The 57671-nt window shown below is 64.7% G+C and carries 53 protein-coding genes, 2 tRNA genes and 2 pseudogenes (2 of these 57 cut by a window edge); 36 read left to right on the top strand and 21 right to left on the bottom strand.

Annotated features, from left to right (window positions below; all coding sequences use genetic code 11):
- Positions 1-782, bottom strand: partial view of a YVTN family beta-propeller repeat protein gene (locus F600_RS30215; protein WP_018160038.1) — the 5' portion only. 235 nt of this gene lie to the left of the window's left edge; the window shows 782 of its 1017 coding nt (coding positions 1-782); the start codon lies at positions 780-782; its stop codon lies off the left edge, out of view.
- A gap of 13 nt (positions 783-795) precedes the next feature.
- The gene (ggh, locus tag F600_RS0107785) at positions 796-2139 is read right to left on the bottom strand and encodes a glucosylglycerate hydrolase (RefSeq protein ID WP_026306288.1); all 1344 of its coding nucleotides are present in this window, start codon (positions 2137-2139) and stop codon (positions 796-798) included.
- Positions 2140-2283: 144 nt separating this feature from the next.
- Between ggh and F600_RS0107780 the strand changes: the two genes are divergently transcribed.
- Positions 2284-2997, top strand: coding sequence for a hypothetical protein (locus F600_RS0107780; protein ID WP_156024470.1), 714 nt, complete (start codon positions 2284-2286; stop codon positions 2995-2997).
- Positions 2998-3037: 40 nt separating this feature from the next.
- Here F600_RS0107780 and F600_RS30210 read toward each other — a convergent pair whose 3' ends face one another.
- Together F600_RS30210 and leuS are read right to left on the bottom strand one after the other, a co-directional pair.
- Positions 3038-3439 (bottom strand): ester cyclase, encoded by a 402-nt coding sequence (locus F600_RS30210; protein ID WP_018160035.1) that lies wholly within the window; start codon positions 3437-3439, stop codon positions 3038-3040.
- Between the two features lie 40 nt (positions 3440-3479).
- Complete coding sequence (gene leuS / locus F600_RS0107770) at positions 3480-6218, bottom strand: leucine--tRNA ligase (RefSeq protein ID WP_051090769.1); 2739 nt, start codon at positions 6216-6218, stop codon at positions 3480-3482.
- An 89-nt stretch (positions 6219-6307) separates the two neighbouring features.
- Between leuS and F600_RS0107765 the strand changes: the two genes are divergently transcribed.
- The 7 genes from F600_RS0107765 (at position 6308) to F600_RS0107735 (ending at position 11869) form a co-directional block, all read left to right on the top strand.
- Positions 6308-6715 (top strand): SdpI family protein, encoded by a 408-nt coding sequence (locus F600_RS0107765; protein WP_026306287.1) that lies wholly within the window; start codon positions 6308-6310, stop codon positions 6713-6715.
- Positions 6716-6789: 74 nt separating this feature from the next.
- The gene (locus tag F600_RS32115) at positions 6790-7710 is read left to right on the top strand and encodes a TIGR04222 domain-containing membrane protein (protein ID WP_018160032.1); all 921 of its coding nucleotides are present in this window, start codon (positions 6790-6792) and stop codon (positions 7708-7710) included.
- A complete protein-coding gene (locus tag F600_RS30200) occupies positions 7707-8684 on the top strand; it encodes a TIGR04222 domain-containing membrane protein (RefSeq protein WP_162141395.1) in 978 nt (325 codons plus the stop codon). Before F600_RS32115 ends, F600_RS30200 begins: the two co-directional genes overlap by 4 nt.
- A 54-nt stretch (positions 8685-8738) precedes the next feature.
- Positions 8739-9656, top strand: coding sequence for a TIGR04222 domain-containing membrane protein (locus F600_RS30195; RefSeq protein ID WP_018160030.1), 918 nt, complete (start codon positions 8739-8741; stop codon positions 9654-9656).
- 25 nt (positions 9657-9681) lie between these two features.
- Positions 9682-10530 carry an MbnB/TglH/ChrH family RiPP precursor modification enzyme gene (locus tag F600_RS0107745; RefSeq protein ID WP_018160029.1) on the top strand — a complete coding sequence of 283 codons (849 nt, stop codon included), beginning with the start codon at positions 9682-9684 and terminating at the stop codon, positions 10528-10530.
- Complete coding sequence (locus F600_RS0107740) at positions 10527-10877, top strand: SCO6045 C-terminal-like domain-containing protein (RefSeq protein WP_018160028.1); 351 nt, start codon at positions 10527-10529, stop codon at positions 10875-10877. Before F600_RS0107745 ends, F600_RS0107740 begins: the two co-directional genes overlap by 4 nt.
- A 14-nt stretch (positions 10878-10891) precedes the next feature.
- Positions 10892-11869 carry a bile acid:sodium symporter family protein gene (locus tag F600_RS0107735; RefSeq protein ID WP_018160027.1) on the top strand — a complete coding sequence of 326 codons (978 nt, stop codon included), beginning with the start codon at positions 10892-10894 and terminating at the stop codon, positions 11867-11869.
- 78 nt (positions 11870-11947) lie between these two features.
- Here the strand turns inward: F600_RS0107735 and F600_RS0107730 are convergent, their stop codons facing one another.
- Entirely contained in the window at positions 11948-12550 is a 603-nt protein-coding gene (locus F600_RS0107730) for a YqgE/AlgH family protein (RefSeq protein WP_026306284.1), read from the bottom strand.
- Positions 12551-12596: 46 nt separating this feature from the next.
- Here F600_RS0107730 and F600_RS0107725 point away from each other — a divergent pair, with 46 nt between their 5' ends.
- Positions 12597-13901, top strand: a complete 1305-nt coding sequence (locus tag F600_RS0107725; protein ID WP_018160025.1) for an MFS transporter — start codon at positions 12597-12599, stop codon at positions 13899-13901.
- 2 nt (positions 13902-13903) lie between these two features.
- A complete protein-coding gene (locus tag F600_RS0107720; protein ID WP_018160024.1) occupies positions 13904-14731 on the top strand; it encodes a hypothetical protein in 828 nt (275 codons plus the stop codon).
- 6 nt (positions 14732-14737) lie between these two features.
- Here the strand turns inward: F600_RS0107720 and F600_RS0107715 are convergent, their stop codons facing one another.
- Both F600_RS0107715 and F600_RS0107710 read right to left on the bottom strand, forming a co-directional pair.
- Positions 14738-15214, bottom strand: coding sequence for a hypothetical protein (locus F600_RS0107715; protein ID WP_156024469.1), 477 nt, complete (start codon positions 15212-15214; stop codon positions 14738-14740).
- A gap of 65 nt (positions 15215-15279) precedes the next feature.
- Positions 15280-16752, bottom strand: coding sequence for a CCA tRNA nucleotidyltransferase (locus F600_RS0107710; protein ID WP_018160022.1), 1473 nt, complete (start codon positions 16750-16752; stop codon positions 15280-15282).
- Between the two features lie 110 nt (positions 16753-16862).
- On the opposite strand from F600_RS0107710, the gene F600_RS0107705 reads away from it, so the two are divergent.
- The 9 genes and pseudogenes from F600_RS0107705 (at position 16863) to F600_RS0107670 (ending at position 27053) form a co-directional block, all read left to right on the top strand.
- A complete protein-coding gene (locus F600_RS0107705; RefSeq protein WP_081628759.1) occupies positions 16863-17435 on the top strand; it encodes an NUDIX hydrolase in 573 nt (190 codons plus the stop codon).
- On the top strand, positions 17432-19780 hold the full coding sequence (locus F600_RS27385; protein WP_018160020.1) for a DUF6049 family protein: 2349 nt from the start codon (positions 17432-17434) through the stop codon (positions 19778-19780). The genes F600_RS0107705 and F600_RS27385 overlap by 4 nt, the downstream gene beginning before the upstream one ends.
- Positions 19773-21371 (top strand): annotated as a pseudogene (murJ, locus tag F600_RS27380) (murein biosynthesis integral membrane protein MurJ); the annotation flags it as partial. The gene F600_RS27385 and the pseudogene murJ, both read left to right, overlap by 8 nt.
- Positions 21372-21474: 103 nt before the next feature.
- The gene (locus F600_RS27375) at positions 21475-22977 is read left to right on the top strand and encodes a protein kinase family protein (protein ID WP_156024468.1); all 1503 of its coding nucleotides are present in this window, start codon (positions 21475-21477) and stop codon (positions 22975-22977) included.
- A 49-nt stretch (positions 22978-23026) separates the two neighbouring features.
- Complete coding sequence (gene sigM, locus F600_RS0107690; RefSeq protein ID WP_026306282.1) at positions 23027-23575, top strand: RNA polymerase sigma factor SigM; 549 nt, start codon at positions 23027-23029, stop codon at positions 23573-23575.
- A gap of 37 nt (positions 23576-23612) precedes the next feature.
- Complete coding sequence (locus tag F600_RS0107685) at positions 23613-24341, top strand: hypothetical protein (protein ID WP_018160018.1); 729 nt, start codon at positions 23613-23615, stop codon at positions 24339-24341.
- A gap of 76 nt (positions 24342-24417) precedes the next feature.
- A complete protein-coding gene (trxB, locus tag F600_RS0107680) occupies positions 24418-25407 on the top strand; it encodes a thioredoxin-disulfide reductase (RefSeq protein ID WP_018160017.1) in 990 nt (329 codons plus the stop codon).
- Between the two features lie 7 nt (positions 25408-25414).
- Positions 25415-25738, top strand: coding sequence for a thioredoxin (gene trxA / locus F600_RS0107675; RefSeq protein WP_018160016.1), 324 nt, complete (start codon positions 25415-25417; stop codon positions 25736-25738).
- Positions 25739-25868: 130 nt separating this feature from the next.
- A complete protein-coding gene (locus F600_RS0107670; protein ID WP_018160015.1) occupies positions 25869-27053 on the top strand; it encodes an N-acetylmuramoyl-L-alanine amidase in 1185 nt (394 codons plus the stop codon).
- A gap of 21 nt (positions 27054-27074) precedes the next feature.
- Here the strand turns inward: F600_RS0107670 and F600_RS0107665 are convergent, their stop codons facing one another.
- The 8 genes from F600_RS0107665 to rpmH form a co-directional block, all read right to left on the bottom strand.
- Positions 27075-27764 (bottom strand): hypothetical protein, encoded by a 690-nt coding sequence (locus F600_RS0107665; protein ID WP_018160014.1) that lies wholly within the window; start codon positions 27762-27764, stop codon positions 27075-27077.
- A gap of 134 nt (positions 27765-27898) precedes the next feature.
- Positions 27899-28828, bottom strand: coding sequence for a ParB/RepB/Spo0J family partition protein (locus tag F600_RS0107660; protein ID WP_026306281.1), 930 nt, complete (start codon positions 28826-28828; stop codon positions 27899-27901).
- A gap of 45 nt (positions 28829-28873) precedes the next feature.
- The gene (gene rsmG / locus F600_RS0107655) at positions 28874-29551 is read right to left on the bottom strand and encodes a 16S rRNA (guanine(527)-N(7))-methyltransferase RsmG (protein WP_018160012.1); all 678 of its coding nucleotides are present in this window, start codon (positions 29549-29551) and stop codon (positions 28874-28876) included.
- 164 nt (positions 29552-29715) lie between these two features.
- Positions 29716-30276: a Jag family protein gene (locus F600_RS0107650; protein WP_018160011.1), complete on the bottom strand. Its 561-nt coding sequence runs from the start codon at positions 30274-30276 to the stop codon at positions 29716-29718.
- A 63-nt stretch (positions 30277-30339) separates the two neighbouring features.
- Positions 30340-31437: a membrane protein insertase YidC gene (gene yidC / locus F600_RS0107645; protein WP_018160010.1), complete on the bottom strand. Its 1098-nt coding sequence runs from the start codon at positions 31435-31437 to the stop codon at positions 30340-30342.
- 36 nt (positions 31438-31473) lie between these two features.
- Positions 31474-31839 carry a membrane protein insertion efficiency factor YidD gene (gene yidD, locus F600_RS27370; protein WP_018160009.1) on the bottom strand — a complete coding sequence of 122 codons (366 nt, stop codon included), beginning with the start codon at positions 31837-31839 and terminating at the stop codon, positions 31474-31476.
- Positions 31840-31842: 3 nt separating this feature from the next.
- Positions 31843-32214: a ribonuclease P protein component gene (gene rnpA / locus F600_RS31110; RefSeq protein ID WP_081628758.1), complete on the bottom strand. Its 372-nt coding sequence runs from the start codon at positions 32212-32214 to the stop codon at positions 31843-31845.
- 28 nt (positions 32215-32242) lie between these two features.
- Positions 32243-32386 carry a 50S ribosomal protein L34 gene (gene rpmH, locus F600_RS0107635; RefSeq protein WP_026306280.1) on the bottom strand — a complete coding sequence of 48 codons (144 nt, stop codon included), beginning with the start codon at positions 32384-32386 and terminating at the stop codon, positions 32243-32245.
- Positions 32387-33017: 631 nt separating this feature from the next.
- Between rpmH and dnaA the strand changes: the two genes are divergently transcribed.
- The 14 genes from dnaA (at position 33018) to F600_RS0107565 (ending at position 47882) form a co-directional block, all read left to right on the top strand.
- Positions 33018-34493: a chromosomal replication initiator protein DnaA gene (dnaA, locus tag F600_RS0107630; RefSeq protein ID WP_018160007.1), complete on the top strand. Its 1476-nt coding sequence runs from the start codon at positions 33018-33020 to the stop codon at positions 34491-34493.
- Between the two features lie 478 nt (positions 34494-34971).
- On the top strand, positions 34972-36141 hold the full coding sequence (dnaN, locus tag F600_RS0107625; RefSeq protein WP_018160006.1) for a DNA polymerase III subunit beta: 1170 nt from the start codon (positions 34972-34974) through the stop codon (positions 36139-36141).
- A gap of 30 nt (positions 36142-36171) precedes the next feature.
- Positions 36172-37362, top strand: a complete 1191-nt coding sequence (gene recF / locus F600_RS0107620; protein ID WP_018160005.1) for a DNA replication/repair protein RecF — start codon at positions 36172-36174, stop codon at positions 37360-37362.
- Positions 37355-37894, top strand: a complete 540-nt coding sequence (locus F600_RS0107615) for a DUF721 family protein (protein WP_018160004.1) — start codon at positions 37355-37357, stop codon at positions 37892-37894. The genes recF and F600_RS0107615 overlap by 8 nt, the downstream gene beginning before the upstream one ends.
- Positions 37895-38102: 208 nt before the next feature.
- Entirely contained in the window at positions 38103-40142 is a 2040-nt protein-coding gene (gene gyrB, locus F600_RS0107610) for a DNA topoisomerase (ATP-hydrolyzing) subunit B (RefSeq protein WP_018160003.1), read from the top strand.
- Positions 40143-40167: 25 nt separating this feature from the next.
- Positions 40168-43176 carry a DNA gyrase subunit A gene (gene gyrA, locus F600_RS0107605; protein ID WP_018160002.1) on the top strand — a complete coding sequence of 1003 codons (3009 nt, stop codon included), beginning with the start codon at positions 40168-40170 and terminating at the stop codon, positions 43174-43176.
- Positions 43173-43778, top strand: coding sequence for a DUF3566 domain-containing protein (locus F600_RS32670; protein WP_370670708.1), 606 nt, complete (start codon positions 43173-43175; stop codon positions 43776-43778). Before gyrA ends, F600_RS32670 begins: the two co-directional genes overlap by 4 nt.
- Positions 43779-43818: 40 nt before the next feature.
- Positions 43819-44490, top strand: coding sequence for a Rossmann-fold NAD(P)-binding domain-containing protein (locus F600_RS0107595; RefSeq protein ID WP_018160000.1), 672 nt, complete (start codon positions 43819-43821; stop codon positions 44488-44490).
- 82 nt (positions 44491-44572) lie between these two features.
- Positions 44573-44646, top strand: a tRNA-Ile gene (locus tag F600_RS0107590).
- Positions 44647-44671: 25 nt separating this feature from the next.
- Positions 44672-44788 carry a DLW-39 family protein gene (locus F600_RS32110; protein ID WP_018159999.1) on the top strand — a complete coding sequence of 39 codons (117 nt, stop codon included), beginning with the start codon at positions 44672-44674 and terminating at the stop codon, positions 44786-44788.
- Between the two features lie 7 nt (positions 44789-44795).
- A tRNA-Ala gene (locus F600_RS0107580) sits at positions 44796-44868 on the top strand.
- Between the two features lie 108 nt (positions 44869-44976).
- Positions 44977-46440 (top strand): flavin-containing monooxygenase, encoded by a 1464-nt coding sequence (locus F600_RS0107575; RefSeq protein WP_018159998.1) that lies wholly within the window; start codon positions 44977-44979, stop codon positions 46438-46440.
- A 67-nt stretch (positions 46441-46507) separates the two neighbouring features.
- The gene (locus tag F600_RS0107570) at positions 46508-47116 is read left to right on the top strand and encodes a DsbA family protein (RefSeq protein ID WP_018159997.1); all 609 of its coding nucleotides are present in this window, start codon (positions 46508-46510) and stop codon (positions 47114-47116) included.
- A gap of 100 nt (positions 47117-47216) precedes the next feature.
- Entirely contained in the window at positions 47217-47882 is a 666-nt protein-coding gene (locus F600_RS0107565; protein WP_018159996.1) for a hypothetical protein, read from the top strand.
- Positions 47883-47933: 51 nt separating this feature from the next.
- Here the strand turns inward: F600_RS0107565 and F600_RS30190 are convergent, their stop codons facing one another.
- The 6 genes and pseudogenes from F600_RS30190 to F600_RS0107540 all read right to left on the bottom strand — a co-directional run bounded on the left by F600_RS30190 (position 47934) and on the right by F600_RS0107540 (position 55168).
- Positions 47934-49034 carry a hypothetical protein gene (locus F600_RS30190; protein ID WP_018159995.1) on the bottom strand — a complete coding sequence of 367 codons (1101 nt, stop codon included), beginning with the start codon at positions 49032-49034 and terminating at the stop codon, positions 47934-47936.
- Between the two features lie 166 nt (positions 49035-49200).
- Positions 49201-51078 (bottom strand): adenylyl-sulfate kinase, encoded by a 1878-nt coding sequence (cysC, locus tag F600_RS0107555; protein WP_026306279.1) that lies wholly within the window; start codon positions 51076-51078, stop codon positions 49201-49203.
- 333 nt (positions 51079-51411) lie between these two features.
- A pseudogene (cysD, locus tag F600_RS32665) lies at positions 51412-51975 on the bottom strand (sulfate adenylyltransferase subunit CysD); the annotation flags it as partial.
- Between the two features lie 17 nt (positions 51976-51992).
- The gene (stf0, locus tag F600_RS0107550; RefSeq protein WP_018159993.1) at positions 51993-52790 is read right to left on the bottom strand and encodes a trehalose 2-sulfotransferase; all 798 of its coding nucleotides are present in this window, start codon (positions 52788-52790) and stop codon (positions 51993-51995) included.
- A 28-nt stretch (positions 52791-52818) separates the two neighbouring features.
- Positions 52819-54204: a sulfatase family protein gene (locus tag F600_RS27360; protein WP_018159992.1), complete on the bottom strand. Its 1386-nt coding sequence runs from the start codon at positions 54202-54204 to the stop codon at positions 52819-52821.
- A 7-nt stretch (positions 54205-54211) separates the two neighbouring features.
- Complete coding sequence (locus F600_RS0107540) at positions 54212-55168, bottom strand: HEAT repeat domain-containing protein (protein ID WP_018159991.1); 957 nt, start codon at positions 55166-55168, stop codon at positions 54212-54214.
- A gap of 282 nt (positions 55169-55450) precedes the next feature.
- Between F600_RS0107540 and yaaA the strand changes: the two genes are divergently transcribed.
- The 3 genes from yaaA to dinB form a co-directional block, all read left to right on the top strand.
- Positions 55451-56197, top strand: coding sequence for a peroxide stress protein YaaA (gene yaaA / locus F600_RS0107535; protein WP_026306278.1), 747 nt, complete (start codon positions 55451-55453; stop codon positions 56195-56197).
- A gap of 160 nt (positions 56198-56357) precedes the next feature.
- A complete protein-coding gene (locus F600_RS0107530) occupies positions 56358-56564 on the top strand; it encodes a hypothetical protein (protein ID WP_018159989.1) in 207 nt (68 codons plus the stop codon).
- A gap of 32 nt (positions 56565-56596) precedes the next feature.
- Positions 56597-57671: the 5' portion of a DNA polymerase IV gene (dinB, locus tag F600_RS0107525; RefSeq protein ID WP_018159988.1), read on the top strand. 119 nt of this gene lie beyond the right edge of the window; the window shows 1075 of its 1194 coding nt (coding positions 1-1075); its start codon is at positions 56597-56599; the stop codon falls past the right edge of the window.

The raw sequence follows: 57671 nt of genomic DNA, 5'->3' as shown, positions 1-57671 counted from the left end.
CTGAACTGCAATGTCTCCGTGTCCACGACAATGACCTTGTCCCCGTCCACCGCGGTGACCAACACTCGGTGGGACGCCGGGTCCGCGGCGACCGAGTACGGCCTGTCCCCGAGGTCAACTGTCCCGGTCACCGTCCGGGCGTCGAGGTCGATGACGCTGAGGCTTCGGTCGACACTGTTGGTGACGTAGGCCCGCCGACCATCGACCACGACCGCACTGGGCCCTTTGCCCACCGGGACGACATTGGCGACGGAGCGGGTAGCCAGATCCACAATCGACACCGTGGCGGCGCCGAAGTTGGTGACCAACGCGGTCCCGCCGTCGAGCGCAATTCCGCTGGGTCCGTCTCCCACCGGAACCGTGGCAACTACCGTCCGCTTGTCGATGTCCACAACAGAGATCGAGTCATCCCCGTTGTTCGCGACGTAGAGCAGACCGCCCTGCGCATCGAGCGCCACGGCCGACGGTAGGTTTCCGACCTCGACGGTCGCCGCGACGCGCTGTGGTCGCGTCTGGACGAACGTCACCGTTCGAGACTGCTGGTTTGCGACGTAGGCAACGTCGCCGCCCGGCGAGAGAGCCACGGCCGACGGCTTCGAGCCGACCGTGATCGACCACAACATGCTGTTGTCCGGCGCGTTCTCACCGCCCGGCACCTGCGCTGCGGGGCTATCGGACACTCCCGACCCCTGATCCGGCGGCGACTTGAACACCGAACCGAGGAAGACACCGACCAAGAGGCACGCGCCGAAGAGGAGAACCCACTTCAGCTTCGCCAACACGCCCCCTACGGTGTCACGGCAAGCCCAGCCAATCCAGGACCGCCGCGGCCGTCCACGATTGCTGCATGCTGCCGAGTGGCTCACCGGTGAAGGGTTCGAAATATTCGGCGAACGTACCGTCGCTCGCCTGGCGCAGACCCTCCGCCCGAAGCGCGAGCGAACGTTCAACCCATCCGCGTTGACCGAATGCCCACGAGAACAGCCACGTCATCACCGGCCAGACCGGGCCCCGCCAGTACTCCCGAGGGCGAAAGTCGCGCGATACCGGCGACGTCGACGGAGGCACCCGAAACAACAGATCCGGATGTCCACAAAAGCGCGGTCCCTCGAAAGTGCGAAGCAGCGCGCGCTCGGTGTCCCGCGGTAGGCCACCACACAGCAGTGGCGCGAACATCGCGAGCGTCTCCGTTCCGATCCAACGGCCGGACCGGACGTCGAAATCGCGCGCGGCACCGGATCGAGAATCGGCCGTCGCGGCGACACCGACACGGAATCGCTCGGCCCACTCCCGCAGATCGCGGACATCACTCTTGGGTTTCGAATGTTCCTCGCCGATCTCGGCGAGCACCTCACACGCCAGCGCAAAGATCGCACTGACGAAGACGTCCTCGACCGCGAAGTCCATGACCCCGGACATTGATTCGTCGTCATAGGACACCGACTTCATCTGTTCGACCAGCCATAGGTAGCGGTCGTACTCGAGGTCAGAGGGCCGCTGCGAAACGTCAGTGACGAAGTTCAGGTCAGCACGTTCATAGGGCGGAACCGCGCCCGGACGGATCCCTGAGTACGCCCTATCCCACCGCGGTGAGTTGTCCATCCCGGATTCCCACCCGTGGTAGATCCGGATTCGTCCTCTCCGCTCCGGATCCCGTGCCGTCGCCAGCCACCGATGCCAACGCATGAGGTTCTGCCACCGGCGGTCGAGGAACTCGTCGGCGATCGCGCGGGTCGTCCGACCATGCCGGCGCGAGTGGTCGAGGATGCGTTGCACCGCGATCGCATGGACCGGCGGCTGGGTGATCCCGGACGTGTCGACACCGGTGGGTGCGTTCGGAGTCAGGCGCGCGACCTCCCAGCGGGCCGGTCCCGGGAAGTACCCGTCAACCCCGTTCGCGAACACGATGTGCGGAATCATGCCGTTCTGCCACTGGGCGGACAGCAGGGTGTCCAGCTCGAGAATCGCGCGCTCGACGCTCAAGGCGGCGAGTCCCACGGTCACGAATGCCGCGTCCCAGCTCCACATGTGCGGGTACAGCTTCGGCGCGGCGGTCGTCATGGTGCCGAGGTCGTTGCCGCGCAACATGTACGCGGCCCGCGCCGCAAGTTGCGTGGCGGTAAATCCTCGACGGTTCATCGTCCTATTTTGCGCAGGTCGCCGCCATTTTTCCGGCTGAGTGATCAGGCCCAGTGATCAACGGCACTCTTTCGCGTCCCTAGTTGGGACCTCGATCCACGCTAAACTCGCCACTGCATAAGCAACGAGGCGCTGGAGGTAGTCATGCGCACAGCATCACGACTCCACCGGATGGCCATCTCGCTGATCTTGTTTCTGACCTGCGCGTTCACTCTCACCGGATGTTTCGGCGAGGCCGCGGCGACAAAGAACGAACTCCCCGTCGGGGTTGACGAAACCCTCAAGACGGCGATCGACACCCTCTTCACCTGGCGGCCGGCTTTTGACAAGTCTGAGGCCGCGGCATTCCAGCGGGCCCGGCCGTACGTCACCGCCGAAGTCTTGCCGGTGTTGATCGACCTCGAAGACGAGCCACCGGCACAGTGGGACACCTGGGCCAAGCAAGGCGCGTTCCTTACGCCGACCTTCACGATTCGGCCTGCCCCTGGGACAACGGACACGTACACCCAGTACACCCGCTGGGTCACGGTGACCCAGCACATCCGGAATGCCAAGGGCGAGAACCTCGGCGATCTCACGTTCGACCTTCAGCCCGTCGTCCTCACCTTCGCGGACGGCGCGTGGCGGATCTCGAAGATCGTTGGTTTGGAGAAGGCCGGCGGCGGAATCTGTCCCCGCAACGCCGATGGGACATGTCGCACGCCCGCACGGGATCAGACCCCGGTGCTCCCGACCACCGCGGCGCCACCGGTGGCGACGGGCGGGACCACACCGTCGACGACGACTGCTCCAACGACCACGACCACCACGCCCGGGCTCCTGCCGTCGATCGGCATCAACATCCCGCCGCTGAACTAGGCAACCTCGACGCTATCGATCCTCGGCGCTATCTGGCAGTTCACCGAAGCTGATTGAACAAGCCGGTGGTGTCGACCTGCAGCCAGGTCGCGGCGATCTTACCGTGGGCGATCCGATGCATGGTGTGACCCGTGAACGAAACCGACGCCATGGACGGTGGCCGTCCGTACAGCGGACCTGTGTGCGTGCCGTTCGCCGACCAACGGAGAGCGACGAATTCGTCGTCGGCGACCAGCTGCAGGATTTTGATCTGCAGGTCAGGGAACGCACCGAGGTACGCGTCCACGAATGCTCGGACCCCATCGTGACCATGCGGACCCTGCGCCGAATCTCCGTCTATCCAGTCCTCGGCGTACACGTCGCCCAGGACGGCGGCCGTGTCGTTTGCGTTCCAGCCGTCGATCCATCGGCAGACGAGTTCACGGTTCTCTACAGCACCCATACGAGCCATCATCGCCTGATCGATTCGGCACCGCTCCTGGTTACAGGACGACGTTCACCATCTTCTTCGGGATCACGATGACCTTGCGTGGCTCCTTGCCGTCCAGCAGCGCCACGATTTTCTCGTCGGCGAGGGCCGCCGCCTGAACCGACGCCGGGTCGGCATCGGCCGCGACCGAGATGCGACTGCGCACCTTGCCGTTGACCTGGATCGGGTACTCCACGGTGTCCACGGTCAGCCACGCGGGATCCGCAACTGGCCATGGGCCGTGGGCCAGGGACTTGTCCTGACCCAGTCGCGACCACAGTTCCTCCGCGATGTGCGGTGCCAGCGGCGCGAGCATCAGCACCAGAGGCTCCGCGACTGCACGCGGAGCTCCGTTCGGGAACTGCTTGGTCAGGTGGTTCGTCAACTCGATGAGCTTGGCGCCAGCGGTGTTGTCCCGGAGGGCCGCGTAATCGCCCGTGACTCCGTCGATCGTGCGGTGGAGCAGACGCATGGTCGCGTCGTCCGGGTCGTCGTCGGTTACTCGCAGTTCGCCGGTGTCCTCGTTGACCACCACACGCCAGAGTCGCTGCAGGAAGCGATGGGCACCCACAACGTCCTTGGTGGCCCAGGGACGTGACGCATCGAGCGGTCCCATGGACATCTCGTAGAAGCGCAGCGTGTCAGCACCGTACTCCTCGGCGATCTCGTCCGGCGCGACGGCGTTCTTGAGCGACTTGCCCATCTTTCCGTACTCGCGCTTGACCTCTTCACCGTTGTAGAAGAACTTGCCGCCCTCCTCGGTCACCTCAGCGGCCGGCACGTAGACACCGCGCGCATCGGTGAACGCGTAGGCCTGGATGTACCCCTGGTTGAACAGCCGGCGGAACGGCTCCCACGAGCTGACATAGCCCAGGTCGAAGAGAACCTTGTGCCAGAAGCGGGCATAGAGCAGGTGCAGAACCGCGTGCTCGACGCCGCCGACATACAGGTCGACGCCGCCCGGGTCATTCGCCCCGCGCGGACCAACCCAGTACGCCTCGTTCTCCGGCGCGCAGAACTGATCCGGGTTCGTCGGGTCGATGTACCGGAGCTGGTACCAGGATGACCCAGCCCACTGGGGCATGACATTGGTGTCGCGGGTGTAGGACTTCAGTCCGTCGCCCAGGTCAAGTTCGACGTGGACCCAGTCCGTGGCCTTGCCCAGGGGAGGGGACGGCTCAGAGTCGGCGTCATTGGGATCGAAGCTGACCGGCGCGTAGTCATCGACCTGCGGCAGCTCGACCGGCAGCATCGAATCGGGGAGCGCGATGGCGTTGCCGTCAGCGTCGTACACGATCGGGAACGGCTCACCCCAGTAGCGCTGGCGGGCGAACAGCCAGTCGCGCAGCTTGTACTGAATCTTGCCCTGTCCCAGCCCATCGGCTTCGAGCTGGGCGATGACCTTGGCCTTGGCCTCGTCGACCGACAGACCGTCGAGGTAGTCCGAATTCACCAACGTGCCGTCGCCGATATAGGGGAGTTCGGTGCCACCGCTGATGACCTCGACGATGTCGAGTCCGAACGTCGAAGCGAAGTCGTGGTCGCGGGTGTCGTGGCCGGGGACAGCCATGATCGCGCCGGTGCCGTAGCCCATGAGGACGTAGTCAGCGACGAAGATCGGGAGCTTGTGCCCGTTGACCGGGTTGATCGCGTACTCACCGACGAAGACGCCGGTCTTCTCCTTGTTCTCCTGGCGCTCGAGATCCGACTTCGCCGCGATCGCCTTGCGGTAGGACGCGACCGCCTCGGCCGGAGTGCCCGCTTTGAACGTCCAGCGGCTGTCCACCCCCTCGGGGTAGGACGCAGCGGTGAGGGTGTCCACGAGCGGGTGCTCGGGCGCGAGGACGACATAGGTCGCACCGAAGAGCGTGTCCGGGCGGGTCGTGAAGACTTCGAGCTCGTGACCGTCGGCCTTGAAGGTCACCTCGGCACCGCGCGAACGGCCGATCCAGTTGCGCTGCATGGACTTGACCTTGTCGGGCCAGTCCAGGAACTCGAGGTCATCGATCAGTCGGTCCGAGTACGCGGTGATCCGCATCATCCACTGCTGGAGGTGCTTGCGGAACACCGGGAAGTTGCCGCGCTCGCTGCGGCCGTCGGCCGTTACTTCCTCGTTCGCGAGGACCGTGCCCAGACCCGGGCACCAGTTCACGAGCGAGTCGGAGCGGTAGACCAGACGACGGGAGTCGATGTACACCCGTCGCTCGTCCGCGCTCAGGTCCGCGGGGACCTCGAGTTCGCTGATCGGCCGGGCCTTGTTCTGCTCGGTGTCATACCAGGAGTTGTAGATCGTGAGGAAGATCCACTGCGTCCAGTGGTAGAAGTCGGTGTCCGTGGTCGCGATGACGCGACGACGGTCATGTCCCAGGCCCAGCCGGTCCAGCTGTCCCTGCATGGTCTTGATGTTGTTTTCCGTCGTCGTGCGAGGGTGCGTCCCGGTCTGGACCGCGTACTGCTCGGCGGGCAGACCGAAGGCGTCATATCCCAGGGTGTGCAGGACGTTGTGTCCCTGCATCCGGTGAAAGCGCGCGTAGACATCGGTCGCGATGTAGCCGAGCGGGTGTCCGACGTGCAGGCCGGCACCGCTGGGGTAGGGGAACATGTCCAATACGAACAGCTTGTCGGCGGGCACATCGCCAGCCAACGGGCCCACCGGATTCGGCGCGTTGAACGTGCCCTGCTCACGCCAGAATTCCTGCCAGCGCCGTTCCACGTCTCCCGCGAGAGAGGCGTTGTAGCGAAAGCCGGGCATGTTGGCGGATTCAGTCACCAATACAGGGTAAGACGTCCTTCTCAGGCCTCCGAACCCAAGGTTGCGAGCAGGGACGTAAGGTTGCACACGTGATTGCCGTATCGGTTGTGCTCTGGGTACTCGGCGTCGTCGTGGTGGCGACCGGGATCGCGGCCCTCTTCGGCCTGCTCGCACCGAACCGCTTCGTGGGAATCCGCACGGCCGAGGCGCTCAAGAACGAGGACACGTTCCGCCTGGCGAACAAGATCGCGGCGCCGACGACCATCCTCGCCGGCGTGCTGCTCGGTGCCGCTGGGCTCACGATCAACGTCATTGGCGGCCTGACCGGCGCCATCGTCGCGATCCTCGCGATCATCACCGCGGTCGTCGTGGCCGGATTTGGCGCAACGGTGGGTTCACGCGCGGCGAAGGCGCAGGCTTCCGTCGGTTCGTGCGGGCAGTCGTGCGGCGGTTGCAGTCTGCGCGACGCGTGCGAGTCTCCGGCTGCGGGTGCCTGACCCGCGCTGAACTGCGACGGTGATCCTGCATTCGCAGGACAAACAACGCGTCGGGGGATGCCGATACTCATCACATGAGCAGCGACCGGCCCCCATTCTTCGGGATTCCGTGGAATGAATTCCCGGCGACCTATCTCTGCCTGATTCTTGGTGCGGTCGTTGCGAGTGTGATTCTTCGCCTCGCCGCGGTGCGGTCCGCCGGTCGCGTCCCCAACACCGATCGATTCCACCCGTCGGCACTCGGCATGCTCGTGAGTCCCGGCCACGCGCTCATGTCCGGAATGGCCCAGCTGAGCGCCGCGGGGATCGTTGGCAAAGCGGGCCTCCTCCGTCGGCCGACCGACGGTGACCATACGGTCATCGACCCACTGGCGGCCGAGATGTCGATCGCGTACGCCGATCCGAGAGTGCGCACCCTAAAGTCCGTGGCGGAGGCGAACCGGCACCACCTTCGACGGCTTCACGATGCCCTCGTTGACGAAAATCTGATCGCCGGGCCAGGATTTCGCCTGCGTGTCTACCTCACCGCCGCTCCCGTTCTTGGCGTCTTCTTTCTCGGTGCCCTCGGATTGATCGGCAGCTCAAACCAGGACCCGAATAGCTGGGTCATCGTGCTGGAGTTGTTGGCGGTCATTGCCGTCCTGGTCTTCTTCCTGCGGGTGCCACGCATCACCGGCACCGGAAAACAGGTTCTTCGCCAGTCATATCGCCAGCTGAATTTCCTGCATCCCGCGAACAGCCCCGCGCTGTCGACGTATGGGGCCGCCCACGCTGGTTTGGCGGCCGCGCTCTTTGGCGGAGCGGCATTGTGGCTGCTTGATCCGCCGTTCGCGAGTATGAGCCACCTCAGTCAGGAGATCGAAGACTCACCGATGGTCAGTCACTCCGCGTCAGGCGGTGGCTGCGGCGGAGGCGGTGCGGGTTCCGGCTGCGGGGGCGGCAGTGGATGCGGTGGCGGCGGCTGTGGCGGAGGAGGCTGTGGGGGTGGTGGGTGACGCTCTACCAGGGGTCCAACGCTGCACCGTCGCAGATGGTGCCCAATACTGACGTCATGAAGGAACTCCTGGCCGCCGATACCTGGGGCATCTCTGGGCCCGACTTCCTCGGGATCTACGTCCTGCTGGCCGTGACCGCGTTCGTCGCGTCCCTCGTCTTGCGTATCTTCCTGACCCGGTTCTGGGGACGTGGCGACACCGGCGAGGTTCTCACTCCCTCTGAGCTGGGCATGCTCCTGAGCGACGACCGCGCAGTCGTCGCGGCGCTCACCCAATTGCGGGCCGCCGGACTCATCGGCAACACCGGCAAGCTACGCCCGCTCAATGCCAACGACCAGCGCAATCTCGACCCTTTCGCAGTCGCGATCTACAACCGGTACTCGGCGTCCACGCCCACGGTCCGGGCGCTTGTCCCGCTGTCGGACACACCGCTCGCCGAGATCCGGACCTCGCTCACCAACCGTTGGTACCTCGCCGGTCCGAATTTGCGCGGTGCGTTGCTCCTCGCCGCCGTCCCGATCGATCTCGTCCTCATCCTCGGCGTTGCCCGCATCGTGGCCGGACTTGCGAACGGCAAGTCTGTCGCGTTCCTGGTCGTTCTGACCGTGATTCAGGCCCTCATTTGGCTGGCATTCCTCCGTAAGCCCCGAATGACAGCCCGCGGCCGGGCGGCGCTCCGAAAGGCGCGCCACGAGGTTAGGTACCTCAATCCCGCACAGCAGCCGGCGCTGACCACCTACGGCGCCACGCACGCCGGACTGTCGGCCGCGTTGTTCGGAGGGGCCGCACTATGGCTTCTCGACCCCGAGTTTGCGCAGGCCAGTGAGGTGAACCGCCACGTCAGCACCGGATATTCGGACTCCTCGTCGTCGACGTGGGATTCGTCCGGCAGCTCCTCGAGCTCGAGTTGCTCGTCGTCGTCGAGTTGCAGCAGCGGAAGCAGTTGCGGTGGTGGCGGCGGCTGCGGTGGATAGCCGTATGACTCTCGCACGACAGGCGTGGTTGACCTTGATCGCGGACAATGGGGCATGAACACCGTCGCGCTCTATTCGCTCGGGTCGGCTGCGGCGTGCGTCATGGCGATCGTTACCCGGAAGTACGTGGCACGCGGCGGAAGGTCGATTCAGCCGGTCACATCCTTGACACCGTCCGAGCTGGGTGCGCTGATCAGTGACGAGCGCGCCATCCTCGCCGGGCTCGCGCAGCTGTCCTCAGCGGGACTTCTCTCCTACGGGACTGTGCACTCAGACCCGTCGAATTCTGAACTCCGATCCCTCGACGCGTTCGCGCTTGCACTCCGGGCCCGGTACGCCGATCTGAGTGCACACCAGCTGAGCGACGTCCGTGTCGCGGTCCAGCCGGAGCTCGAGGCGGTTCAAGCTTCGCTGCAGTCCCGAGGCTTGTTACCCAACCGCGGTGTCGACCGGCTGCTGCTCTGGACGTCGCTGCCCGTCCTCGCTGCGCTGGCCGCCGGTGTTTTCGAACTCGTAGAGGGTCCCGTCGAGTCCCGTGGACTAGTTCTCACGATGATCGTGTGCTCGGTCGTTGTCCTAGGACTGACCCTCCGTCCGCTCCGGACAACCGCCACGGGACGTCGGACGCTCGAGGCTGCACGACGCAGGTACTTGTTCCTCCAACCCCGATATCGACCGGCGATGTCGTCCTATGGCGCCGCACATGCCGGTGTCGGTGCGGCGCTATTCGGCGGGGCGAGCTTGTGGCTGTCGGAGCCCTCGTTCGCAGAAACGATAGGCGTCAGCAAGTTCGCGGAACCGCTGTGGCTGTCGATCAATCGGACTGGCTGGGCCACCCGCGGCGACCCTTACGGGGTTTTTGGGGGTGGCGGTGCAGGAGGCGGCGGCGGTCTCTGCGGCAGTGGTGGCGGCTCGTCGTGTGGTGGCGGCGGCTGCGGTGGAGGCGGCGGGTGCGGTGGAGGTGGCGGGTGATCCATGAACCTGGAGGTGGCGGCGAATGAGTCCATTGGGCACGCCGTCCGTCGGCATCGGCTGGCGTTCCGAGATCGCCGGCATCATCGACGAGCTCGATGACCTGCGCTTTTGCGAGGTCATCGCGGAGAATCTGCACCGGCACAAGCATCAGATGCACGTTCCAGAGGAGCTGACCCGACTCAGGTCACGAGGCGTGCATGTCATACCTCACGGGATCGGTCTGTCCCTGGGTGGGGCAGAGCCGCTCGACCCGACCCGTATCGAGCATCTCGCCGCGTGCGCGGAGGCTCTATCTGCACCGCTGGTCAGCGAGCACATCTCCTTCGTCCGCGCGGGCGGAGTCGAAGCGGGTCACCTTCTGCCTGTCCCACGGACCAGGGACTCGCTCGATGTCCTGACCGCCAATATCAAGCAGGTCCAGGCCGAACTGTCCGTTCCCTTGGCGCTGGAAAACGTCGCGGCACTGTTCGACTGGCCCGACGCCGAGTTCACCGATGCCCAATTCCTGACCGAGTTAGTGGAATCTACGGGAATCTACCTTCTGCTCGATATCGCGAATATTTATGCGAATGCACGCAATCGCGGCGTCGATCCGATCGCCGAGCTGGCGTCCATGCCGCTCGAACGGGTCGCCTATTGCCACGTCGCCGGAGGGCGTCTCGAGGGCGGCCGCTACCACGACACCCACACGGATCGGATCCCCGAGGAAGTCCTCGCGATGATCCGAGAGCTTCCCACCCCGCCTCCGCTCATGCTCGAACTCGATGGCAACTTCCCGGCGGCGAGCGCCATTCTCGGCGAACTCGACGCGATCTCCGACGCTGCGCGGCTGCCTCGGATCACTGCCGGCACGTCCTGGAGTGTCCCGTGACGCGGGAAGAGTTGGCGAAGCAACAAGAGGCTCTGGTCGCTGCGCTGGTCGCAGGCGGCCCGCCGCCGGCCGGATTCGATTCACTTGCCTTGCAGGCGACAGCCGTAGCTCTCCTCAACAAGCGGGCCGGCGAAGTGGCCCACCGGGCACCCGATCTGACGTACCAACTCGGCGCGGAGTTCGCGGCCAGGTTCCGCGAGTGGGCATCCTCACGTCCTAAGACAACGACCGCGGCAGATACCGTTAGTTTCCGAGATCACCTGATCTCCGAAGGAATCATCCCGCCGCCCGAGAAATCCCGGCGATCGCTACGGCGCTTGCTGCGACTGAGATTGCGCGGCCACTGAGGAGGACCGACCAGATGGCGAGCCCCAGCCGACCGCCGATCGTGGACAATTTTGTTCTCGCGATCATCGGGGTAGCCATCCTGGCGTCGGTGTTCCCGGCCTCTGGGACATTTGCCGATGTGGTCAAGGTCGTGACCATGGTCGCGATCGCAGCCTTGTTCTTCCTCTACGGTGCGCGGCTCTCGCCGAACGAGGCTCTCGCCGGCCTGGCCCACTGGCGACTCCACGCGGTCGTTCTCGCTTCGACCTTCGTGCTGTTCCCGCTGCTCGGTCTCGCGGCGACCGTCACAAGTCCCGCCCTCATTCCGGACGGCCTCTACACGGGTCTGCTCTTCCTTTGTCTAGTGCCGTCTACGGTTCAGTCGTCCATCGTCTTCACGTCGATCGCACGGGGCAATGTCGCCGGGGCCGTGGTGAGCGCGTCGATCTCGAACCTGCTCGGTGTCTTCATCACGCCGCTTCTGGTCATCGCCCTCATGAACACCACGGGCAAGGCCACGGTCGACGCTGGGTCCGTCGTGAACATCGTGGTTCAACTCCTGTTGCCGTTCCTGCTGGGACAGTTGCTCCGACCCTGGGTCAAAGACGTCGTGGCGCGCTATTCGAAGCAGACCAAGGCCATCGATCGTGGCTCGATTCTTCTCGTGGTCTACAGCGCCTTCAGCGCGTCGCAACGCGAGCACGTTTGGAGCAATCTGTCACTGTGGCGAATCGTGGCCATCGTCCTTCTATGCGCTCTGCTGCTCGCGATCGTCCTCGGCGTGACGTGGTTGGCCGGACGAGCTTTGGGGTTCGCGCGCGAAGACCGAGTCGTCATCGTCTTCTGCGGATCGAAGAAGAGCCTCGCGAGCGGACTCCCCATGGCGTCCGTTCTCTTCGCCGGTCACCCGATCGGCATGATCGTGCTGCCGTTGATGATCTTCCATCAGATTCAGTTGATCGTGTGCGCTGTCCTAGCCCAGCGTTGGGAGCATGCGGCAGCAACTGCGTAGTTGTTCCGTGGGCAATCCTTCGGTGGCACGCCGAAAGAATGCCCACTTAGACTCCGGGGGTCCTTGGACAGCGCAGACCTAGTTCCGATCTAGTTCGATCGGATGCGTCGCGATCATGGCCAAGGGCATTGGCTGCCGTCGTAGGACTTTGGCCCACAGGTCTTCGCGGGGCAGGCACAGGACATCCTGGGCGCGCGAGGACACGACCAACCAATCGTCGCGGTCGAGTTCGCCTTGCAGCTGTCCCATGGTCCACCCCGAATATCCGGCGTACACACGGATCCCTTCGAGGACAGTGGCCAGTGACTCCGGATCGGTGTCCAAGTCCACCATGACCACCCGGCCATCGACTCGCCGGAGGCCGGGCACGCCCTCGGCATCGACCCCGAGTCGTAGGACGCCCAAGCAGATTGCCGAATCGCGACGCACTGGACCGCCGACGTAGACGGCTTTGGGACGGGGAGCCAGGGACTCCCATGCCGGAAAGACGTTGTGCAGTGCCGTATCACTTCGGCGGTTCAGCACTACGCCGAGCGATCCTGCCTCATTGTGTTCGATGATGTAGATGACGGTCCGTCGGAAGGTCGGCTCGTGGAGATCGGTCGAAGCGACGAGCAGATCGCCGGCGCGCGGCGCATCGTCGTACGACCAGCCTCCGGGTTCCTCTGACGCGGGCACCATCCAATCATCTGGCAAGACGACGATCTTCGCATTGAAAGGTTCAAGGGTGAGCGACACGACGCGGCCGTCCGGGGTCACCCGGCAGCTACGGTTCGCGTTCCGGAATCACCCTGGGCTAGCTCGCTTGGCAACGATCCGGTGGGCCAGTCAGTTTGGCGACGGAATGTTCCAAGCGGCGCTGTCCGGGGCGATCTTGTTCAACCCCGAACGGCACTCGGATCCGCTTCAGATCGCGGCGGGGTTCGCGATCTTGTTCGCGCCATATTCGTTCGTCGGTCCGTTCGCGGGCGCGATCCTCGATCGCTGGGACCGCCGGTTCGTTCTCTTCGTCGCCAATGTCCTACGACTTGTCCTCATCCTCGCGACGGCCGCGACATTGGTCCTGGGGGTCAACACCGCGGTTCCGCTCGTGGTGTCACTGACCGCGATCGGGATCAGCCGATTCGTGCTATCCGGCCTCGGGGCGAGCCTTCCACACGTCGTCGAGAAGTCGTGGATCGTGCCGACGAATGCCGCGCTGGCAACGTCGGCGGCGATCTGCTCTGGCTTGGGTGCGGGCGCAGCAGTCGCGATCATCTCCGCGATCGGGGAGGGGGACACCGGATCCGGGACCGCCGTCGGAGTGAGTGCTGTCCTATCCCTCATTTGTGCGCTGGCATTGGTCGGCTTCCGTCGGGGATTCCTCGGTCCCGACGATGCGCGACTGCACCCGTCCGGACTGGCAGCGGTCAAGGCGGTCGGTGCCGGCCTCTTCAATGGTGCCCGCGCGGTGTGGTCGTCCAAGGAAGTGACCACGACCCTGGTGGGTCTCGGTGTCCACCGTCTCGTGTTCGGTGCCAACACGTTGATCTTCGTGCTGAGTCTCAATCAGCGCGACGGCGGCGGATCAGCGACCGGTGGATTCATCGGATTCGGTGTCGCGATCGGTTGCGGCGCGGCGGGCATGTTCATCGCCGCGACGCTCACGCCGCTGATCATCCCGAAGCTGGGACGGCGCCGAACCATCGTGATCGCGCTCGCGGCCGCCTTCGTCGTCCAGTTGACCTTGGTCGCGCCCGTGCATCCCATCCCCATCCTCGCGGCGGCATTCCTGCTGTCCTTCGCCGGGCAAACGATCAAACTGGCGGGAGATGCCGCCATGCAGATCGACATCGACGACGCTCACCGAGGACAGGTATTCGCCTTGCAGGACACCGTGTTCAACATCGGGTTCGTGGCCGCTGCCGCAGCCGCGGCGGTGTGGGTCAGCGCGAGTGGATCACTGACCTCAGCGGCGATCGCCGCGAGTGCGCTGTACCTCGCCGGTCTGTTCGCCATCGCCGCCAACAACCGGCGCGACGTTCAGGACTGAAGATGCTTCCCTGGATCGGTCGACTCAGCGAACTGCCGTCGCGGGCAGTCAAGCAGGGCTGGGTCCTGGCCAACCATGTCCTAGCTACGACCGCATCGATCATCGAGCCGCTGGCCACGCTCAGCGCCGGCACTGCGACGGCACTGATGCCCGACTCGGTTCTGTACGCGATCAACGAGGGCCTCGTCCCACGACTGCTCGGGCGCCGCGTCGATCTACGGTACAAAGACCGGGTCATCCAGGGCACGCTGCGCGGCCTCGAAGTCCGGAGAGCCCGCGCGCGCCTGGCGGTCCGCGCGACCCTGGACGATCTCAGTTGGAACGGCCTCGAGGTGTCCCACCTCCGGATCCACGCCGAAGGGGTCCAGGTCATACCCGGTGTCCCAGCCCGGATCTGGGTCGAACGCATCGAACTTCGCGGCGACCTCGTCGTCGAGTCGGTCGTGTCCTGGCTCAATGGCAAGGGTCTCGACTGGGAGCTCTATGCCCATGACCCGGCCCCGCGCAAGGCGGACGCCGGTCCTGACAACTTCGTCGCCTACCACCGGCAGCGAAGAATTCGAGCGGTCATCGATGCCTCCGTGACCGATGACACCGTCCACGTACAGGTGGTTCGCGGCCGCTGGTACGGACTGCGCATCCCACGCACGAAGCTCACGTCGTGGGCGTTCCCGCTGACCCCGATCGGGAACGACGTTCGCATTCTGCACGCACGGCGAAGCGGTGAGACCGTCCACGTTGTCCTCGACCTCCCCTCAGTCAAGGGACAGATCGACCTGGGTCAGATGCGCGACGCCATCATTGCGGGAACGCGGTATGTCATTTCCTGAGCAGCGTCAGGGACGCAGCCACTTCGTCACCGACCCGCCGAGCATGAGGACGATGGCCGCGACGATGAGAAGAAGTTGGGCCTCCGCGAGGATCCGAACAGGCATCGCGTCGCTGTGGGGCAGGGACAGCATCACGACGTAGAACAGCACACTGACTGCCGCGGTCACCGTTCCGGTGAGTACGAGAACCGTCCGTGCCGACAGACTTCGACGCCCGGTCATCAGGACGGCCGCGAGCAGGTTTCCCACCGCGAGTACCAACTGGGCATAGGTCAGCCACATGGGACCGTTGTTCGCGATCTCGTGCAGTGCGTCGGTCTGCGAGGGGTCTGCGGACGGCGCCGCGATCAGACGGTCGTAGAGGGCGGCGGCCGCCGGGTCCAGCAGATCCCGACCAACGACCGAGAGTCCAAGGGTCACCACCGCTGCGGTCAACCAGCATGCCGTGGACGCCACCAGGCGAGGTGGAGTTGGCGGTGCCACGCTCGCGCCGAGCGGTTTCGAACGAAAAACCGGCGGAGCGGGGGGACCGGACGGGTCAGTCACAGTTACTGATTATCGCGCTGCTGGTCTTCCCACCAGCGCAGCAAGGCCTCTTCGGCTTCCGCGTCGGACATCGGGCCGCGGTCCAGACGCTGGTCCTTGAGGAACTGCCACGCCTGCCCGACGACCGGACCTGGTGGGACAGAGAGCAATTCCATGATTCGGTTGCCGTCGAGCTGAGGCCTGACCTTGGCCAGATCTTCCGCTTCCCGAATTTGGTCAATGCGGTGCTCGAGGCTGTCATAGGACGACTGCAACGCTGCGGCGCGGCGCTTGTTCCGGGTCGTGCAGTCCGCTCGAACCAGTTTGTGCAGCCGGGAGAGTAGGGGACCGGCATCGGTCACGTACCGACGGACCGCGGAGTCCGTCCACTGGCCACCGCTGTAGCCGTGGAAACGCAGGTGCAGGAAGACCAGTTGGGCGACATCGTCGATGACCTGGTTCGGGTACTTCAACGTCCGCATCCGTCGACGCACGAGCTTCGCACCTACGACTTCGTGGTGGTGGAAGCTGACGCCGCCGCCGGATTCGTGACGCCGCGTGCCGGGCTTGCCGACGTCGTGCAGGATCGCGGCCCAGCGCAGGACCAGATCGGGATCCGACTCTTCGAGGTCGATTGCCTGACGCAGCACGGTCAGCGAATGCTGGTAGACGTCCTTGTGTTGGTGGTGTTCGTCGATCTCGAGTCGCAGCGCCGGAATCTCCGGCAGCACCCGATCCGCGAGTCCGGTCACGCACAGGAGGTCGATGCCGTCCTCCGGATGCGTGCCGAGGATGAGCTTGTCGAGTTCGGCGCGGATCCGTTCGACGGTGATGCGGTCGATCTGGTCGGCCATATCGACGATGGCCTTCGACACCCGCGGCGCGACGGCGAACCCCAGCTGCGACACGAACCGCGCGGCTCGCATCATGCGCAGGGGGTCGTCACTGAACGAACTCTCCGGCGCTGACGGGGTATCGAGTACGCCGGCGACGAGAGCATCGACGCCGTGGAGCGGGTCGACGAACTCCTCGGCACCGCCCCGGCCGATCTTGATGGCCATGGCGTTGACCGTGAAGTCCCGTCGAACGAGGTCGTCCTCGAGCGAGGTGCCGTACTGAACTTCGGGATTGCGGGTGACGCCGTTATAGACGTCGCTGCGATAGGTGGTGATCTCGATCAGGTGCGAACCCTTGGCCGCGCTGACCGTGCCGAACCGGATGCCGGTGTCCCACTGGTTGTCGACCAGGCCGCGGAGCAGTTCCTGAACCTTCTCCGGACGGGCATCGGTCGTGAAGTCGAGATCGAGTCCCAAGCGGCCGAGCAACGCATCGCGCACCGTGCCACCGACGAGGTAGAGATCGTGGCCGGCGTCCGCGAATCGCTCACCGAGCGGAACCAGAACGTCACCCAGATGCCGCAGGGTGACCGCTGCCGAGGCCAGCAGTCGGGCCCGGCGTTCGGGATCGACAGGGCTGGGGGAATCGGGATTGACCACGACGAATGAGCTTATCCGCTTCCTCGGTTGTATCCCGCCACGGTCACGGGTTCATACCACAAGGTGACCGGCAACCGAGAGTGATCAAAATGACACGATACATTTGTGAGGTGTCAGCCGCCGACCGAGCAAATCAGCGACGCCGCAACCCGCGGCGGCGCCAGGGCGGTGATCCGGCGGGTGCCCCCCGAATGCGCACTGTGCGTGAGACTTCCGCTGGTGGATTGGTCATTTCGGGCCTCGACGGGCCGCGTGAGTTCCTGCGCGCGGCGCTGATCGGGCGTACCGACCGCCGCGGTCGTCTGCTGTGGTCGCTGCCGAAGGGCCACATCGAACAAGGCGAATCCGCCGAGGAAACGGCGATGCGCGAGGTTCGCGAAGAGACCGGAATCAGCGGTGCGGTGCTTGCCTCCCTCGGCAGCATCGAATACTGGTTCGTCACCGAGGGGCGCCGCATCCACAAGACAGTGCACCATTACCTCATGCGTGCGCTCGGTGGAGAACTGTCGGACTCCGACGTCGAGGTGACCGAGGTGGCGTGGGTGCCGCTCAGCGAACTCGAATCGAAACTCGCCTACGCCGACGAACGGAAACTCGCCGAGCTGGCTGGACAGCTCATCGACCGCATGGACAGCGAGAACCCCTCCGCCACCGACGCTGGCGACGCCGACTCCGCCACATGAGCCCTCGCCGCGGAACCCGCGCAGATTCCGCGCTGCGCACCCTCGTGCTGATTCTGTTCGCCGGCACAGCACTCTTTGCCGCCATGCCCCCGGCGACCGGCGCGCCGGCGCCGACGCGATACCTCAAGCTGTCGATCGACTCAGTCAATCCGCCGTCCGTTGGCGCCGAACCAGCCGACCTCGAGGTCAAGGCGACGATCCAGAACGTCAGCGATCGTCCGGTCGTCGACCTTGTGGTGCGAATGCAGCGGGCCGCAAAGATCTCCGCGGAGTCCCAGCTGCGCAGCATGCTGCTTCCCGAGCAGCAGGGCTTCGACATCGCCGGTCCGTTCGAGAAGGTGAGCCCGCGCCTCGACCCCGGCAAGAAGGTGTCCTTCACGATCACCCTGCCGCTGCACCCGGGGAACAGCCCGTCGCTGAACATCACCGAACCCGGCGTTTATCCGGTACTGCTCAACGTCAACGCCACGCCGAAGCCGGGCATCGAATCGAAGCTCGACGAGGCTCGCTTCCTCCTTCCGGTGGTCGATGTGCCGGCCGCCGAGCCGGCAACGGTGACCAAGCCTTCTGCTGCCGTGACCCTCTTGTGGCCCATCTCGGACAGCCCGCAGACGGCGTCTGGTGTCCCTGGGTCGGCGTCCGATCGCGTCCGACTGGTCGATGAGGACCTCGCCAAGTCCTTGGTCGCGGGTGGCCGACTCAACGACATGTTGACCGCCGTCGAAACCGCCGCAGGCGGCACCGGTGACAAGCAGAAACGCATGGCAAGCGCCATGTGTCTGGCGATCGATCCCGACCTCCTGTCCACGGTCTCGTCCATGACCCGCGGCTATGACGTCCTCGATGACCCCGCGGCGCCCCAGGGACGGGTCCACCCCGGCACCGGGATGGCGGGCGCTCTCAACTGGCTCAACCGACTTCGGACACTCGCCGATTCGATGTGCACGATCCCGATGCCGTTCGCCCGGACCGACATCACGGCGGTCGACCGACTCGACGACGAGGACCTGTTCGACCGTGCGGTGTTGCGCGGCGTCGACACCGTCGAGTCGATCCTCAGCGTCAAGACTCTGCACGGGGTCGTGTGGCCGGGCGCCGGAATGATCGACCAAAAGACCGCGGTGGCCCTTCGAAGCGATGGCGTCACGGCTGTTCTGCTCGCCCGTGACGGCTTCAGCGACGACAACAATCCGGCCAACCCGGTCCCGGACGTCGTCAGCGTCCCGAGCGCGCCCGCGCCTGCCGGCCAGACCGGACCGCCACTGCGCGGTGTCGCGTACGACGCGTATGCCGCCAGCGCCCTCGCCGCCGTCGGTGTGGATCCGCAGACCCCGGTGTTCACACCGGAACGGGTGCGATTCAACGTCGCCGGCGACTCTCGAACCGCCCGCCTGCAGGACGCGCTCGGCGCGGTGTCCTTCGCCGCGCTGACCGCACCCGGTGACTCACCCCGTGGGCTGTTCCTGGCCCCGCCGCAGTCGTGGGATCCCAGCGTGGGTGAGACTCGGGCAATCCTGACCCAGGTCAGTGACTTCCTGACCAGCGGTCGAGCAGTGGCTCGTCCCTTGTCCGCGCTGACGGGTGGGACCTCGACCGGACCGGCCGCGAGCATCTTCTACTCGGACCGCGCCGAGGCCGAGGCCCCCGGGGACGACATCCGCGGCGAGGTCTCGGCACAGAACTCGCGGCTCGGCATCCTCCAGGAGTCCATGGTCGACGACCCGAATGCGGCGCCGACTCCGGAGGAGTTCCTGGCCCCACTACGCGACGAACTGCTCCGTGCGCTGGCCACTCCCGGACGAAACAGCGCGAGTACCGCGGACGTCCGGGACGCCAGCCGAGTCCGCCGCGCACAGCTCGTCCGCTCCGTCGATGGCATGTTCCACTCGGTCACCGTCTTGGCCCCGAGCGGGGTGTACACGCTGGCCTCGGCACAGAGCCCGCTGCCGCTCGTCGCGCGAAACGACCTGCCGGTCCCGATTCGCGTGCGGATCGTCATGGACCCACCGCCGGAGATGTCCCTCGGGGACATGGGTCTGGTCGAACTGCCCGCCCGTGGCAGCCGGACGCTTCAGATCCCGACCAAGGTCAGTGCCAACCGCAAGATCGTCCTGCCTGTGGAATTGACCACGGTCACTGGACATCCGCTGGGATCCCCGGCGATTCTGACGATTCGATCGAATGCATATGGTCAGGCGCTGACAATCATCACAGCGTGTGCGGGAGCGTTGTTGCTCTTCCTCGCCGGCCGACGACTCTGGCGCCGATTCCGCGGACAGCCAGACCCCGCAGACGAGGGGCGCGCGCCGTCCCAGCACCCACTCCGGAGGCACAGTGACGAGTAAGGCCGAGTCGGGCACCGGGGCGGACAGCCGGCTCCTGGCGACCACGGGCTCGATCGCGATTGCGACGCTGACGAGCCGCATCACCGGCTTCATGAAGCAGGTCCTCATCGCGGCGGTCCTCGGTGGCGCGATCGGTTCGTCGTTCACCGTCGCCAGCGTGATCCCGAACATGATCTCCGAGTTCGTCCTCGGAGCGGTGCTGACCCAGGTCGTCATCCCGGTGCTCGTCCGTTCCGAAGCCGAGGACCCGGACGGCGGGGCGATGTTCATCCGCCGCCTGTTCAACGCCGCACTGGTGACTCTCGGTACGGCCGCGGTCCTCGCAACGGCCGCCGCGCCCCTGCTGACCTACCTCTATCTGGGCCCGCACCCCAAGGTCGACCCGCACCTCACGACGACCCTGTCCTATCTGCTGCTGCCCGCGATCCTCTTCTACGGCCTCACCGCCCTGTTCACCGGCATCTTGAACACCCGGCTGAACTTCAAGCCCGGGGCCTGGGCACCGGTGCTGAACAACGTCGTCTTCCTCGCGGTGCTGATCTCGTACTGGTTCCTGCCGGAGAGTCTCGGGACGACCCGGCTGTACATCCTCGGTGTCGGCGCCACGTTCGGCGTCTTGAGCCAGGTCATCCTGCTGTTCACCGCGATTCGCAAGGCCGGAGTCGACCTGCGCCCGAAGTGGGGCCTTGACGATCGGCTGCGGAAGTTCGGCGGCATGGCGGCCGCGGTGCTGCTGTACGTAGCCATCAGCCAAGTGGGATTCATCGTCGCGACCAACGTGTCCGCGGGACATGACGTCGCCGGTCCGATCATCTACAGCAACGCCTGGCTGCTTCTCCAGCTGCCGTACGGCGTGATCGGCGTGACCCTGTTGACCGCGATCATGCCCCGCATGAGCCGCAAGGCGGCCGCGAACGACAGTCAAGGTGTCATCGAGGACCTGACCATGGGCACCCGGCTGACCTTCCTCGGACTCCTCCCGATCGTCGTCTTCCTGACCCTCATGGGTCGGCAGGTGGGCGTGGCGCTGTACGGATACGGCAAGTTCACCGGAGACGCCGCCCGCCTCGGTGAAGCCGTCTCCTGGTCGGCGTTCACCCTCATCCCGTATGCGCTGGTCCTGCTGTACCTTCGGGTCTTCTACGCGCAGGAGCGGGCCTGGACGCCGGTCTGGATCGTCGTGGGCATCACCACGGTGAAGATCGTCCTCTCAGTGCTGACACCGCAGGTCGCCAGCGATGACAACCACGTCGTCATCCTGCTCGGTGTCGCCAATGGACTGGCTTATGTCACCGGTGCGATCATCTCGGTTGCCCTACTCCGGCGGTCCCTGGGACACCTGCAACTCCAGGCTGTCGTCCGGACATTTGCGCAGATCATGGTCGCGTCCCTCGTCGCCGGGCTGGTCATGTTCGGATTCGACTGGGTAGCCCACCTAGGACATCTGCCCCAGGCATATGGGGGCATCGGTGCGCTGGTCCGAGTCGCGATCGATGGCATTTTGTATCTGGGGGTTACCGGCGTGGGACTGCTGCTCCTGCGCGTTCCAGAGGTCACGATGATCTGGCGTTCGGTCACACAACGGTTGCGACCTGCGAAAAGCGGTCAGTAGGTCCGACTGACCGGCGGTGACCTGTCGTAGGCTGCTCACCGAAAAACCAAACCACGCCCGCAACATGGAAGTAGGGGATGAGTTGAGCGACGACGTCGAAGCCACCGGCGCCGCGGCACCTCCACCTCGCCGACGTGGGGCTCTGGTTCCCGGTGCGGCGATCGGTGGAGGCCGCTATCGGCTGCTGGCCGAGCATGGCGGTACCCACAACCTCCAGTTCTGGCAGGCCCGTGACACGCGGCTCGAACGCGATGTCGCGATCACGATCGTCCCGACGGAGCCGGACGCGAAGATCTCCAACTCGGAGCAGAACGACATCCTCACGCGCACACTGCGGCTGGGAAAGATCGCGTCGCCCGGATTGACCCGCGTCCTCGACGTGACGCGCAGCGGCTCAACGGGTCTCGTCATCGCAGAATGGACGCCGGGCGCATCGCTGCGGGAAGCCTGTGAGGGCGAACCGAACGGTTTCGCCGCGGCGCGAGCCGTCGCGGTTCTCGCGCAGGCCGCCGAAGAGGCGCACGGCGACGGCAGCACGCTGTCGATCGAGCATCCGGATCAGATCCGCATCTCGGCCGACGGGAAGGCCGTCCTGGCGTTTCCGGGCTCGCACAGTGGCTCCGACGTCGAATCCGACGTCCGCGGCCTCGGCGCTGTCCTCTACGCGCTGTTGACCGGCCGTTGGGCACTCGGCACGGCCGATGCGGGCGCCGGTGGGCTCGAGCCCGCGGTCCGCGGCGACAACGGGAAGCTCGTTGACCCGTCCGATATCCACCCTGATCTGCCGTTCGAGATCTCGGCGGTCGCGCTCCGTGCGCTCGGCGCCGACCGCGGGGTGCGCACTGCGGCGACTGTCCAGCATGTTCTCGAGCAGGCCTCCGCGGGTTACGGCGAAGCTGACTACATTCCACCGGTTCGCCTGGGACAGAAGCCGGTCGAGGTCGACCCGGAGCAGAACAAGCGCACGTTCATCGCCCTGGGTGTTTTGGGCGTCGTCACGGTCGTGCTGTTCGCCCTGATCGGCAGCTGGATCATGGGGCTTCTCGCCGGCGGTGGCAACGACACCTCCCTGTCCGACCAGGGATTCGGTTTCGCCACCTCATCGACGACCACGACCACCGGAAAAGCTCCCGAGCCGGAGGGCATCCCGCTCTTCGCGACCGGCGCCGACGTCTTCTCCCCGAAGGGCAGCCCGGACAACGCCGACTCCGCGGGATACGCGATCGACAATGACGAGTCGACGAAGTGGTCGACGGACTCGTATGCCGCCCAATTCCCCTCGTACAAGGAAGGCGTCGGCCTGCTGTTGACGCTGCCGAAGACGTCCCGGATTCTCACCGCCACGATCAACACCGACTCGCCGGGAACTGTCGTCGAGATCCGTACGGCACGTAGTTCGAGCCCGGAGAACCTCAGCGACACGACCCTCGTCAGCGCGGCGACGACATTGCAGTCCGGCGAGAACGAGATCAAGCTCAATGCGCCAGACGAGGTTCGTTACGTCATCGTCTGGATCACCAAACTGGCAGATCCGAAGAAGCAGTCTTCGATCATCGAAGTGAGTTTCACGACCCCGCAGCAGTAACCTTCCGAGTAGGGCGGGTTTGGTTTGCTGGAAGGTCACCGTGGATCTCGTGACGGATGCGGAGTTGTTGGCGGCACATGTCGCCGGCGATCGTCACGCATTCGGGGACCTCGTCAAGCGCCACTACGACCAGCTGTGGCGGACCGCGGTGCGCACGTCCTACTCACGCGAGGACGCGGCTGACGCGCTGCAGGAAGCGCTTCTGAAGGCGCATCGCTCAGCCGGGGACTTCCGCGCCGCCGCGTCGGTGTCCACCTGGCTGCATCGGATCGTGGTGAACGCCTGCCTGGACCGCATTCGGCGCAACAAGGCACGTCCGGCCGTCACGCTGGACTACACCGAAACGCCGGAGCCATCGGACCCGCGGAATGTGACGGCCGAACGCGAGACTGCGGCCCTCATCGAGCGAGCGCTGGCCGTTTTGCCGCCGGATCAACGTGCCGCGATCGTCGCGGTCGACGTCGAGGGGTACTCGGTCAACGAAGCCGCCGACTTGTTGGGCGTACCCAGCGGTACCGTCAAGAGTCGTTGTGCGCGCGGTCGCCTTCGTCTCGCCCAGGAGTTGGAATTCCTCCGCGACCCACGGAACCGAACGTGAGCCGAATGCGTCAGAACATACGAAAGGAGGACATCTCGTGACTGATGGCAGTGCCCGATTCTCCGATGAACTCCTTGCCGATCTGCACGCGGGAGTTCTCCCTCCGGACGAGGCCGCGCAGTTGTGGCCCCAGGTCTATGCCGATCCCGCGGCGAGTGCCGTCATCGAGGCACTCGACCGCGTTTCGTCCACCCTGTCCGGCCTTGGGTCAGTAGGCCTGAGTCACCACGGCGAGTCCATGCCCAGTGACGTTGCCTCACGACTCGACGCCCTCTTCGAGTCCACACCGGATGTCACTGATACCGAGGCCACGGTCCTACCCCTGCGTCCTACGTCCGAGCGTCGCGCACCGAACCGCTGGAAGTGGCTCGCTGCCGCATGTGCGCTGGTCGCAGCGGTCGGCGCGGCAGACGTTTGGGTGGCCTCGACGGACCGGTCCAATGACTCCGTCCAGGCGCAACCCTCGGACCGGACGTCGACCCCGCCCCTTGTCCTAGGCCCTGACCTCTCCGCGAATATCCTTCTGGCCGCGATGGGACGGCATGATGCCCAGGGGACACTGTCCACTGACCAAGGACTCCGGGCCTGCCTGTCGGCAATCGGCATCGATCGCAAGCCCCTGGGATCAACTGCGGTCGTGTACTTGGACCGGCCCGGGGCATTGATCCTCGCCGCCGGGCCCCAGAAAGGCTCGATCACCGCGGTCATCGTCAACCCCGACTGCGCGCCCGGTAATACCGACGTCCGCGCGCAGCGGGACATCTGAAATCTGCTCGGGAACAGAACCGTTTAGGCTCTTGTTGACAAAGGACACCTGCTGAGCTGCCAAACGTGAGGAATTCATGGGTAACGCAACGGACCCCGTCATCCACGACGTCATCATCGTGGGCTCTGGTCCGGCCGGCTACACCGCCGCCATCTACACCGCCCGCGCGGAACTGAAGCCCCTCGTCTTCGAGGGCACGCAGTTCGGCGGCGCCCTCATGACGACCACCGAAGTCGAGAACTTCCCGGGCTTCCGGGAGGGCATTCAAGGCCCCGATCTCATGGACGAGATGCGCGAGCAGGCTCTCCGATTCGGCGCGGACATCCGAACCCAGGACGTCGAAGAGATCGATCTGTCCGGGGACATCAAGTCCGTGACCGTGGACGGGGAGACCTTCCGCTCTCACTCGGTCATCCTCGCCATGGGTGCTGCTGCGCGGTACCTCAATGTCCCGGGTGAGCAGGAGTTGCTTGGTCGCGGTGTGAGCGCGTGCGCGACGTGTGACGGGTTCTTCTTCAAGGACCAGGACATCATCGTCATCGGCGGTGGTGACTCCGCAATGGAGGAGGCCACCTTCCTCACCCGCTTCGGCCGGACGGTCACCGTTGTGCACCGTCGCGACGAGTTCCGTGCCTCCCGCATCATGCTCGAACGCGCCAAGGCCAATGACAAGATCCGCTTCGTGACCAATGCCAAGGTGCTTGAAGTCCTGGGTACCGATGGTGTGACAGGCGTCCTCGTCGAGGACACGAACACCGGCGAGAAGACCGAATTGCCTGCTACCGGCGTTTTCGTCGCCATTGGACACGACCCACGGTCAGAGTTGGTCAAGGGTCAGGTCACGCTCAATGACGAGGGATATGTCCAGGTCGAGGCACCGCGCACCGCGACTTCGCTCGACGGCGTCTTCGCCGCCGGTGACCTCGTCGACCACCACTACCGCCAGGCCATCACCGCCGCCGGCTCCGGCTGCGCGGCCGCGATCGACGCCGAGCGCTGGCTAGCCGAGCGCGGGGACATCACCACCAACACCCTCGACCACGCCGGTACCCCGGCCGGGAAGTAGAGACATCATGTCCAACACCATCAAGGTCACCGACGACTCGTTCGCCGACGACGTCCTCGTCAGCGACAAGCCCGTCCTCGTCGACTTCTGGGCGGACTGGTGCGGACCGTGCAAGATGGTCGCTCCGGTGCTCGAGGAGATCGCCCGCGATCACGCGGACAAGATCACCATCGCCAAGCTCGACGTCGACTCCAACCCGGAGACGCAGAAGCACTACAAGGTGTTCTCGCTGCCGACGCTGATGCTTTTCGAGGGCGGCAAGCCCACCAAGACGATCGTCGGTGCAAAGGGCAAGGCTGCGCTGCTGCGCGACCTCTCCGACGTTCTCTAGGAACGTCCGAACACGCGCTGAGGCCGTTCTCCCGAGGGCCATGTATGCGGCAATTGGGCGCTGATAATGCGACAATCGATGGGCCTCAACTCGAGGCACCGCACACTTGAAGGAAGGACGGCCTCCGCGTATGCATCTGCTTCGTCGCGGTGACGAAGGTCCCGCCGTTGCCGAGATCCGCGCCTCGCTGGCCAGCCTTGGATATCTCCACTACGACGGCTCCTCAGCAGCATCGAACGGCGTGTGGAACGCTCCGGCGGCCACTTTCGACGCTGACCTCGAGACCGCGGTACGCGCCTTCCAGCAGGCCCGTGGGCTGCTGGTGGACGGAATCGTAGGCCCGGCCACCTACCGGGTTCTCAAGGAGGCGTCTTACCACCTTGGCGCCCGATTCCTCTTCTACCAGCTCTCCTCCCCGCTCTACGGCGACGACGTCGTGGCGCTGCAGCGCCGGCTCCAGGAGCTCGGGTACTACGTCGGCCGCGTCGACGGCTACTTCGGCCTGCATACCCACGAAGCGCTGACCTCGTTCCAGCGTGAGTTCGGGCTGGCACCGGACGGTATCTGCGGCCCGGAGACGTTGCGTTCGGTGGAGCTGCTCGGCCGCAGCATCACCGGCGGTAACCCACATGCCATGACCGAGGAGGAGCTCGTCCGCAGCGCGGGCCCGCACCTCACCGGCAAGCGCATCGTCATCGACCCAGGTCTGGGTGGCACGGCGACCGGTCTGACACTGTCGGGACCGGACGGAGACACCACCGAAGCTGCGGTCTTGTGGGACCTCGCGAATCGACTCGAAGGCCGCATGGCAGCGACGGGCATGGAGACGTTCCTGTCCCGGCCGAAGTACGCCAACCCCACGGATTCCGAACGCGCGGAGCTCTCGAATTCGTTTGCCGCAGATCTCATGATCTCGCTGCGGCTCGCACGGAATGACACCGCAAAGGCGCACGGCATCGCCTGCTTCTACTACGGGCACCCGGATGGCACGTCGGCGTCGATGATCGGCCAGGCGCTCGCCGGCTACATCCAGCGGGAGATCGTCGCCCGCACGAACCTCCTCGACTGCCGTTCGCACGCGCGTGTGTGGGACATCCTGCGCCTGACGAAGATGCCGACCGTCCAGATCGACGTGGCATTCGCGTCAAATCCCGAAGATGCTGCGCTGCTTGCGAATTCGCGCATGCGGGACATCATCGCCGAGGCGATTCTCGTCGCGGTGAAGCGCCTGTATCTCCTCGGTCAGAACGACCAACCGACCGGGACGTTCACTTTCGCCGACCTGCTGGCCGAGGAACAGAACCGCGAGGCCTGAGTCCGGGTCCCCGACCGTTGGTCAGGGGATCCGGAAGCTTCCGGTCGTCGTCAGGCTCGCGGATGCCAGGAGCTGCTCGAGCGCGTACTCGACGTCGACCTTCCACTCGTGATCGCTGTCGAGTTCGAGCCGTAGCCGTGGGTACTCATGATGTGCCGCAACCGTTTTAAAGCCGGCCTCTTCCAGGAACGACGCCGGGATCATGCACTGGTGCGGCGTACACGTCAGGGCGGCGGTAGCGCTCGGACCAGTGGGGTAGTCCGCTGGGTCCGCCTTGATGCCAAACGCCTCGAGAGCCCGAACACCGCGGCGAATGAGGTCCTTCGCAACCGCCTGAACGAGCTGATGCGCAACTCCGTCGTAGTCCGGGTTCCCCAATCCCGAGGCGCATCCCTCGACCACGACCGAGGTGAGAAGCACAGCGTCCGGACTCACGGGTGACGTCGGAAATCCAGCCGAGCGTGGAACAGCGCTCGGTGGCGCATACAGAGCGGCGCCAGTGGCGCCGTATTCGTTGCGCGAGACCTGGGCGCATGAACCCCACTCCAACATCACCTTCGACAGCCACGCTTCCTTCTCGAAAGCGGGGTCGTCGAAAACTGCGGGCGAACGCTCGACGGAGGGGTCGGTTTCCCAGAAGACGCATCGCCGGGCATGGGCGGGAAGCTTGCCAATCTCCGAAAGGGTCAGTGTCGTGATGGTTGTGGACACTGCAGCGTCAACCTCGGATCTGGGTGGTCGGCATGGTGGCATCTAGTTCTAGTAAAGGATAAGCCCTTTCGCCTGGTCAGCGTCACTGTGACGTATCACCGACGCATCACAACCGCGGGGCCGTCCCACTCAGATCACGTCTTGTCCATCAACGACATGATGCGCTGCAGGTCCTCGATCGACCCGAACTCGACGACGATCTTGCCTTTGCGCTGGCCCATGCTCACCTGGACCTTGGTGTCGAACGAGTCGGCAAGCCGGGATGCATAGTCTTGCAACGCGGGCGGTGGAGCTGGCCGTCCCTTCGGCGCCGGCTTGACTCGCGCCTCTCCCGCTCGATTGGCCAGCGTGACGGCCTCCTCTGTCGCGCGCACCGACATGCCCTCGGCGACGATGCGAGCGGCGAGTTCTTCCTGCGCTGCGGCGCCAGCCTCGAGTGCGAGGAGAGCGCGTGCGTGCCCGGCCGACAGCACACCTGCAGCAACTCGGCGCTGAACGGCCACGGGGAGCCGGAGAAGCCGGATCATGTTCGACACCACCGGGCGAGAACGACCGATACGTGTCGCAAGCTCTTCGTGGGTAACGTCGAACTCTTCGAGTAACTGCTGATATGCCGCGGCCTCTTCAAGCGGATTAAGTTGCACACGGTGGATGTTTTCCAGCAGCGCGTCGCGGAGCATCGAGTCATCCGCGGTCTGGCGAACGATCGCCGGAATAGCCTGGAGACCTGCGAGTTGTGATGCACGCCAACGGCGTTCACCCATGACCAGCTGGTAATTGTCGAGTCCGACCTCGCGAACGACGATCGGCTGCATAAGTCCGAATTCGCGGATCGAATGCACGAGTTCCGCGAGAGCCTCTTCGTCGAAGACCTGGCGCGGCTGCTTGGGATTCGGCTGAACGTGTTCCGGGCGAATCTCCCGGTACGTAGCGGCGGCCGGCCGCGGACCACCGATCAAGACATCGGCAGCTGCACTACCGAGACCGCTTCCGGTCAGGGAGGCCCCCGAGGGAATGAGGGCAGCAAGTCCGCGGCCAACGCCGCTCTTCCTGGGCTGACTCAAGTCCAACTCCGATCGAATCCGTTGTGTTTCACGTGAAACAGGAAGCTATCTTCGGGATGTCCTGCGCGTCGGCGCATCGATCTTTCGAGCTTCGATCACGACCGTCAACTCGTCGACAAAGCCTGCGCCACACTCGCGAACGGCAAGATCCACCGCACCGTACTTGCGCGCCTCGCGCGCGGAATCGACGATTTCCTGCGCCGCGGTCGAGCCCTTGAGTGCGAGCATCAATCCGCCGGGGCGAAGGAGAGGCATCGACAAGGACATCAGCAGGGGGAGGGCAGCGACAGCACGCGACGTAACGACATCGCACTGTCCCACTTCGGCGACGACCGCGCGGTCCTCGGCACGACCTCGGACAACTCTGATATCGAGGTCGACCGACGCGATGAATTCAGACAAGTATGTTGTGCGGCGCAACATCGATTCGATGAGAATGACCTTCACATCGGGACGGGCGATCGCCAACGGGATTCCGGGGAGACCCGCGCCGCTGCCGATATCCGCGACTACCGCACCTTCGGGGACCAACTCCTGCAGGACTCCGCAATTCAGAATGTGGCGTTCCCACAGCTTCGGCACTTCACGCGGACCGATGAGTCCACGCTTCTGGCCCTCGGAAACGAGTGACTCCCAGTAGGCGACAGCGAGATCGAGTCGATCGCCGAACAGGCGGACTGCCGCCTCGGGCACCTCGGCCGTTCGTTGTTCCACGTGAAACATCCTCCCAGAGCCGCTCCCGCTCACCGCCTGTGGGCCAAATTACAGTTCCCCGCTTCGTGAGCCAACCTAACGGTGTGTCACAGCGCGTTTCGTAACGTGACGATTTGATCCAAAAGAAGAGCCCGGCGAAACTCAGGTTCCGCCGGGCTCCTTGAAATTGAACGTCAGCCGCGGGTGACGACGACTCGCCGCTGGGGCTCCGCGCCTTCGCTCTCGCTCACGACCCCGCCGATGGCCGCGACCGCGTCGTGCACGACCTTCCGCTCGAACGGCGTCATCGGCTCGAGGACCTCGCGGCCACCCTTCTCGAGCACCTTCTTCGCGGCAGCCTGACCGATCGCGGTCAGGTCCGCGCGACGCTTCGCACGCCAGCCGGCGATGTCCAGCATGAGCTTGCTGCGCTCGCCGGTTGCCTGCTGGACGGCGAGACGGGTGAGCTCCTGGAGAGCGTCCAGGACCTCGCCGTTTCGGCCGACGAGCTTGCTCAGGTCACGTCCACCGTCGATGCTCACGATCGCGCGCTTGCCCTCGACATCGAGATCGATGTCGCCGTCGAAGTCGAGGATGTCGAGCAGTTGCTCGAGATAGTCGCCTGCGATCTCGCCTTCTTCGACGAGTTCGTCTTCTTCGTTCTCGGGAGCTTCAGCCTCCGCCGAGGTCTTTTCCAATGCCGAATCCGAGGGTTCACTCACAGCCAGGTCAGACACAGCCTCGTCGCCTCCCATTTCTGCTCTCGTTGTTATTGCTGGGTTTTCAGGTCTCTCCGCAAGCACCACGTCGGCCATGGGTCAAGGCCGCCGCTTCGGACCCTGGTTCGGGCGCCCGCGATTGGGATTGTTCTTCCGGCTCTTCACCTGTCCCGGACGAGTACCCCCGCGATTCGGGTTCTTGCGCGTGGCCGAGGTATCGGTGTCGTCCTCGATCTCGACTGCCGTCGACGTGGTGATCTCCTGCGTACGGTTCGCGGTCGGCTTGGCACCCGGTCGCGGGGCGAGCTCCGAACGCTTCTCGAGCGCGGCGAGCTTCTTCGCCTCGTCTTCGCGGTCCATCTTCCGGTACACGACGTGCTGCTGACCGTAGGTCCAGGCGTTGTTCGCAACCCAGTAGAAGAGGATGGCGACCGGGAGGAACGGACCACCCACGAGGACACCGAGCGGGAACGCGTACAGCGCGAGCTTGTTCATGATCGCGGTCTGCGGGTTGGCCGCGACCGCCGCACTCTGACGCGCGACAGAGAATCGCGAGTTCATGTGCGTCGCGAGGCTCGCGAGAATCATCAGGGGCGCCGCGACGATGGCGATCTTCACGACCGTCAGATCGTGGGTGAGAATCCCCAGCTCCGGCACGTTGAACGCGCGCTTGTAGTCGACGCTCATGTTCATGAACGCGGCGAGCGGAACACCGAAGACCTTCGCCTTGAGGAACGACTGCACATCCTCGGCGGAGAAGAAGTAGTTCGGGGTTTGAGCATTCTGCAGCGCCGTCATGGCGTGCGACTGCCCGAAGCGGGTTCCGGTTCGCGCAAACGAACTGAGCACGTGGTACAGACCGATGAACACGGGGGCCTGGACCAGAACCGGGAGACAACCCATCAGCGGATTGAAGCCGTGTTCCTTCTGCAGCTTCTGCATCTCCATCGCGAGACGCTGCTTGTCTTTGCCGTACTTCTTCTGCAGCGCCTTGATCTGTGGCTGCAGTTCCTGCATCTGACGCGTCGTGCGGACCTGCTTGACGAACGGCCGGTAAAGCAACAGACGCAGCGTGAAGACCAGGAACACAACGGCAAGGACCCAGGTCAGGCCGCTGTCCGGTCCGAACAGGAACCCGAAGGCCTTGTGCCATACCCACAAGATTCCGGATACCGGGTAATAGACGAAGTTCAGCACTGCGCTAGACACTCCTCACGAGTTGTGTGCTTCCATTCAACAGGTCTCACCAGACGCGGCGTGCACGTGGTCGTGCTGCGTCTTTTCGGCGCACCGTCCCTCGGTCCGCTCCTTGCTCCTTCGTCGCGGCGATGCTCCCTCGTCCTCCTTGCACCGCCGCCGCTCCGGAACCGGATCCCAACCACCAGGATGCCAGGGCGCGCATTTCGCCAGCCGAATCACGGTCAGCACGCTGCCGACGAAGAAGCCGCGAGTTCGTAGGGCCGTGACGGCGTACTCGCTGCACGTCGGACTGAATCGGCAGGTGGGCATCCGCATAGGGGAGATGTAGGACCGGTACAGCTCGATCAGGAAGATCAGAGCACGCGCCGGGAGGTGCGCCAGCCACCGAAGTGCACTCATGTCCTATGCACCACCGACGACACCGAGGCGCTGCAAGGCTCGCCGCAGGTCTCGTTCCAGAACTGTCGCCGACGCAACCGCGGCTGGGGGTAATGCTCTGATCACGACGTCGGATCCCCGGTCCAGGCCTGGAGCCACATCGACGCAGAGGGGCCGAAGCCGCCGCGCGAGGGTGTGACGGACCACGGATCCGCCGACACTCTTGCTGACGATCAAACCAAAACGTGGCCCGCCGAATATCAAGGCCGGCGGGCCAGTTTCTGGAGCACGATTCGCGACGTAGATCACGAGATTTCGTCCACCGGCGCGACGACCGGAGCGAACAACACTGTGAAAGTCTCGAGAATTGTGCAATCGATACTGCTCAGGCAGCACCCGAGCGCCAATGCACCTGTGGGGTGGATTAAACGGCGATCTCGGCGCGGCCCTTGCGGCGGCGAGCCGAGAGGATGGCGCGGCCGGCACGCGTGCGCGAACGCAGGCGGAAGCCGTGCACCTTCGCGCGACGACGGTTGTTCGGCTGGAACGTCCGCTTGCCCTTGGCCACGGTCGACTCTCCTTGCAAGTTCACGGCGCACGGCAAACGCCATGCCCCGTATGGGTTGGTGACAAATCCATGGTGAACGCCCACGGACTTCCGGCTAGCGGCGGCGCGGTGCCCCGAGAAGCTCGGCGCGCTGGCCTATAGTCCGCAAACGCTCGACTGTTCGAGGGTACTGATAGAGCGCCCACGGGTCAAACTTGAGCCGTCGATACCGACGCCTGGCGGCCGACTTCGTGCCTGACCGCAACCTGTACGCCAGGCGAACAGTCACTGAAGTACTGCTGCAAGGAATTACAGGTTTTGACCACCTGTTCGTCAGACTCTTGTTAGTTTTCTCCCCGACGGACGCACAAAGTAGTGCGCACGGGGTCGCCATCCGGATCGTTTTGGATGGCCCGATGAGACCCAGTCCGTCTCGCAGTTTGGAGACAACCCACCGTCCGGTGGGATTCTTCAACCGTGCTTTCGCCGTAGCTGTCAACGACGATCAGGCGCCCACAGTGCTATCCGTGTACTTGTCCACATCTGTGGATAATTATGTGGATTACTTGTCGACCTGGCATATTCGTAGGCCGATCGGCTCGCGCTCTGCCGAGCCGGGGTATGTACGACGCGATCTGGGAGGGGCCCAAGCGTGACCAATGACGCGCAGGCGCTGGCACAGGTCTGGCCGACCATTCTCGCTGATCTGACCACGGGCTCCGAAGATGGATCGATTCCGCAAGTCAGCTATGCCCAACGCGCGTGGCTTCGCTTGGTCAAACCCCTCACTGTCGTCGAGGGTTTCGCACTGTTGTCCGTCCCATCGGTCCTCGCCCAGGAAGCAGTCGAGCGCGGTCTTCGCGAACCGATCCTGAGCCAGCTACGACGGCGACTCGACACTCGCATCGAAGGACTCGGTGTTCGCGTCGAACCCAGCGCCGAGGCCGACCCGGACGACGTCGTGACTCCGCCCGTTGCCGATCCGCTGCTGCCCTCGCAGTCGCGAATCCGCCGCGACGAGGAACTGCCGAGCGAGAATGGCAGCGACCGCGCGAGCTGGACGCCGACCTTCGTCAAGCCCGACGCCGCGCCGCCGTCGACGAACAGCCTCAACGCGAAGTACACGTTCGACACCTTCGTCATCGGTGCATCCAACCGCTTCGCGCACGCAGCGGCCGTAGCGGTGGCCGAGGCACCCGCCCGCGCCTACAACCCGCTCTTCATCTGGGGATCCTCCGGACTCGGTAAGACGCACCTCTTGCATGCCGCCGGCAACTACGCGCAGCGCCTGTTTCCGGGTATCCGCGTGAAGTACGTGTCGACCGAGGAATTCACGAACGACTTCATCAACAGTCTTCGTGACGACCGCAAGGCAGCGTTCAAGCGGCGCTACCGCGAACCGGACATCCTGCTCGTCGACGACATCCAGTTCATCGAAGGCCGCGAAGGTATCCAGGAAGAGTTCTTCCACACCTTCAACACGCTGCATACGGCGAACAAGCAGATCATCGTGTCCTCGGACCGCCCGCCTCGACAGCTTGCAACGCTTGAAGAGCGCTTGCGTACGCGATTCGAATGGGGCTTGATCACCGACGTCCAGCCGCCGGAACTCGAGACGCGCATGGCGATTCTCGACAAGAAGGCCCGGATGGACCGCCTCGATGTGCCGGATGACGTGCGGGAACTCATTGCGAGCCGCATCGAACGCAACATCCGCGAACTCGAAGGCGCCCTGATCCGCGTGACGGCGTTCGCGTCGCTCAACGGACAGAAACTCGACGTTTCGCTCGCCGAGGCCGTCCTGCGCGATCTGATGCCGGATTCGAGTGCTCCGGAGATCAGTGCGTCGACCATCATGGCCGTCACCGCCGAGTTCTTCAGTACCTCGATCGAGGAGCTTCGCGGCCCCGGTAAGGCCCGCCCAGTCGCCCAGGCGCGGCAGATTGCCATGTATCTGTGCCGCGAGCTCACTGACCTCTCGTTGCCACGCATCGGCCAGACATTCGGCCGTGACCACACAACGGTCATGTATGCCGACAAGAAGATCCGTAAGGAGATGGCCGAACGACCGAAGGTCTTCGAGCAGATCCAGGAACTCACGACCCGGATCCGACAGCGATCCAAGTGACGAGTACGTACGAAGAGCCCCGCGCCACTGGCCGGGGCTCTTTTGCATCCGCGTGTTACGCCCGGCGTGTCCTCTTGATTACAACCGCGCTACGACTACTCCACACTTGTGGATAACCCTGTTGATATCTGTGGATCCTTGGGGATGAATTGGGGCACAAATGTCAGCAAACGGTGACTATCAACAGTTGCAAGCACTCGGGTGCTAGCAGACCCCCAGCTGATCCACATGCCGACACGCCGTGCTAGCTGCGGCAAGCGTGCTACTCCCCAGATTCCACAGGACCTACTACTACTACGTATTTAGATCTTTATAGAAAAGTTTTAAAGGTAGGCCTGTGCATCATTCAGCTAACAGGCCCGCAAGCGAGAGCTAGCGAGAGCCGCACCACCTTCATCGAAGGGATGGCGCTGCAGGCTTGGACCCCATAGGTTGTTACCCTGGCAGCCGTTACCGGAATCACAAGGGGACGTGAGTTATGGCAGTTGAGGGCATGCGCTTTCGGGTCGCACGCGAAGACTTCGCAGACTCCGTTGCCTGGGTGGCCCGCAACCTTCCGTCTCGTCCGCCGGTTCCCGTTCTCGGTGGGATCCTCCTGGCCGCCGATGCCGATGGCCTGACCGTTTCCGGATTCGACTACGAGGTCTCGGCCCAGGTTCGCATCCCGGTCGACGTTTCCACCGCAGGCGACGTGCTCGTGTCGGGTCGTCTGCTCGCGGACATCACTCGCTCACTTCCGGCCAAGCCGGTTGATGTCGTGCTCGATGGCAGTCGTGTGATCATCACCTGCGGTAGCGCGAAGTTCTCGCTGCCGACGATGCCCGTCGAGGACTACCCGCAGCTCCCGGAGTTGCCGGCGCGCACCGGTGCGCTCCCGGTCGAGATTTTCGGTACCGCGGTCAGCCAGGTCGCCGTCGCGGCCGGCAAGGACGACACCTTGCCGATGCTCACGGGTATTCGCCTCGAGATCGACGGTTCGAAGCTGGTTCTCGCCGCGACCGACCGTTTCCGTCTGGCGGTTCGCGAACTCGAGTGGACCCCGGGTGACAACGAGCTCAACACCGCGGTCCTCATCCCGTCCAAGACGCTCGCGGACGCCGCGAAAACTCTTGTCGGTCCGTCGGATTCGCCGGTGGAACTGTGCCTCGGCGGTGGCTCGGAAGGCCTGCTCGGCATTACGCGGGACGGCCGTAAGACCACCACGCGCCTGCTCGACGCGGAGTTCCCGAAGTTCCGTCAGCTGCTGCCGAAGGATCACACCTCGACCGCGACGATGGATGTTGCTCCGTTGATCGACGCGATCAAGCGCGTGGCTCTCGTTGCCGAGCGTGGCGCTCAGGTCCGCATGGAGTTCTCCGGCGACGGCCTGCTGCTGTCGGCTGGCGGCGACGACGCCGGCCGCGCGGAGGAGTCGCTGGAAGCCAACGTCCAGGGCCCGGGGCTGACGATCGCGTTCAACCCGGGATATCTCATCGATGGGCTGAACTCGCTGCACAGCGACCGTGTGCACTTCGGGTTCACCGCTCCGAGCCGCCCGGCCATGCTGCGTCCGATCGGCGACGAGGAGCCTGAACCCGAAGGCGACCGCTTCCCGCCGGTCGATTCGGAGTACACGTACCTCCTCATGCCGGTGCGTCTGCCGGGCTAGCCCGCGCGAAGCGACGGGTGACTCAACACATTGTTCGTCCACGCACTATCGCTGCGGGATTTCCGGTCGTGGTCTTCGGCTGAGATCGCGCTCGAACCAGGCACCACCGTCTTCGTCGGTCGTAACGGCAACGGCAAGACAAACCTCATCGAGGCTCTCGGTTATCTCGCGACGATGGCATCGCATCGAGTTGCGACCGAAGCTCCGATGATTCGAAACGGCGCCACGAGCGCGACCGTGGGAGCGCAGATCATCAATGACGGACGCGAACTTCGGATCGATGTCCAGCTCAACCGCGGTGCGGCGAACCGCGCGAGCATCAATCGTTCGCCGGTCCGGCGGACTCGCGAGATTCTCGGAGTCCTGCGCACGGTGTTATTCGCACCTGAGGACCTGTCCCTGGTACGCGGGGATCCGGGCGAGCGGCGCCGATTCCTGGACGAGCTGCTCACGACGCGCCGGCCGCGAATGGCCGCCCTACGCAGCGACTATGAAAAGGTCTTGCGGCAGCGGGCTGCCCTGCTCAAGACGGCGTATCGCAGCCGAGGCGATCTCAGCACGCTGGATGTCTGGGACGGGCACCTGGCAAATCACGGCGCCGCGCTGATCGCCGCTCGGCTGTCCCTGGTACACGACCTCGCACCTCATGTCACCGAGTCACATGCCCGGATTGCCCCCGGTGCACGGCCGGCGACGCTGCACTACCGGACCTGTGTCGCCGCGGCGCTGCCGGAGGGCTTCGCGGATCCGACTCGGGTGCCCCTGGACAATGATGTCGAGGTCTTGACCCAGGTATTGCTCGAAGAGATGTCCCGGGTCAGGTCCTCGGAGCTCGAGCGCGGGGTATGTCTCGTGGGTCCGCACCGCGACGACCTGGACCTGATACTCGGCACGGAAAGTGCCAAGGGATATGCCAGTCACGGGGAGTCCTGGTCCTTTGCTCTGGCGCTCCGGATCGCGGCCTTCTCGTTGCTCCGGACCGACGGCAGTGACCCGGTGTTGTTGCTCGACGATGTCTTCGCCGAACTCGATATGCGCCGCCGCGCCGCGCTGGCCGGTCTGGTGTCCGATGCGGAACAGGTTCTCGTGACTGCTGCGGTTCCCGAGGACGTACCGGAGCAGCTGAAGGGCCGTCGCATCGGCGTATCGTCAGAATTCGACGACGGTGGCCGGATTTCCCGGATCTCGGAATACCCTGCGGAAGACCAAACTCATGAGTGAATCCGAATCGAACGACGTCGGCGAAGTTCGTGGTTACGACCTCGCGCGCCGCGCCCTCGAGGAAGCCCGCGCCGCGGCGAAGGCGAATGGCAAGTCCGTCGGTCAGGGACGTGCGGCCGGTGCTCGTGGGCCCGCGCGGCCGGTTCGCCGCGGGTGGTCTGGCTCCGGCCCGGATCAGCGTGACCCCCAAGCCTTCGGATCCCTCGTCGGTTCGATCGCGAAGGCGCGCGGCTGGTCATCTCACGTTGCCGAGGGCACGGTCCTGGGCCAGTGGTTGAAGGTCGTCGGTGATGACATTGCTTCACATGCCGAACCGACCACTCTCAAAGATGGCGTTCTCAGCATCACGGCGGAGTCGACGGCATGGGCCACCCAGTTGCGTCACATGCAGCCACAGATCCTGGCGAAGATCGCCGCCGCAGTCGGTAATGGCGTGGTGACGAAGCTGCGGATCACCGGTCCGGTCGCGCCGAGTTGGCGCAAGGGCGAGCGGCATGTGAAAGGCCGTGGTCCGCGCGACACCTACGGGTAAGCCAGACCCCCGAAAATGCACATTTCTACCCGCTGACCCTTGGCGGGTCCGTTTCAGCGGTTGACGTGCGTGTCAAGGGTGTCGCAGCCCCCGTCTAGGCTGAGTGGGCCAGTAAGATAGGAAGGTCATACCTGGTGTCCGCTACCTGCGCGGATACCGGGATTGCGAATTGCCTGACTTTGGGTCGAACAAGGAGTGAAGTCCGTCCGTGACTGACAAGGCCAAAAACGCCAAGCAACCTAACAAGGGCTATGGCGCATCCTCCATCACCGTTCTCGAAGGCCTTGAAGCAGTCCGCAAGCGCCCCGGCATGTACATCGGCTCCACCGGCGAGCGCGGTCTACACCACCTGATCTGGGAAGTTGTCGATAACTCCGTCGATGAGGCGATGGCCGGGCACGCGACCAAGGTCGAAGTCACGATGCTCGAAGACGGCGGTATCGAGGTCATCGATGACGGCCGCGGCATCCCGACCGGCATGCACGCGTCCGGTATTCCGACCGTCGAAGTCGTAATGACCCAGCTGCACGCCGGTGGAAAGTTCGACTCGGACTCCTACGCGGTGTCCGGTGGTCTGCACGGTGTCGGTATTTCGGTCGTGAACGCGCTGTCGACCAAGGTCGAGGTCGACATCAACCACGATGGCTACAACTGGACCCAGACGTACAACTACGCCAAGCCAACGGAACTGGTGAGGGGTAAGGCAACCCGGGCAACCGGTACGACCATCCGGTTCTGGGCCGACCCGAACATCTTCGAGACGACCACCTACAGCTTCGACACCGTCGCCCGCCGTCTGCAGGAAATGGCGTTCCTCAACAAGGGACTGACCATCGTCCTGACGGACAAGCGCGTCAAGGAAGAGGACGTCGTCGACGAGGTCGTCAGCGACACGGCCGAGGCGCCGAAGGGTCACGACGAGGCAGCCGCAGATGCGCCGGTCGTGCACAAGGTCATGACGCGGACCTACCACTACCCCGGCGGACTGAACGACTTCGTCAAGCACATCAACCGCACCAAGACGCCCATTCACACCTCGGTCGTCGGCTTCTCCGAAAAGGGAACGGGCCACGAACTCGAGATCGCGATGCAGTGGAACTCGGGTTATTCCGAGTCGGTCCACACCTTCGCGAACACGATCAACACGCATGAAGGTGGAACCCACGAAGAGGGCTTCCGCGCGGCGCTGACGACGGTCGTCAACAAGTACGCCAAGGACAAGAAGCTCATCAAGGAGAAGGACGGCAACCTCTCCGGCGATGACATCCGTGAGGGTCTCGCTGCGATCGTGAGCGTCAAGGTCGGCGAGCCGCAGTTCGAGGGTCAGACGAAGACCAAGCTCGGCAACACCGAGGTCAAGTCCTTCGTCCAGAAGGCGTGCAACGAGCACATCGCGCACTGGTTCGAGGCGAACCCGGCGGACGCCAAGACGATCATCAACAAGGCGCTGTCGTCGATGCAGGCCCGCGTCGCCGCACGCAAGGCCCGCGAACTCGTTCGCCGGAAGTCCGCGACCGACATCGGCGGCCTGCCGGGCAAGCTCGCCGACTGCCGCTCCAACGACCCGAGCCGCTGCGAGCTCTATGTTGTCGAGGGTGACTCGGCCGGTGGTTCGGCGAAGACCGGCCGCGACTCGATGTTCCAGGCGATCCTGCCGCTGCGCGGAAAGATCATCAACGTCGAGAAGGCGCGCATCGACCGCGTGCTGAAGAACACTGAAGTCCAGGCCATCATCACCGCGCTCGGCACCGGTATCCACGACGAGTTCGACATCGCGAAACTGCGGTATCACAAGATCGTGCTGATGGCTGACGCCGACGTCGACGGTCAGCACATCGCGACCCTCCTGCTGACGCTGCTGTTCCGCTTCATGCGCCCGCTGGTCGAGCACGGTCACATCTACCTGGCACAACCGCCGCTGTACAAGCTCAAGTGGCAGAAGGGCCAGCCACCGGAGTTCGCCTACTCGGACCGCGAGCGCGATGCGCTAATGAAGCTCGGCCTGGAATCCGGCAAGAAGATCAACAAGGACGACGGCATCCAGCGCTACAAAGGTCTTGGCGAGATGAACGCCAAGGAGCTGTGGGAGACGACGATGGATCCGATGTACCGGACTCTGCGTCTCGTCACGCTCGATGATGCCGCCGCCGCCGACGAATTGTTCTCGATCCTGATGGGCGAAGACGTCGAAGCGCGCCGATCATTCATTACCAGGAACGCCAAAGACGTTCGCTTCCTTGATGTTTAACGCTGCCGTTAAAGGACTTTGATCAATGACTGAGACGACCTTGCCTCCAGAGGGCGGCGACCGCATTGAACCTGTTGACATTCAGCAGGAGATGCAGAACAGCTACATCGACTACGCCATGAGCGTCATCGTCGGCCGCGCGCTGCCCGATGTCCGTGACGGCCTCAAGCCGGTGCACCGGCGCGTGCTCTACGCGATGTACGACAACGGCTACCGTCCCGACCGCGGCTATGTGAAGTCGGCTCGCCCGGTCGCCGAGACCATGGGTAACTATCACCCGCACGGTGACTCATCGATCTACGACACCCTCGTGCGCATGGCCCAGCCGTGGTCGCTGCGCTACCCGCTCGTCGACGGCCAGGGCAACTTCGGTTCGCGCGGAAACGACGGCGCGGCCGCCATGCGTTACTGCGTGACCGGTGATGCGCTGGTCGCGACACCGGACGGCGATGTCCCGATCGTGGATCTGGTTGCCGCGGAACCGAACTCGACGGTCGATTGCGATCTGAAGGTCATCGGTCTGCACGGGAATGCGGTTCGGGCAACAGCGTTCCATCACAGTGGGCACCATCCGGTCCTGACCGTCAGTGCCGGTGCCCAGTCCTTGACTTGCACGACTAATCACCCCGTCTTGTGCCAAATCAACGGCGAGCTGAGTTGGAAGTTGGCGGGCGAAATCCGGATTGGGGATCTGCTTGCAAGCACCGTGACGATCGGGCAGGATTCTCCGCGGTCAGAGCGGAAAATCCTGCCGGATCGCGGGGCGTTGGCTGATTGGCGCCATGTTCCGGACGCGCCGCCGGTGGATTCCTTTGGATACGTGGCGGTGACTGCGGTCACCGCGGCTGGGGTTCAGCCCGTATTTAGCCTCCGGGTCGATACCGACGACCATGCGTTCATCACGAACGGCTTCGTCAGTCACAACACCGAGTGCCGCCTCACCCCGCTCGCCATGGAGATGCTCCGGGACATCGACGAGGAAACCGTCGACTTCGTCCCGAACTACGACGGCCGTACTCAGGAGCCGACGGTTCTTCCGAGCCGGATCCCGAACCTGCTGGTCAACGGCTCGGGCGGGATCGCGGTTGGAATGGCGACCAACATTCCGCCGCACAACCTCGGCGAGGTTGCCGAAGGTGTCTACTGGTGCCTCGACAACTGGGAGGCAGACGAAGAATCGACGCTCGAGGCGATGATCCAGCGCGTCAAGGGTCCGGATTTCCCGACCTCGGCGCTCATCGTGGGTGGCCAAGGGATTCAGGACGCGTATCGCACGGGGCGCGGTTCCGTGCGCATGCGGGGTGTCGTCTCGATCGAAGAGGAGCGCAGCGGCTCGACGACGATCGTCATCACCGAGCTACCGTTCCAGGTCAACCCGGACAACCTGATCTCGTCGATCGCCGAACAGGTTCGCGACGGCAAGATCGCCGGCATCTCGAAGATCGAAGACCACTCGTCCGACCGTGTCGGCATGCGCATCGTGATCACGCTGCGTCGCGACGCGGTCGCCAAGGTTGTGCTGAACAACCTGTACAAGCACAGCCAGCTGCAGACGAGCTTCGGTTGCAACATGCTGTCGATCGTCGACGGTGTGCCGCGCACGCTGCGCCTCGACCAGATGATCCGGTACTACGTCAAGCACCAGATCGAGGTCATCTACCGACGGACCGTCTACCGGCTCCGCAAGGCCGAAGAACGTGCCCACATCCTGCGTGGACTCGTCAAGGCACTCGACATGCTCGACGAGGTCATCGCCTTGATCCGTCGGTCGCCGAGCGCCGAGGAGTCGAAGTCCGGGCTTATGACCCTGCTCGACGTCGACGAGATTCAGGCCACCGCCATCCTCGACATGCAGCTACGTCGACTCGCGGCGTTGGAGCGTCAGAAGATCATCGACGACCTGGCCAAGATCGAAGCCGAGATCGCCGACCTGAAGGACATCCTCGCGAAGCCTGAGCGCCAGCGCGCGATCGTCAAGGGCGAGCTGTCCGAAATCGTCGAGAAGTACGGCGACGATCGCCGGACGAAGATCATTGCGGCCGAGGGCGACGTCACCGACGAAGACCTCATCGCACGCGAGGACGTCGTTGTCACGATCACCGAGACCGGGTACGCCAAGCGCACCAAGACCGACCTCTACCGTGCGCAGAAGCGTGGCGGAAAGGGCGTGCAGGGCGCCGGCCTCAAGCAGGACGACATCGTCCGCCACTTCTTCGTGAGCTCGACGCACGACTGGCTGCTGTTCTTCACGAACAAGGGTCGCGTTTACCGTGCGAAGGCCTACGAGCTTCCCGAAGCGAACCGGACCGCGCGTGGGCAGCACGTGGCGAACCTGCTTGCGTTCCAGCCGGACGAGAAGATCGCCCAGGTCATCCAGATCAAGTCGTACGAGGACGCGCCGTACCTGGTTCTCGCCACAAAGCGCGGCCTGGTCAAGAAGTCGCGCCTGGTCGACTTCGACTCGAACCGCACCGGCGGCGTCATCGGCATCAACCTGCGTGATGGTGACGAGCTCGTCGGCGCGATTCTGTGCTCGTCCGAGGACGACCTGCTGTTGGTCTCCGCACAGGGCCAGTCGATCCGGTTCTCCGCGACCGACGAGGCGCTCCGTCCGATGGGACGCGCGACCTCGGGTGTCACGGGTATGCGCTTCAACGAGGACGACGAACTCCTGTCCCTCAACGTCGTCGTCGAGGGCAGCTACCTGCTCGTGGCCACTTCAGGCGGGTACTCCAAGCGGACCGCGCTCAGTGAATACTCTGCACAGAACCGTGGCGGTAAGGGTGTTCTCACGATTATGTACGACCGCCGACGTGGCAACCTCGTGGGTGCGGTCATCGTCGACGATGATGACGAGCTGTATGCCATCACCACCGGCGGCGGTGTCATCCGCACTGCTGCCAAGCAGGTTCGTAAGGCAGGTCGACAGACCAAGGGTGTTCGCCTCATGAACCTCGGAGAGGGAGTCGACCTCCTGGCCATCGCGCGCAATGCCGATGAGCCGGATGAGCCCGACATCAAGGAGACGAAGTGAGCCAGAACGATTCGGCGGACGACCCGCGTGGGGCAGGCGTTCCGCGCCTCCCCAGCGAGTCGCCGCTGGCCCGTTCGATGGCTTCCAGGTCTCCTGAACCGGATCTGACAAAAGTCGAGGAAACCACTGCAAAGGGAGGCGTCGTGGACGCACCAACCCGGACCGCGCCCGCATCGAGCGCGTCTGAGGTGAAATCGCAGAGCGCCGCGCGACCGACGAACGTCGGAGTTCGTCGTGCCGTTCCGCAAGCGCTGCGAGCAACAGTGCAAGTCCGCCGGATCGACCCATGGACGACCCTCAAGGTCACCCTGGTCATGGCGACGGCCGGCTTCTTCATCTGGATGCTCGCGGTGGGCCTCCTGTACATCGTCCTCGCGGGGATGGGTGTCTGGGATCGCCTGAACAGCGCGTTCGTCGACATCGTGTCGACCTCGAGCTCCGAGGGCCTGATCTCCGCAGGTCAGGTATTCGGATACTCGGCGATCGTGGGGCTCATCAACGTCGTCCTGCTGACGGCGTTCAGCACGATCGGTGCGTTCATCTACAACCTGTGTGCCGATCTCGTCGGTGGCATTCAGATCACCCTCGCCGATCCGGATTAAGCTCGGGCCGCCACGCTAACCGGTCGGTTAGCGTGGCGGCATGAAGCTCATCGTGTTCGGTGCGACGGGGATGGTCGGTCAGGGCGTTCTTCTGGAATGTCTGAGGGATCCTCGGGTCACTGACGTGCTCGTCGTGGGTCGCGCGCCCGCTACCGAGGCGCACGTGAAGATGCGAGAGCTCATCGTTCCGGATCTCGAGAATCTCGCGGGGCACTCGGCCGAGCTGACCGGCTTCGATGGCTGCCTGTTCTGTGTCGGTGTTTCCTCGGTCGGCATGGACGAGGCGTCCTATCGTCGCGTGACCTATGACCTGACCTTGGCGGTGGCCCGGCGGCTTGCGGAGCTCAACCCAGGTTCGACGTTCGCTTATGTGTCGGGCGCCGGGACGAATACTAACGGCCGCCAGATGTGGGCCCGGGTCAAGGGCGCGACGGAAGACGCCCTGCAGGAGCTTGCCCTCGACGTCTATCTCTTCCGACCGGGCATCATCATTCCGCTCGATGGAATCAAGTCCCGAGTCCGTTGGTACAACGCGGTTTATACCGCTACCCGGCCCGTCTTCGCCCTGATCAAGCGCTTGGCGCCGGCGTCCCAGGTGACCTCGCGCGAGATCGGAAGGGCGATGCTCGCAGTCGCTGCAGGTGGCTATCCGACACGGATCCTCGGCAACCGGGAGATGCACGAGCTGGCGGCGCGTCGACGGGGTTTCTGACAGCGACCACTCGTTTTGGTGCGTGGCCGTTCGTCGGGTAATCTCATTTCTCGGTCAGGGGTCCGCCCCGAAGCCGAAATCCGGGCCTATAGCTCAGGCGGTTAGAGCACTTCGCTGATAACGAAGGGGTCGGAGGTTCGAGTCCTCCTAGGCCCACTCCGGACAAGATAGGGTAGAAGCCATGAAACGGGTTCTACTGGCCGGTGTTCTGGCCTTGATCGTGGCGACAATCGTGAAGTTCCAGTCGCAACGCCGAGGCGAAGACATCTGGCACGAGGTCACTGCACGCGACCTCTGACGGGTTCGGGGCTGTAGCTCAATTGGTAGAGCACCGCCTTTGCAAGGCGGGGGTCAGGGGTTCGATTCCCCTCAGCTCCACAAAATCCCCGGCTTTCGAGCCGGGGTTTTTCTTTGTCGGCACTTTGCTCGGCCTTTGATCATGGCGATTACGTTGCGGCGAGACGGGACGATCGTCACGATCGACGAGTGGAGATCGAGCACTACGACGTTTTGATCGTCGGCGCCGGCCTGTCCGGTGTCGGGGCCGCCTGTCGCCTCAAGGAACTGTGTCCGGACAAGACCTTTCGAGTCTTGGAATCCCGGCAAGCAATCGGGGGGACGTGGGACCTGTTCCGCTACCCCGGCATCCGGTCCGATTCCGACATGTACAGCTTCGGATACCCATTCCGGCCGTGGGACCGCCGCGAGGCGATCGGCGAGGGTGCCGACATCCTGCAGTACATCCGTGACACTGCAGCGCAGTACGACGTGCCGCGCCATATCTCGTTCAATCATCGCGTGATCGATGCGGCATGGTCCTCGAGCAGCGCGCGCTGGACCGTGACAATCGAGCGCACGGATCCGGAGAGCGCCGGGTCGGACCGAGTGCAGATGACGTGCAGCTTCCTGTACTGGGCGTCGGGCTACTACCGCTACGACACCGGCTACACGCCCGACTTTCCTGGCCGTGAGCGCTTCACCGGGCCGATCATCCACCCGCAGTTCTGGGACGACAGGATCGACTATGCGGGTAAGCGGGTTGTGGTCATTGGCAGTGGGGCCACGGCCATGACGCTTGTTCCCAACATCGCGAAGGACGCCTCGCATGTGACGATGTTGCAGCGCACTCCGACCTACGTCATTCCCTACCCGAAGGTCGACCCGCTGGCGAAGCCGCTGCTCGCGGTGCTGCCGAATCGGCTGGCCCACACGATATTGCGCTGGAAGAACGTGTATTTCACGGCGGGCAGCTGGTCGCTGAGCCAAATCTGGCCGACGCTGATGACGTACGTATTCATCGGCATAACGCGACTGTGCCTGCCGCGCGGATACGACTGGAAGGCGCACTTCAAGCCGCCCTACAAGCCGTGGGATCAACGTTTGTGTCTGGTGCCGAACGGTGATCTGTTCAAGGCGATCAAGCGCGGCGAGGTTTCCGTCGTCACCGATCGAATCAGGTCATTCACCGAGCACGGCATCGAGCTGGAGTCCGGCAGTGAGCTCGCTGCCGACGTCATAGTGACCGCGACTGGTCTGAACGTGGTGTTGTTCGGAGGTGCGACGTTGTCCGTGGACGGGGAGCCAGTGCGTCTGAGTGACAAGCGCATGTACCGCGGCATGATGCTGTGCGAGCTGCCGAATTCCTTCTATGCAACCGGATACTCGAACGCGTCGTACAACCTCAAGGCCGACCTCACCATTCGGTACGTCTGTCGACTGCTCAAGCACATGGACACGACCGGAGCGAAGTACTGCGTGGCCTCACCGCCACCGTCGTCGATGGCCAAAGTTCCCGTGATCGCGCTCAAATCCGGGTACATCGAGCGTTCGATGAGCACGCTACCCACGCAGGGCGTGGAAGTGCCGTGGCGGTTGCACCAGAACTATCGCCGCGATATCCACGGGTTGCTCCGGGACAAGCTTGACGACGGAGTGCTGCAGTTCCACTAGCGGGCGACTTTGATTCACGCTGCGCGGAATGGGAATCACTGAGTCCGACTGAGAGGTTGGATCAGGTATGGGACTTGAATTCGCTGTCACCTGGGACTACCGCTGTCCCTTTGCCCGGAACGCCAATGAACAGATCCTGACCGGACTCGCGGCCGGCGCTCCTTGGACCGTCACCTTCCTGCCGTTTTCCCTGGGACAGGCTCACGTGGCAGAGGGACAACCGGACGTGTGGGACAACCCCGACCAGGACAGTGGGATCCTCGCGCTGCAAGCTGGTGTCATCGTTCGCGACGAATATCCCGAGGTGTTCCCGGCGGTCCACCGCGGGCTGTTCGCTCTCCGACACGACGAGTCCAAGCGGCTCCGGGACCGCGCCGAGGTCGAGCGGGTTCTGGAAGCCAATGGAGCCCCCGCTCCCGAGGTGTTTGGCCTGATCGACAGCGGTGACGCGCTCGCCCGGGTCCGCAAGGACCACGAGCGCTATGTGGAGTCCCACGGGGTGTGGGGCGTGCCGACGTTCATCGCCGGGGACGCTGCGGTTTTCGTGCGTCTGTACAACCGTGCCCCACTCGGTAGCGATCCCGCGGAGTCGATTCGCAGCATCGAACGGGTCGTGGACATGGTCACCGGGTGGACCGACCTCAACGAGTTCAAGCACACGCGCCTACCGCGTTGACCCAGCTGACCTGGTGTGACCCGTGTCCCATGGACATTCCTCGATGACACACCGCGCGGCCTCCGCGGGTGTCCCATGACCCGGCCGCACACTGTGACCCATGACGATCGCAGATGTAGATCCCCGCATTGTTGATTCGACCATCGTCGAGGAAGACTTCCTCGAGGGTGAGGTTGCCCCCGCGTCGGAGACCGAGTCACCGGACGAGGCTCTGATGTACGACGCCGTGAAGGCCGATCTCGCGGCGGGCAACGCTAAGGCTGCCGACCGCTCTCCGACCGAGGCCACCTTCTCGGTGACCCAGGCCGCCGAGGCATGCCTCGTCTCCCGCAAGACCATTGTTCGCCGGCTCCCGCAGCTCGAGGAGTTCGGTGCCTGGAAGGACAGCCAGGGACAGTGGGTCATCCCGCTGTCGGCGCTGCTTGCTGCTGACCTTCGTCCGGGTCGCCCGTCGCGCCCGGAACAGGAGCCCCCGAAGCCGGCCGCTGCCGAGACCAAGCCAGTGACCTCGGTCCACGTTGAGCCGGTCGTGACCTCGGCGGACGGACACGCGGTCAATGCTCTCCGCGCCGAGATCGAGAACTGGCAGCGCCGGGCCACCGATGCGGAGAAGCGGGCGGCGGTGGCGGAGGCCATCGCGACCGAGCGCGCGGGACGCGTCGACGACCTTCGTCTGGCACTTCGTCAGCTCGAGCCCGTGCGCACCGTGCCGGCACAGGTCGTGGAGGAGCAGCAGGCCAAGCGCGGTTGGCGTCGCTTCTTCTAGGACGAACATCAACAAAGGACCGAGCCTGTCGAGGCTCGGTCCTTTGTTGTCTCAGCGCGGCCCGAATCGAACCCGATAGCGCAGCAGCATGAGCAGCAAGGCTCCCTCACCCAATGCGGCGATGACTGTCACGAACTGATGGAAGTAGCTGCTGAGTGCGTTGACCGCGGTCAAGGACACCATCGTCGCCCAGATCGCTGATCGGATCCCTTCCCAGTCATCGCGCAGGGTCAGCTGGTACAGGGCATGGACATAAAGGAGTACCGCCACGGCCTCGGCGGCGATCGTGCCAAACCAGGCGATCGCGGTCGAGTGCGAGTCGATCGCCGCCGGATCGAGCAGTTCTCGTAGCGGGAGGCTGGTCGCGCCGATGCCGGCGGCGAAGGCGGCGGTCAGTCCGAGCCGGGTAAATGACCAGACCACGTGTAGGAACAACACCGCGACCAGGAGAGATCGCACGACGCGTTTGGGGAGCAGGTAGCGTTCCGCCACCGCGAGACCGACGAGGATCTTCGGTCGGCGGTGAAGCCGCCGAGCGGTGAGTTCCGGATGCGATGCGAGGTAGTCGTGCAGGACGGCCGCGAGGCCGGCGCTGCTTTCGTGCTTACGGGACTCCTCCAGCAGGTCCTCGAGCTCGCTAATTTCTTCTCGCGTCACGTTGCCGTTGACGAGGTCGGGAAGAGCGTCGATTGCGGTCAGCAGCTTTTCGTGCGGGTTGTCGGGCCGGATGTTCGCGGCATAGCGGGCGACGAGAACGACGAGCATGAAGATGATGTAGATCAGCGGTGCGGCGAGCGGAAAGAAGTAGTCGTTCGTCCGCGTGATGAACTTGCCGATTTCGTCGACGAACAATCCCGTACCGACCCCAGCGAGGACTGCACCGAGGGTGAGGACACCGCGATTGGCGTAGAGAAGCATGATGAGCGACGCGAATACGAGGAGCAGCCCGCCGAACAGAGCGTGGGCGATGTGATAGGTCCCGTTCCCGATCTGGGGATAGCCGGTGAGAACGAGATAGAGCCGGGTGAAGATGACCGTCGTGCCGAAGCCGGCGGCCATGATCGTGAGGAGTCGTCCCGCGTCGGCGCGACCGACCAGCGCGAACTTCGGCGTCGGTTCGTAGTTCTGAGGATCGGGCTGGACCCTGGGCACACCAAAACGGTACTAACGGTGCCGAGCGCGGGTGACCGGTTCGTCGTGACTTACCGCCACACAGCGAGGATGTAACTCCCGAAGAGACTTGCCGCGTATCGGGAAACTCCGGAACCGCCGATCTGCGGAGCGGGGCGCCGCCGCAGCGCGTGAGAGAAGACGGATTTCATTGGTGTGCCTCGGCTTTCGGTAGGTAGTCGGCCAGAACGCGCAGGACCTCTTCGACGAGCACATCGATATCGGCGTCCGTCGTGTCGATGACGAGGTCGGGGTTCTCCGGGCGTTCGTACGGCGCGTCGACGCCGGTGAGGCCCTTCAGCTCGCCGCGTCGGGCACGGGCATAGAGGCCCTTCGGATCGCGGCGCTCGCACTCCTCGACGGGAGTCGCCACGTGCACTTCGATGAAGGGAAGCTTCGCCGCGTGGTTGAGGGCCCGGGCAATCGCCCGATCGGATTCAAGCGGAGACACCAGCGACGCGAGAGCGATGAATCCGGCGTCCGCGAACAGTCGGGTCAGGTGTCCTACCCGGCGGATGTTCTCGGCTCGGTCACCCGGGGAGAACCCGAGATCGTCCGAGAGTCCGTGGCGAACGTTGTCCCCGTCCAGGAGGTAAGCGGGCCGGCCGGCTTCGACGAGTGCGCGTTCGAGCGCGACCGCAATTGTCGACTTACCGGAGGCGGGCAGTCCCGTGAACCAGATGGTGGCACCCCGATGTCCCAGGGACGACCAGCGGTAGGACCGATCCAGAGACGACGGATGCCACTTGATGTCCTTGCGTTGCTCCGTCCCGGGCTTGACCTCGCGGGCCTCGAGGATCGTGCCTGCGCCGACGGTGTCATTGGTCGATTCGTCGATCAGGATGAAGGATCCGGCGTCTCGGTTGTCGGCATAGCGATCCGCGATGAGGACCGACGCGGTGCGGATGGTCACGGCGCCGATGTCGTTGAGCGCCAACTCGACCGGATGGTCTTGCTCGGCGAGCGTCTCCGGGTCGAGTCGAGTGTGCAGGGCCGAGATCGTGGCGCGGGACGTGGTCGTCGTGTGCTTGAGGACGAGTCGATCGCCCGCACGAAGTTGACGCGACGAGAACCAGCACACGACGGCTTCGATCTCGCGAGCGTTCACCGGCTCGTGGGCGGCCGAGTCACCACTGACGAGGATGTCTCCCCGCCCGACGTCGATGTCATCGGCCAACTCGATCGCCACGGACAGCGGTGCGACGCCGACCGTTCGCGAGTCGTCGAGAGTGTCGACCGCGGTCACGACCGTTTCGGTGCCTGCGGGGAGGACTCGAATGGCGTCTCCGGCAGTGACCGAACCGGCCGTGATGCGTCCCATGTACCGGCGGCGCTGTCCCCGCTCGGGCCGGGACACCCATTGGACCGGAAGGCGTAGTTCATCCCGGGACGCGTGGGGCGCGACGAGCTCGATGGCCTCGAGATATTCGAGCAGAGTGGGACCGTCGTACCAAGGGGTGTTCTTCGACCGATGCACGACGTTGTCTCCGTGCCGCGCGGCGATCGGTATGACCGTGATGGCCGGTAGTCCCACCTGGGTCGCGAGCGCCTTCAGTTCCCGCTGGAGGGTCTCGAAGGCCGCTTGCGAATAGTCGACGAGATCGATCTTGTTGACCGTGGCCACGATGTGCGGGATCCGGAGAAGACTCGCGATGCGGGCGTGGCGCCGGGTCTGGCGTAGGACACCGGTACGGGCGTCGGCGAGCAGCACGGCGACGTGTGCGTTCGAGGCACCGGTGAACATGTTCCGCGTGTACCGCTCGTGTCCCGGGGTGTCCGCGAGGATGTAGCTGCGATTCGGCGTCGAGAAGAAGCGATACGCGACGTCGATCGTGATGCCCTGTTCGCGCTCGGCGCGCAGGCCGTCCGACAACGCGGCGAGGTCCGGGATGCCGTCCGCGCCGGTGACCGCGTCGAGGTGGTCGGTCGCGAGGCTTCCGGTGTCGTGGAGGAGCCGGCCGATGAGCGTGCTCTTGCCGTCGTCGACCGAACCCGCGGTGGCCAGGCGAAGAAGCTGGCGTGCCATCAGAAGTAGCCCTCTCGTTTCCGGTCTTCCATCGCGGCAATCGACGTGCGGTCGTCGGCGCGTGTCTCGCCGCGCTCGGAGACCGTTGCGGCCGAGATCTCGGCGATGACGCCGTCGATGTCCGTGGCGTGGGATCGGACCGCGCCGGTGATGGTGAGGTCGCCGACGGTCCGGTAGCGGACCCACTCGACGCTCGCTCGTTCGCGGCCTTCGGGCTGCGTGAACTCGGACGTCGCGAGCAGGATGCCGTCGCGATCGAAGACCTCGCGCTGATGGGCGGAAGTAGATCGAGGGCAGTTCGAGGTTCTCGAGCTTGATGTACCGCCAGACGTCGAGCTCGGTCCAGTTGCTCAACGGGAACACGCGGACGGACTCCCCGCGCCGGATCTTGCCGTTGTAGAGCGACCATGGCTCCGGACGCTGCGCGCGTGGATCCCACTGACCGAATTCGTCGCGGAAACTCAGCACGCGTTCTTTCGCGCGAGACCGCTCTTCATCGCGGCGGGCGCCGCCGAAGGCCGCGTCGAAACCGCTGTACGCGAGGGCATCGAGGAGCGTGCGGGTCTGGAGACGGTTGCGGGACAGCCCGGTCTCCTTCACCCGGCCTGAGTCGATCGACTCCTGTACCGAGGCCACGATGAGCCGATGTCCCGCCTGGGACACCCGTCGATCCCGGAAGTCGATGACCTCGGGGAAGTTGTGTCCCGTGTCCACGTGCAACACGGGGAACGGCAGTTTCGCCGGTCGGAAGGCCTTTTCCGCGAGTCTCAGAAGGACGATCGAGTCCTTGCCCGCGGAGAACAGCAGCACCGGTCGCTCGAGCTCAGCGGCGACTTCGCGGATGATGTGCACGGCCTCGGCCTCGAGTGCCCGGAGTTCGTCGACATGGACATCCATGGGGGACAGGGTGCGGGTCATGGCAGTTGTCCCGTGGTCGCGGCATCGATGAGGTACCGCTCGACCCAGGTGTTCGAGCGCACGTCGGCTTGGCGTTCGAGCGGTGCGTGCGGTGCCGCGGACGGGTCAAGTCCCAGGGCGGTCAGCACGCGGGCGGTGACGGCACGCGAGTCGCGGGCGAGTTCGGCGTAGCTGACGGTCAACGGAGTGATCCCCTCATCGGCGAACCACTTCTGCCACCCTTGTTCCTGCTCGTTCAAGATGCGGTGCAGGTGTCCTATCCCCGTCGCGTGGTACTTCGGACTGGGTGCGTTGTCCTTCACGATGTCCGCCCGCCAGGTCTGGGTCTGGACTGCCTTCCAGAACGAGACGGCCTGGTGCACGATGTCCGGTCGGGACACGTGGATGAACAACACGTCGTCGCCGATGACATCCCGGATGGCGTCGCGCAGCGTGGGTCCGCTGCTGTCGGACAGTCGGCGGGCACGTTGGATCAAGAGCGGTGCCTGGTTCCACATGAGCTTGCCGCCCCAGACGCCGTTGGGAGTGCTGCCCTCAGCCAGGACTCGATCCCGGAACTCTTCGGAGGTCTCGGTGATCGGAGTACCCGCGCGCAGCGGCGCAAGCAGTCGGAGCACCGACTCGTCGTGAACGCCGGCGAACCACTGGCGGGGTTGCGGGGAGAGCCCGGTTTCCGGGAGGTATTGGAAGTACTCAGCGGGATGGCCGGCGATGCCGGTCTGCTTGAGCGATTCCACGAGCAGCGTGCTGCCGCTGCGCTGTGACGCGAGAACGAGATATCGACGCGTAGACATGGGTCTTTGAGCCTTTACGGGGGTTGGGTCAGGCATCGCCGCGCGGGGGCGCGGCGGGTCTGGCTTGTGCGGCGGCGTCGTAGCCGCGTTCATCTGCTTTCGCGAACCGGGACACGAGATTGATTCCGTGCGCCCGGGCGTAGGCGGTGGTGTGTTGCTCGGAGGTGCGCGTGCCGACGAATTCGGAGGGGATGACGTCTCCCGTCGCGCGACGCCACTCGTTGAGGCGCAGCGCGAGGTTCTCGCCGACCGCGTCGTAGCGCGGGTCGTCGGCGACGTTCACCAGTTCGGCGGGGTCACTTCGAAGGTCGTACAGTTCGCGGCTCGCCCGGGGTTGACCGGTCGATCCGGCGACCGCCTGACCCGAGGGACTGTCCGCGATGTCCCAGGGCAGATCGAGTTCTGGGCGCGGCGCGTAGTTCTCGATGTAGCTGTAGTCCTTGGTCCGGATCGAGCGGATCGGGTCGAACGAGTCGTGGTAGGTCTTGGTCGCGTAGACCTCATCGCGGACCGGCTCGTCGACCGGCGCAAGCAGTTGAGCCGCATGCGAGATCCCTTCGATGTCGTCCGGAACGTCGAGACCGAGGAGCGCGAGGAGTGTCGGCACGAGGTCGACCCCGCTGAAGAGGTCGTCGTAGGTGCGCGGCGGCAGCTTCCGGCCTCGCGGTGGGCGGATGATCAGCGAGATGCCGGTCCCCGGGGCATAGAGAGTCGACTTCGCGCGCGGGAAGGCTGGGCCATGGTCAGTGAGGAACACGACCCAGGTGTTCTCGTCGAGTCCGGTGTCCGACAGCGTTTCGAGCAGGTCCCCGACCGCTGCGTCCGCGACCTCGATCGACCCGTAGAACTCCGCGAGGTCCGCTCGCACCGCCGGCGTATCCGGCAGGTACGAGGGCACGTCCGCTCCGGTCACCGGCGTGGGTGTGTACCGATCCGCGGGGTAGGGACGGTGGGTCTCGAAGAACCCCGCGGTCAGCAGGAACGGACGCTCGTCGCGTTCGCGCAGCCAGGTCTTGGCCTGGGCGGTGACGTATTCGCAGAAGGCGTTGGAGACGTCGTACTCGTCGAAGCCGAGGCGCGGCGGATGCGAGGTCTCGTGCTGCATTCCGTAGAGGACCGTGTACCAACCGGATTCGGAGAGCAGTGACGGCAGCGTGCGGACATCCGGGCGGTACTCCCAGCCGTGGTGGGCGAGTCCGACGAGTCCGTTGCTGTGCGGGTACCGGCCGGTGAACAGGGATCCGCGCGACGGTGAGCACAGCGGTGCCGTGGCGTGTGCGTCGGTGAAGAGGAACCCCTCGGCGGCCAGTTGGTCGAGGTTCGGACTCCGTACTGCGGTATGACCGTAGGCCCCGAGGTGGCGACCTAGGTCATGCCAGTGGATGAGGACGATGTTTTCGCGTGTGGGTGCCATGGGTCGGTCAGGCCGTGATAGGGCGGCGGGCCGCGGACGTCCGGCGTGGACGAGTGCCGATGCCGAACTTGGCATAGGCCGCCACCGCTGGGTCGGGGTCAGACGATGCCTGGGTCAGCAGGTCGTGTGCGATCGGATGGTCGGGGAACTTCTCCGCCAGGGTTCGGACGGCCGCGCGCCGGACCTCGTCGTTCTTGTCGGCCGCGGCGCGAGCGAGCGCAGGAAGCACGAAGTCGCGGTTCTCGGCACCGAGCGCCCCGGCCGCCGCAGCACGGACTTCCCAGAATGCGGACGTGATGCTCTTCGCGGCCACCTCGCCCGCGGAGTTGCTGAGACCGGTCCGGGCAAGTGCATGGAGCGCAGCCACCCGTACCGACACGTGGTTGTCGACGGCAAGCTCAGCCGCCGCGATCGCGCCGCGGGGGTCTCCGAGCCGGCCGAGCCCAGTGGCGACCGCCTGCCGCACGGCGGGATTGGTGTCAGTGCGCATGGCGATGAGCTCGGTGAGTCCGTCGAAGGACACAAAGGCCGAAACCAACTCCTGGCGTACCTCGGGCGAAGGGTCGGACCGCCAGCCGCGCAGTTCGCCCAAGCTCGTGATCGATTGGCGCCACAGTGCGGCCAGCGCGGCCGCGCGAACGTCCGCGTCATTGTGCGCGGCGGCTTCGCGAATAGCGTTGTCGAAGATTTCACTCGGCTCGATAAACGTGCCCAGTTCGCGAAGCAGGTCGATCGCCAGGCGTCGCACACTGGCGTCGCGGTCGGTGAGGGCCGCCGAGACAGCAGCGGTGGTCCCAGCCCAGTCCTCGGTCGCTTCGACCACGAGGGCGAGTGCCGTTCGGCGAACCTCAGCGTCGGGATCCGCCAGGTACGTGGCGACGTCGGCGGTGGAGGTGACATAGGCCGACAGGGACAGTAGGGACCGGATTCGAACCGTGGACGCGAGACGGCTGGGCTTGGACATGGGTTTCGTGTCTTTCTAAAGAGCGCGCGACACCACGCCAACCCGGATTGACCGGTGGGAGCGCGGAGAAGAGAAGAAGGGGCTGACGAGGAAGGTCAGCGACAACTGCAGTCGGCGGCGCAACACGAACGACGCAGGCGACGAGACAGGTCCGGAGTTAGCTCCGGAAGCGCCGTTCGTCGTGAGTGCATTCGGCGACAGTATCGACGGCCTCGCGCTTCGGCGAGAGTTCGAATCACCCTGAGTTTTACTGGCTGGCCCGGCCCCCTAGGGTTAGTGACCGTGTTCGTCCTTCTCCCACCGTCCGAGACGAAGGCCGATGGCGGTCGCGGCAAGCCGCTCGCCCTCGAGAACCTGTTGCTGCCCGAGCTGACCGAGATCCGCACCCGGGTCGCCAACGCGATCGTCGAACTGGCGGCCGATCCGGAAGCCGCGTACTCCGTCCTCGGGATCAGCGCGTCGCAAGCGCATGAAGTCGAGCGCAACGCCCGGTTGTGGACAGCGCAGACGCAGACCGCCTTGACCCGGTACACCGGGGTCCTCTACGACGCGCTCGACGTGAAGACCCTGACCCGCGCGCAACTGGCGAAGGCTCACGCCAATTTCGCGATCGGGTCGGCACTGTTCGGTGCGGTCGGCGCCGGTGACTTCATTCCCGCGTACCGGCTCTCGGGTGGGACAAAGCTTCCGGAGATCGGGACATTGACCTCGGTCTGGAAGCCGATGCTGACCCAGGCCCTCGAGAAGGCGGCCGGGGACCGGTTGGTCGTGGATCTGCGATCGGGCGCATATCAGCAGCTCGGCAAGGTTCCGGGGGCGGTGACAGTCACGGTCCTGACCGAAGCACCGGATGGGTCACGCAGCGTGGTCAGCCATTTCAACAAGCACCACAAGGGTGTCCTCGCCCGGGTGCTGCTCCAGTCGCGGGCAGATCCGCACGACATCACCGGCTTGGCGCGGGTCGCGCGGAAGGCAGGCCTCCGGGTCGAGGTCTCGAAGCCGTCGGAGCTCATTCTCCTTACCGACTGACACGGGTTCTTCTCACACCGGACACGTCGCTGTGGTGAGAGAAGAAACGAATGAGTTACGCCGGGCCGCGAAGCGTAGCGAATTCGACCGAGCGGCCGATGGTCCTAGTGGAACCCCCACCGAACCGGTCCCCGCGGTCGGCCGCTAAAGGAATTCGCCCATGAACGTGCTCACTGAGCTCACCCACCTCGCCGTCGGTCGCCCTCGCGCCGGCGCCACCGCGGAGACCGTCGCGGAGTGGTACGAGGCGAAGTCGCGGCTTCATGCACACCTTGCCGGACTCGGTGGACCGGACAGCGAACTCGAGCGTGCCCTCGCCGAGCGCGCACACAAGCGGGCGACGGACCTTCTCTCGCCGATCGGCTAGACCTTCTTTTTGTCGGTACCTGATGCGAACATATGTTCGTGTCAGAAACGATTCTGCATGCCGACCTGGATTCCTTCTACGCGTCCGTAGAACAGCGTGATGACCCTTCGCTGAGGGGCAAACCCGTCCTCGTGGGCGGGGGCGTCGTGCTGGCCGCGAGCTATGAGGCCAAGGCGTTCGGCGTGAAGTCCGGAAAGTCGGCGTCCCAGGCGCTGCGCGTGTGCCCCCACGCGATCGTGGTTCCACCGCGAATGAAGGCGTACACCGAGGCAAGCCGGGCCGTCTTCGAGGTGTTCCGGGACACCACTCCACTCGTCGAGCCGCTGTCCGTCGACGAGGCATTCCTCGAAGTCGGTGGACTTCTCCGGCTCGCCGGCGACCCACTGAGCATCGCCGTCCGTCTCCGCGCCGAGGTCCGCGACAAGGTGGGGCTGCCGATCACCGTCGGCATTGCACGCAGCAAGTTCCTGGCCAAGGTCGCCAGTGCGGTCGCCAAGCCGGACGGCCTGCGGCTGGTGCCGGCCGACGCCGAACTCGAATTCCTGCACCCCCTGCCGATCGAACGACTGTGGGGCGTCGGCCAGGTGACGTCCACGAAATTGCACGCGTTCGGCATCCGCACTGTCGGTCAACTCGCGGCGACCTCGGAGTCCGATCTCTCGACCATCGTGGGCGGTGGGGCAGCTCGCCACTTGCACGCCTTGTCTTGGGCGCGGGATCCCCGCCGGGTCGAGACGGGTCGTCGCCGCCGATCGATCGGCTCGCAGCGTGCACTGGGACGTCGGGCGCTGTCGGTGGCCGAACGGGAGCAGATTGTGCTGGGCATCGTCGATGGGCTGGGTAAGCGTCTGCGCAATGCGGGTCGATTCTGCCGCACGGTCGTGCTGCGGCTCCGGTTCGGAGACTTCACGCGGGCGACCCGGTCTCGCACGATGCACGACCCGACGCAGCTCACGGCCTCAATCTGGGCGACGGCCCGCGAGCTTCTCGCTGAGGCGAGCCCACTCATCGATAGTCGAGGCGTGACGCTGCTTGGTATCTCATTGACCAATCTGACCAGCCGAGACGATCCGTATCAGCTGGAATTGCCGCTGCACAAGCAGAGTT

The sequence above is a fragment of the Smaragdicoccus niigatensis DSM 44881 = NBRC 103563 genome (assembly GCF_000380645.1).
GTDB lineage: Bacteria > Actinomycetota > Actinomycetes > Mycobacteriales > Mycobacteriaceae > Smaragdicoccus > Smaragdicoccus niigatensis.
The sequence above is the reverse complement of the archived record's forward strand: the minus strand, read 5'-3'. Positions and strand labels throughout refer to the sequence as shown.

Coding starts and splice junctions, on each gene's coding strand:
- ggh (WP_026306288.1), bottom strand. CDS start 2,139: ATGAACCGTCGAGGATTTACCGCCACGCAACTTGCGGCGCGGGCCGCG.
- F600_RS0107780 (WP_156024470.1), top strand. CDS start 2,284: ATGCGCACAGCATCACGACTCCACCGGATGGCCATCTCGCTGATCTTG.
- F600_RS30210 (WP_018160035.1), bottom strand. CDS start 3,439: ATGGGTGCTGTAGAGAACCGTGAACTCGTCTGCCGATGGATCGACGGC.
- leuS (WP_051090769.1), bottom strand. CDS start 6,218: ATGCCCGGCTTTCGCTACAACGCCTCTCTCGCGGGAGACGTGGAACGG.
- F600_RS32115 (WP_018160032.1), top strand. CDS start 6,790: ATGAGCAGCGACCGGCCCCCATTCTTCGGGATTCCGTGGAATGAATTC.
- F600_RS30195 (WP_018160030.1), top strand. CDS start 8,739: ATGAACACCGTCGCGCTCTATTCGCTCGGGTCGGCTGCGGCGTGCGTC.
- F600_RS0107745 (WP_018160029.1), top strand. CDS start 9,682: ATGAGTCCATTGGGCACGCCGTCCGTCGGCATCGGCTGGCGTTCCGAG.
- F600_RS0107735 (WP_018160027.1), top strand. CDS start 10,892: ATGGCGAGCCCCAGCCGACCGCCGATCGTGGACAATTTTGTTCTCGCG.
- F600_RS0107730 (WP_026306284.1), bottom strand. CDS start 12,550: ATGGTGCCCGCGTCAGAGGAACCCGGAGGCTGGTCGTACGACGATGCG.
- F600_RS0107720 (WP_018160024.1), top strand. CDS start 13,904: ATGCTTCCCTGGATCGGTCGACTCAGCGAACTGCCGTCGCGGGCAGTC.
- F600_RS27385 (WP_018160020.1), top strand. CDS start 17,432: ATGAGCCCTCGCCGCGGAACCCGCGCAGATTCCGCGCTGCGCACCCTC.
- trxB (WP_018160017.1), top strand. CDS start 24,418: ATGGGTAACGCAACGGACCCCGTCATCCACGACGTCATCATCGTGGGC.
- trxA (WP_018160016.1), top strand. CDS start 25,415: ATGTCCAACACCATCAAGGTCACCGACGACTCGTTCGCCGACGACGTC.
- F600_RS0107670 (WP_018160015.1), top strand. CDS start 25,869: ATGCATCTGCTTCGTCGCGGTGACGAAGGTCCCGCCGTTGCCGAGATC.
- rsmG (WP_018160012.1), bottom strand. CDS start 29,551: ATGTTTCACGTGGAACAACGAACGGCCGAGGTGCCCGAGGCGGCAGTC.
- F600_RS0107650 (WP_018160011.1), bottom strand. CDS start 30,276: ATGGGAGGCGACGAGGCTGTGTCTGACCTGGCTGTGAGTGAACCCTCG.
- yidD (WP_018160009.1), bottom strand. CDS start 31,839: ATGAGTGCACTTCGGTGGCTGGCGCACCTCCCGGCGCGTGCTCTGATC.
- dnaN (WP_018160006.1), top strand. CDS start 34,972: ATGGCAGTTGAGGGCATGCGCTTTCGGGTCGCACGCGAAGACTTCGCA.
- F600_RS0107615 (WP_018160004.1), top strand. CDS start 37,355: ATGAGTGAATCCGAATCGAACGACGTCGGCGAAGTTCGTGGTTACGAC.
- gyrA (WP_018160002.1), top strand. CDS start 40,168: ATGACTGAGACGACCTTGCCTCCAGAGGGCGGCGACCGCATTGAACCT.
- F600_RS0107595 (WP_018160000.1), top strand. CDS start 43,819: ATGAAGCTCATCGTGTTCGGTGCGACGGGGATGGTCGGTCAGGGCGTT.
- F600_RS32110 (WP_018159999.1), top strand. CDS start 44,672: ATGAAACGGGTTCTACTGGCCGGTGTTCTGGCCTTGATCGTGGCGACA.
- F600_RS0107570 (WP_018159997.1), top strand. CDS start 46,508: ATGGGACTTGAATTCGCTGTCACCTGGGACTACCGCTGTCCCTTTGCC.
- F600_RS0107565 (WP_018159996.1), top strand. CDS start 47,217: ATGACGATCGCAGATGTAGATCCCCGCATTGTTGATTCGACCATCGTC.
- cysC (WP_026306279.1), bottom strand. CDS start 51,078: ATGGCACGCCAGCTTCTTCGCCTGGCCACCGCGGGTTCGGTCGACGAC.
- stf0 (WP_018159993.1), bottom strand. CDS start 52,790: ATGTCTACGCGTCGATATCTCGTTCTCGCGTCACAGCGCAGCGGCAGC.
- F600_RS27360 (WP_018159992.1), bottom strand. CDS start 54,204: ATGGCACCCACACGCGAAAACATCGTCCTCATCCACTGGCATGACCTA.
- F600_RS0107540 (WP_018159991.1), bottom strand. CDS start 55,168: ATGTCCAAGCCCAGCCGTCTCGCGTCCACGGTTCGAATCCGGTCCCTA.
- F600_RS0107530 (WP_018159989.1), top strand. CDS start 56,358: ATGAACGTGCTCACTGAGCTCACCCACCTCGCCGTCGGTCGCCCTCGC.